The sequence below is a fragment of the Marmoricola sp. URHB0036 genome (assembly GCF_000426045.1).
Lineage (GTDB): Bacteria > Actinomycetota > Actinomycetes > Propionibacteriales > Nocardioidaceae > Marmoricola.
In genome coordinates, this window is sequence record NZ_AUEP01000011.1 from 169,263 (window position 1) to 210,431 (window position 41,169).

The 41,169-nt window shown below is 69.0% G+C and carries 42 protein-coding genes and 1 other RNA gene (1 of these 43 cut by a window edge); 37 read left to right on the forward strand and 6 right to left on the reverse strand.

From position 1 onward, the window contains the following. The 3 genes in view from H976_RS0114050 to H976_RS0114060 are tightly spaced (at most 42 nt apart) and all read left to right on the forward strand, a layout consistent with a single transcriptional unit that may run on beyond the window. Positions 1–654 carry the 3' portion of a M23 family metallopeptidase gene (locus H976_RS0114050; protein ID WP_027862066.1) on the forward strand. Its footprint begins 567 nt before the window's first position, so the window shows 654 of its 1,221 coding nt (coding positions 568–1,221); its start codon lies beyond the left edge, outside the window; the stop codon is at positions 652–654. A 42-nt stretch (positions 655–696) separates the two neighbouring features. Next, positions 697–1,173, forward strand: a complete 477-nt coding sequence (gene smpB, locus H976_RS0114055; RefSeq protein ID WP_027862067.1) for an SsrA-binding protein SmpB — start codon at positions 697–699, stop codon at positions 1,171–1,173. Next, the gene (locus H976_RS0114060) at positions 1,170–2,078 is read left to right on the forward strand and encodes an amidohydrolase family protein (RefSeq protein ID WP_027862068.1); all 909 of its coding nucleotides are present in this window, start codon (positions 1,170–1,172) and stop codon (positions 2,076–2,078) included. The genes smpB and H976_RS0114060 overlap by 4 nt, the downstream gene beginning before the upstream one ends. A 3-nt stretch (positions 2,079–2,081) precedes the next feature. Here the strand turns inward: H976_RS0114060 and H976_RS26335 are convergent, their stop codons facing one another. After that, complete coding sequence (locus tag H976_RS26335) at positions 2,082–2,843, reverse strand: endo alpha-1,4 polygalactosaminidase (RefSeq protein ID WP_051276821.1); 762 nt, start codon at positions 2,841–2,843, stop codon at positions 2,082–2,084. A 50-nt stretch (positions 2,844–2,893) separates the two neighbouring features. Between H976_RS26335 and H976_RS0114070 the strand changes: the two genes are divergently transcribed. Both H976_RS0114070 and H976_RS26340 read left to right on the forward strand, forming a co-directional pair. After that, positions 2,894–4,036 carry an NAD(P)/FAD-dependent oxidoreductase gene (locus H976_RS0114070; RefSeq protein ID WP_027862069.1) on the forward strand — a complete coding sequence of 381 codons (1,143 nt, stop codon included), beginning with the start codon at positions 2,894–2,896 and terminating at the stop codon, positions 4,034–4,036. Between the two features lie 58 nt (positions 4,037–4,094). After that, positions 4,095–4,622 (forward strand): DUF1203 domain-containing protein, encoded by a 528-nt coding sequence (locus tag H976_RS26340; RefSeq protein WP_051276822.1) that lies wholly within the window; start codon positions 4,095–4,097, stop codon positions 4,620–4,622. On the opposite strand, the gene H976_RS0114080 is transcribed toward H976_RS26340, so the two are convergent. Next, a complete protein-coding gene (locus H976_RS0114080; protein ID WP_196804078.1) occupies positions 4,579–6,075 on the reverse strand; it encodes an MFS transporter in 1,497 nt (498 codons plus the stop codon). The genes H976_RS26340 and H976_RS0114080 overlap by 44 nt on opposite strands. A 63-nt stretch (positions 6,076–6,138) precedes the next feature. Between H976_RS0114080 and H976_RS0114085 the strand changes: the two genes are divergently transcribed. Together H976_RS0114085 and ssrA are read left to right on the forward strand one after the other, a co-directional pair. Continuing rightward, positions 6,139–7,104, forward strand: coding sequence for a YafY family protein (locus H976_RS0114085; RefSeq protein ID WP_027862071.1), 966 nt, complete (start codon positions 6,139–6,141; stop codon positions 7,102–7,104). A 52-nt stretch (positions 7,105–7,156) separates the two neighbouring features. Next, positions 7,157–7,526: a transfer-messenger RNA gene (gene ssrA / locus H976_RS29570) on the forward strand. Between the two features lie 98 nt (positions 7,527–7,624). Here ssrA and H976_RS0114090 read toward each other — a convergent pair. Then, on the reverse strand, positions 7,625–8,341 hold the full coding sequence (locus tag H976_RS0114090) for a hypothetical protein (RefSeq protein WP_027862072.1): 717 nt from the start codon (positions 8,339–8,341) through the stop codon (positions 7,625–7,627). Positions 8,342–8,514: 173 nt separating this feature from the next. Between H976_RS0114090 and H976_RS26345 the strand changes: the two genes are divergently transcribed. The 3 genes from H976_RS26345 to H976_RS0114105 are packed head-to-tail and all read left to right on the forward strand — an operon-like array spanning position 8,515 to position 11,890. Then, a complete protein-coding gene (locus H976_RS26345) occupies positions 8,515–10,470 on the forward strand; it encodes a sensor histidine kinase (RefSeq protein WP_051276823.1) in 1,956 nt (651 codons plus the stop codon). Continuing rightward, positions 10,467–11,099, forward strand: a complete 633-nt coding sequence (locus H976_RS0114100) for a response regulator transcription factor (RefSeq protein ID WP_027862073.1) — start codon at positions 10,467–10,469, stop codon at positions 11,097–11,099. The genes H976_RS26345 and H976_RS0114100 overlap by 4 nt, the downstream gene beginning before the upstream one ends. 26 nt (positions 11,100–11,125) lie before the next feature. After that, positions 11,126–11,890, forward strand: coding sequence for an SDR family NAD(P)-dependent oxidoreductase (locus H976_RS0114105; protein WP_027862074.1), 765 nt, complete (start codon positions 11,126–11,128; stop codon positions 11,888–11,890). Between the two features lie 349 nt (positions 11,891–12,239). Here H976_RS0114105 and H976_RS0114110 read toward each other — a convergent pair whose 3' ends face one another. Further along, positions 12,240–13,370 (reverse strand): FAD-dependent oxidoreductase, encoded by a 1,131-nt coding sequence (locus tag H976_RS0114110; RefSeq protein WP_027862075.1) that lies wholly within the window; start codon positions 13,368–13,370, stop codon positions 12,240–12,242. A 214-nt stretch (positions 13,371–13,584) separates the two neighbouring features. Here H976_RS0114110 and H976_RS26350 point away from each other — a divergent pair, with 214 nt between their 5' ends. The 14 genes from H976_RS26350 (at position 13,585) to H976_RS0114180 (ending at position 26,547) form a co-directional block, all read left to right on the forward strand. Then, a complete protein-coding gene (locus H976_RS26350; RefSeq protein ID WP_036226401.1) occupies positions 13,585–13,977 on the forward strand; it encodes a DUF6379 domain-containing protein in 393 nt (130 codons plus the stop codon). Beyond that, positions 13,974–15,098, forward strand: a complete 1,125-nt coding sequence (locus tag H976_RS0114120) for a TIM barrel protein (protein ID WP_196804079.1) — start codon at positions 13,974–13,976, stop codon at positions 15,096–15,098. Before H976_RS26350 ends, H976_RS0114120 begins: the two co-directional genes overlap by 4 nt. A 21-nt stretch (positions 15,099–15,119) precedes the next feature. Beyond that, positions 15,120–15,752, forward strand: coding sequence for a TetR/AcrR family transcriptional regulator (locus tag H976_RS0114125; protein WP_036226403.1), 633 nt, complete (start codon positions 15,120–15,122; stop codon positions 15,750–15,752). A gap of 84 nt (positions 15,753–15,836) precedes the next feature. After that, the gene (locus H976_RS28890) at positions 15,837–16,733 is read left to right on the forward strand and encodes a redoxin family protein (RefSeq protein WP_051276824.1); all 897 of its coding nucleotides are present in this window, start codon (positions 15,837–15,839) and stop codon (positions 16,731–16,733) included. After that, entirely contained in the window at positions 16,733–18,259 is a 1,527-nt protein-coding gene (locus tag H976_RS0114135; RefSeq protein WP_036226406.1) for a GMC oxidoreductase, read from the forward strand. Before H976_RS28890 ends, H976_RS0114135 begins: the two co-directional genes overlap by 1 nt. Then, entirely contained in the window at positions 18,256–19,431 is a 1,176-nt protein-coding gene (locus H976_RS0114140) for a Gfo/Idh/MocA family protein (protein ID WP_027862079.1), read from the forward strand. Before H976_RS0114135 ends, H976_RS0114140 begins: the two co-directional genes overlap by 4 nt. Beyond that, positions 19,428–20,438, forward strand: coding sequence for a sugar phosphate isomerase/epimerase (locus H976_RS0114145; protein ID WP_027862080.1), 1,011 nt, complete (start codon positions 19,428–19,430; stop codon positions 20,436–20,438). Before H976_RS0114140 ends, H976_RS0114145 begins: the two co-directional genes overlap by 4 nt. Further along, the gene (locus H976_RS0114150) at positions 20,435–20,632 is read left to right on the forward strand and encodes a hypothetical protein (RefSeq protein WP_027862081.1); all 198 of its coding nucleotides are present in this window, start codon (positions 20,435–20,437) and stop codon (positions 20,630–20,632) included. Before H976_RS0114145 ends, H976_RS0114150 begins: the two co-directional genes overlap by 4 nt. Beyond that, on the forward strand, positions 20,629–22,152 hold the full coding sequence (locus H976_RS0114155) for a GMC oxidoreductase (RefSeq protein ID WP_027862082.1): 1,524 nt from the start codon (positions 20,629–20,631) through the stop codon (positions 22,150–22,152). The genes H976_RS0114150 and H976_RS0114155 overlap by 4 nt, the downstream gene beginning before the upstream one ends. A gap of 71 nt (positions 22,153–22,223) precedes the next feature. Next, on the forward strand, positions 22,224–23,003 hold the full coding sequence (locus H976_RS0114160) for a nuclear transport factor 2 family protein (protein ID WP_027862083.1): 780 nt from the start codon (positions 22,224–22,226) through the stop codon (positions 23,001–23,003). Continuing rightward, on the forward strand, positions 23,000–23,803 hold the full coding sequence (locus H976_RS0114165) for a TIM barrel protein (RefSeq protein ID WP_027862084.1): 804 nt from the start codon (positions 23,000–23,002) through the stop codon (positions 23,801–23,803). The genes H976_RS0114160 and H976_RS0114165 overlap by 4 nt, the downstream gene beginning before the upstream one ends. Continuing rightward, positions 23,800–24,756 carry a sugar phosphate isomerase/epimerase gene (locus H976_RS0114170; protein WP_027862085.1) on the forward strand — a complete coding sequence of 319 codons (957 nt, stop codon included), beginning with the start codon at positions 23,800–23,802 and terminating at the stop codon, positions 24,754–24,756. Before H976_RS0114165 ends, H976_RS0114170 begins: the two co-directional genes overlap by 4 nt. Further along, positions 24,753–25,772: a sugar phosphate isomerase/epimerase gene (locus H976_RS26360; RefSeq protein WP_051276825.1), complete on the forward strand. Its 1,020-nt coding sequence runs from the start codon at positions 24,753–24,755 to the stop codon at positions 25,770–25,772. The genes H976_RS0114170 and H976_RS26360 overlap by 4 nt, the downstream gene beginning before the upstream one ends. A gap of 1 nt (position 25,773) precedes the next feature. Further along, a complete protein-coding gene (locus H976_RS0114180) occupies positions 25,774–26,547 on the forward strand; it encodes a sugar phosphate isomerase/epimerase family protein (protein ID WP_027862086.1) in 774 nt (257 codons plus the stop codon). An 18-nt stretch (positions 26,548–26,565) separates the two neighbouring features. Here the strand turns inward: H976_RS0114180 and H976_RS0114185 are convergent, their stop codons facing one another. Next, the gene (locus H976_RS0114185; RefSeq protein ID WP_027862087.1) at positions 26,566–27,471 is read right to left on the reverse strand and encodes a LysR family transcriptional regulator; all 906 of its coding nucleotides are present in this window, start codon (positions 27,469–27,471) and stop codon (positions 26,566–26,568) included. Between the two features lie 140 nt (positions 27,472–27,611). On the opposite strand from H976_RS0114185, the gene H976_RS28895 reads away from it, so the two are divergent. The 6 genes from H976_RS28895 (at position 27,612) to H976_RS0114215 (ending at position 33,399) form a co-directional block, all read left to right on the forward strand. Then, a complete protein-coding gene (locus tag H976_RS28895; protein WP_051276826.1) occupies positions 27,612–28,589 on the forward strand; it encodes a hypothetical protein in 978 nt (325 codons plus the stop codon). Continuing rightward, the gene (locus H976_RS0114195) at positions 28,586–28,984 is read left to right on the forward strand and encodes a DUF6379 domain-containing protein (protein ID WP_027862088.1); all 399 of its coding nucleotides are present in this window, start codon (positions 28,586–28,588) and stop codon (positions 28,982–28,984) included. The genes H976_RS28895 and H976_RS0114195 overlap by 4 nt, the downstream gene beginning before the upstream one ends. Beyond that, positions 28,981–29,991 (forward strand): sugar phosphate isomerase/epimerase, encoded by a 1,011-nt coding sequence (locus H976_RS0114200; RefSeq protein WP_027862089.1) that lies wholly within the window; start codon positions 28,981–28,983, stop codon positions 29,989–29,991. Before H976_RS0114195 ends, H976_RS0114200 begins: the two co-directional genes overlap by 4 nt. A 233-nt stretch (positions 29,992–30,224) precedes the next feature. Continuing rightward, positions 30,225–31,505, forward strand: coding sequence for an ABC transporter substrate-binding protein (locus tag H976_RS0114205; RefSeq protein ID WP_027862090.1), 1,281 nt, complete (start codon positions 30,225–30,227; stop codon positions 31,503–31,505). A gap of 78 nt (positions 31,506–31,583) precedes the next feature. Then, positions 31,584–32,555, forward strand: coding sequence for a carbohydrate ABC transporter permease (locus tag H976_RS26370; RefSeq protein WP_051276827.1), 972 nt, complete (start codon positions 31,584–31,586; stop codon positions 32,553–32,555). 1 nt (position 32,556) lies between these two features. Next, entirely contained in the window at positions 32,557–33,399 is an 843-nt protein-coding gene (locus H976_RS0114215) for a carbohydrate ABC transporter permease (protein WP_027862091.1), read from the forward strand. Positions 33,400–33,418: 19 nt separating this feature from the next. On the opposite strand, the gene H976_RS26375 is transcribed toward H976_RS0114215, so the two are convergent. After that, complete coding sequence (locus H976_RS26375; protein ID WP_051276828.1) at positions 33,419–34,816, reverse strand: MDR family MFS transporter; 1,398 nt, start codon at positions 34,814–34,816, stop codon at positions 33,419–33,421. 224 nt (positions 34,817–35,040) lie between these two features. Between H976_RS26375 and H976_RS0114225 the strand changes: the two genes are divergently transcribed. The 7 genes from H976_RS0114225 to H976_RS0114255 form a co-directional block, all read left to right on the forward strand. After that, a complete protein-coding gene (locus tag H976_RS0114225; protein WP_196804080.1) occupies positions 35,041–36,042 on the forward strand; it encodes a sugar phosphate isomerase/epimerase in 1,002 nt (333 codons plus the stop codon). Positions 36,043–36,050: 8 nt separating this feature from the next. Beyond that, positions 36,051–36,434 (forward strand): DUF6379 domain-containing protein, encoded by a 384-nt coding sequence (locus H976_RS0114230; RefSeq protein ID WP_027862093.1) that lies wholly within the window; start codon positions 36,051–36,053, stop codon positions 36,432–36,434. Positions 36,435–36,441: 7 nt separating this feature from the next. Further along, positions 36,442–37,455 carry a hypothetical protein gene (locus H976_RS0114235; protein WP_027862094.1) on the forward strand — a complete coding sequence of 338 codons (1,014 nt, stop codon included), beginning with the start codon at positions 36,442–36,444 and terminating at the stop codon, positions 37,453–37,455. A 150-nt stretch (positions 37,456–37,605) separates the two neighbouring features. Continuing rightward, positions 37,606–38,544: a VOC family protein gene (locus H976_RS0114240; protein ID WP_027862095.1), complete on the forward strand. Its 939-nt coding sequence runs from the start codon at positions 37,606–37,608 to the stop codon at positions 38,542–38,544. A 12-nt stretch (positions 38,545–38,556) separates the two neighbouring features. Next, positions 38,557–39,528 (forward strand): fumarylacetoacetate hydrolase family protein, encoded by a 972-nt coding sequence (locus tag H976_RS0114245; protein WP_027862096.1) that lies wholly within the window; start codon positions 38,557–38,559, stop codon positions 39,526–39,528. Between the two features lies 1 nt (position 39,529). After that, a complete protein-coding gene (locus H976_RS0114250) occupies positions 39,530–40,546 on the forward strand; it encodes a cyclase family protein (RefSeq protein WP_051276829.1) in 1,017 nt (338 codons plus the stop codon). A 151-nt stretch (positions 40,547–40,697) separates the two neighbouring features. Then, positions 40,698–41,169 (forward strand): ABC transporter ATP-binding protein (locus tag H976_RS0114255; RefSeq protein ID WP_036226565.1); only part of this gene is annotated, 472 nt, incomplete at its 3' end.

Genomic DNA, 41,169 nt, shown 5'->3' on the forward strand with positions numbered 1-41,169 from the left:
CGAGCGGCGGTCGCCGTACAGCGCAAGGCCGCGGCCGAGAACCTCGTCCGCAAGGAAGGACTCGAGCAGTCGGCGGCCCAGGCCCGGGCGTCGGTCGCCACCTTGGTTGTGCGGGCCCGTGCCGCCGAGGCCGCGGCCACCCGGGCCCATCGTGCCGACCAGCGCCAGCTGCGGGCCGCGAAGCAGCAGGAGAACCGGATCCGCCAGCTGATCATCGAGCGGTCCCGCCGACAGCACGGCGGTTACAGCGGCAACACCGGCGGCTTCCTGTACCGACCGGTGCCGGGGTACGTCACCTCGCCGTACGGCTGGCGCGAGCACCCGATCTACCACTACTGGGGCCTGCACGACGGCACCGACTTCCATGCTCCGTGCGGGACGCCCCTGCGGGCCGCCGGTTCCGGTCACGTCATCTCCGAGGTCTGGTCCGACGTCTACGGTCACCGGCTCTACCTCGACCTCGGCCGCGTCAACGGCAAGAACATGACGGTCGTCTACAACCACGCGTCGTCCTACCGCGTCGGCACCGGCGCCCACGTACGCCGCGGCGAGACCCTCGGTTCCGCGGGCACCACCGGCTGGTCCACCGGCTGCCACCTGCACTTCACCGTGCTGCTCGACGGCAACCCGGTCGACCCGATGCACTACATGTGACCACCGAACAAAGCCGTTGTCGCCCCTGAGAGGATGGCCGGCATGCCGAAGGAGCAGGGGCGCAAGCTGGTCGCGCAGAACCGCAAGGCGCGGTACGACTACCACATCGACGACACCGTCGAAGCCGGACTGGTGCTCGTCGGCACCGAGGTGAAGTCGTTGCGCGCCGGTCGCGCGACCCTGGTTGACGGGTTCGCCGAGATCACCAACGGCGAGGCGTTCCTCCATGGTGTGCACATCCCGGAGTACACCCAGGGCACCTGGACCAACCACGAGCCGCGGCGGGTGCGGAAGATGCTGCTCAACCGCCACGAGATCGACAAGCTGGAGAGCCGGGTCAACGAGCGCGGCTACACGCTGATCCCGATCTCGCTCTACTTCAAGGACGGCCGGGCCAAGGTCGAGCTCGCCCTGGCGCGCGGCAAGAAGACCTACGACAAGCGTCACGCCCTCGCGGCCAAGCAGGCCAACCGCGAGAAGCAGCAGGCCCTGGGCCGCCAGCTCAAGGGCATGGATTGAGCCCAGTCGACGCCGAGCCGGTCGAGGAGACGCGCGCCTTCTGGCAGGACCTCGGCCTCCCCGGCCTGTTCGACGTGCACGTGCACTTCCTGCCACCCAACATCCAGAAGCGCGTCTGGGAGCAGTTCGACCTGGCCGGCCCGAAGATCGGTCGCGAGTGGCCGATCCGCTACCGCGGCCGTGACGAGGAGCGCGTCGAACAGCTCCGTTCCTTCGGCGTACGACGGTTCAGCGCCCTGCCCTACGCCCACCGTCCGGGAGTGGCCACCTTCCTCAACGACTGGGCCCGGGACTTCGCCGCCGGGGTGCCCGAGTGCCTCTGGTCCGCGACCTTCTACCCCGAACCCGATGCGGCCGCCTACGTGCGGGCGCTGATCGACGACGGCGTCGAGGTGTTCAAGCTGCACGCCCAGGTGGGGGAGTTCCGCCTCGACGACCCGCTGCTCGACGACGCGTTCGGCGCGATCGAGGACGCCGGCACGCCGGTCGTCATCCACGTCGGCTCCGGACCGGTCGGCAACGAGTTCACCGGGCCGCAGCACCTCGAGCGGTTGCTTGACCGGCATCCACGTCTGACGGCCGTCGTCGCCCACATGGGCGCCCCGGAGTACGCCGAGTTCCTCGAGCTGGTCGAGACCCACGGGAACACCCGGCTGGACACGACGATGGTGTTCACGAGGTTCTTCGACTCCGAGGCGCCGTACCCCGACGAGCTGCTGCCGCGGCTGGCCGACCTCGGCGACCGGGTGCTGTTCGGGAGCGACTTCCCGACCCTCCCGTACCCCTACCTCGAACAGCTCGACGGCCTCGCCCGCGTCAGCGAGCGGCATCCCGGGCTGGGGGCCGACTGGCTGCGCAGGGTGTGCTGGCACAACGGGGTCGAGCTGTTCGGGCGTCCCGACTGATTCTCAGCACCACTCACGGACGCCGTGCGGTGTCAGGTCGAGGTCGCGCAGCACGACGGGGAGCCTGGACCCGAAGTGGTCGCAGGTCCACCGGAAGTCGACGCGGCGGTACTCGATCGACAGCACCCGCCGGCCGTAGTGCGAGGTGTAGGAGCTGCACTCGCGGTAGCGGCCGCACTCCTCGGCGATGGCGAAGTCGTAGCCGACGGTGCGGCCGTTGAACTCCGCGAAGTTCTTCTGCCCGGCCGAGAGCCCGGCGTTGTGCGCGGCCCGGACGAGCAACCGTGCGTAGGCAACGGCCTGGCGACGCTTGAGCAGGTGATGGCTGCGGGTGAACGAGTCGAGGTTGTCGAACTCGACGGCGGCGTACCCGTGCGCGGCGCAACCACGGACCCAGGTGCGCATGATCCCGGCCAGCCGGTGCCGCTTGTGCGCCGTCCGGATGTCCAGCAGCCACTCGCCCCAGGCGCTGTCTATGGCGCGGTGCCCGTGCCGCTTCAGGATGAGGCCCGGACGCTTGTTCCAGAAGCGGCGCTCGTCGGTCTGGGTCTGGAAGCCGTTGACGTAACAGACGTTGTAGCGACCCGCCACCGGACGCGCCTTCCGGTCGCGTACGACGATCCCGACGTTCGCCGGCACCGACCGGGCACCGCCGAGCTGGTAGTCGAGGTCGGTCCCGACCGGCAGCGGTGCGCGCGCCGACGCCGGCGCGGCGAGCGCGATCAGGACCAGCGGGAGCAGGACGAAAGGGAGGAGTCGGTACACCGGGCCAGAGTAGGCCCAGGACCGGGTCGTCAGGCCGTAGATTCGCACCCGTGCGGGTACTGGTGCTGGGTGCAGGTTTCGGTGGGCTCGAGCTGTCGACACGGCTCTCCGAGCAGCTCGGTGACGACGTCGAGGTGGTGCTGATCGACCGGGCCGACGGCTTCGTCTTCGGGTTCTCCAAGCTGGACGTGATGTTCGGGCGTACGACGGGCGAGGCGGTGCAGCACTCCTACCGTGACCTGCTCAAGCCGGGCGTGACCTTCGTGCAGAGCACGATCCGCTCGATCGACCCCGAGGCCCGTCGGGTCGAGACCGACGCCGGCTCCTTCGACGGGGACGTCCTGGTGGTCGCCCTCGGAGCGGACCTCCATCCCGACGCCACTCCCGGCCTGCTCGAGGCCGGGCACGAGTTCTACACGGTGCCCGGTGCCTTCTCGGGACGCGAGGTACTGGAGCGCTTCGACGGCGGCCAGGTCGTCGTCGGCGTGACCTCGACACCGTTCAAGTGCCCGCCTGCGCCCAGCGAGACCGCCCTGCTGGTGCACGACCTGCTCACCCGCCGTGGCCTGCGGGACCGCAGCCAGATCTCGCTGGTGATGCCGCTCGGCCGTCCGATCCCGCCGTCACCCGAGGCCTCGGCGGCGCTGCTCGAGGCGTTCGCCGAGCGTGGCATCGACTGGCACCCCGAGAGGATCGTGCGCTCGCTCGACCCCGGTCGCCGCGTGGCGGTTCTCGCGGACGGGGACGAGATGCCGTTCGACCTGTTCCTCGGCGTCCCGGTGCACCGGGCGCCGCAGGTCGTGCAGGACTCCGGCCTTTGTGTCGACGGCTGGATCCCGGTCGACGAGCTGACGCTCGAGACGGCGTACGCCGATGTCTACGCCGTCGGCGACGTGACCAGCATCGGCACCCCCAAGGCCGGGGTGTACGCCGAGCGCCAGGCCGCCGTCGTGGCGGAGCGGATCATCGCCCGGCACCGGGAGACCACCGCGTCGTCGACGTACGACGGACAGGGCACCTGCTACCTCGAGTTCGGCAACGACCGGGTGGCCCGAGTCGAGGTCACCTTCCGCAACGGCCAGGCACCCGTCGGCGAGTTCCAGGCGCCGAGCGACCGGCTGGTGGAGGACAAGGCCGACTTCGGCTCGAGCCGGGTCAGGCGCTGGTTCGGCCGGGAGTGGAGCAACTACTGACTGGTGCGGTGTCCGATTCCCGCCAGAACAGGCGCCGTCCGTGCGTCAGGCTTGGCTCATGACCACCACCAAGACCCGGCTCCAGGTCCACGCGATCGACCCCACCCGCCTCGACGTCGTACGACGCAACGGGACCGACGGACACGGCAATCCCGTCCACGCCTTCCCGGCCTCCGGCCAGGGCGAACCGCTGCGTTGTTGCCTGCGGATGGCCCGCCCGGGCGAGTCGATCGCGCTGATCTCGTTCGCCCCGTTCGACCACCCGTCGGTGTGGACCGAGGTCGGCCCGGTCTACGTGCACGCCGACCGGTGCGAAGGCCACGTCGGGGGACTGCCCGACGAGCTCCGCACCGGTCCGCGCCTGCTGCGCACCTACCGCGACGACGACACCATGAACTACGACCACAACACCCTGGTCGGCGAGGACGAGGACATCGAGCCGGTGCTCGAGAGGCTGCTGGCATTGCCGGACGTGGCCACCGTGCACGTCCGGACCGTGCTGCCCCAGTGCTTCCTGTTCGCGGTGACGGGCGGAGTGCCGGTCAGACCTGCTCGCGCGCCTTTCGGGGGAGCAGCCAGCCGATGACCCACGCGACGGCGACCAGCCCGATCACCAGCAGCAGGGTGTCCTCGGCCGCCACCAGATGACGTCCACTGGTCATGGCAGCGACGGGGCCGCCGTCCTCGAGGGCCAGCTTGTCGAAGAACAGGGTCCCGAGGGCAGCGACGCCGAGCGAGGCGCCGAGCTGCTGGAGCGACTCGAGCAGCCCGGTGGCCGACCCGACCTCGTGGTCGTCGACCTCGCCCATGATGATGCTGAACAGGGGCACGAAGATCATCCCCATGCCCGTGCCGAACAGGAACAGCCCGGGCGCCAGCGTGAGCAGGCCGACGTCGCCGTCAGCGGCGCGCAGCGACACGTAGAGCACGGCTGAACCGAGGGCCATGATCGTCAGGCCGACGTGCAGGATCGGCCGGCCGACCGCGGTCGCTGCCCAGGCGCCGACACCGGAGCCGACGAAGGCGCCGACCGCCATCGCAGCGAGGTAGAGGGCCGCGTGCATCGGACCGAAGCCCAGGCCGATCTGCAGGAACAGACCGGTGGTCAGGGAGAAGCCGACGATGCTGCCGAAGAACACCAGCGTGAAGACGATGCCGGAGACGTAGGACCGCTTGCGCAGCACGCTGACCTCGACCAGCGGCGACCGGCCGTCACGCAGCCGCGCCCGCTGGTGCACCACGAAGACACCCAGCATCGGCACGGCCGCAGCGAGAAGCACGAACATCCAGACCGGCCAGCCCTGCGTGCGCCCGTCCACCAACGGGAAGACCAGCAGGAAGCTCACCGTCGCCAGCAGCAGGGTGCCGATGCCGTCGAGGCGCAGGCCCGCGTGGGCCCCCTCGTTGTCGGGCAGCACCCGGCTGCCGAACACGATCGCAAAGACGCCGACCGGCAGGTTGATCAGGAACAGCGCGCGCCAGTCGCTGCCGAACAGGTCGGCCTTCATGAGCAGCCCGGCCACGACCGGGCCGAGCACCGTCGACAGGCCGATCACCGGACCCAGCGCGGCGAACGCCTTGCCGATCTGCTCGGCCGGGAAGACGTCCCTGATCAGACCGAAGCACTGGGGCACCATCAGCGCGGCGGCGAGTCCCTGGACGGCCCGAGCGGCGACGAGCACGTCTCCGGACCACGCGAAGGAGCAGAACGCAGAAGCGGTCACGAAGCCGACCAGGCCGATCATCAGCATCCGCTTGCGTCCGAACATGTCACCGAGCCGGGCTCCGCACATCAGCCCGATCGCCAGCGCGAGGGTGTACGCCGCGGCGACCCACTCGAGGGCCGACGTACTCATCGAGAAGTCGGCCTGGATCGAGGGTGCCGCGACGTTGACGATCGTCGAGTCGAGGATGTTGAGGATCAGGGCGGAGAGGATCACCGAGAACCCGGCCCACATCAGCGGTGGGGCAGGGGTCTCCGTGCTCGCAGAAGACGTCGTGGTCGAGGTTGCTGCCGGGGGTTCGAGGACTGTTGTCATGACGCTGACGCTAGGGGTGCATCAGGAACGTTCCGTTCCTGATGATCAACTAATCTCGAGTCCATGTCAGAGACCTCCGGACGGCTGCTGAGGCTGCTGTCCCTGCTGCAGACACCGCGCGAGTGGCCCGGCCCCGAGCTGGCGCGCCGGCTCGAGGTCACCGAGCGCACGGTGCGCAACGACGTCGAACGACTCCGCCAGCTCGGCTACCCCGTGCTGGCCTCGCGAGGGTCGGTCGGCGGCTACCGCCTCTCCGCCGGAGCGGCCATGCCGCCGCTGCTGCTCGACGACGACGAGGCCGTCGCGGTCGCGGTCGCGCTGAGCACCGCGAGCGGTGGGTCGGTCGACGGAATGGAGGAGACAGCGCTGCGGGCGTTGACCAAGCTGCTCCAGGTGCTGCCGAAACGGCTCAGCGGACGCGTCGACGCGCTGCAGGCCCACACCGTCCGGGTGGCCGGTCGACGCCGCACTCCCGACGTCGAGGGCAAGCTCCTGGCCCAGCTCGCCGCCACGGCGCGCGACCGCGAGGTCGTGCGGTTCGCCTACTCCGACTACAGCGGCTCGGCCACCGAGCGCCGGGTCGAGCCCTACCGCCTCGTCAACTGGGGGATGCGCTGGTACCTCGTCGCCTTCGACCTCGAGCGTGACGACTGGCGTACCTTCCGGTGCGACCGGATGAGCCAGACCCGGTCGGTCGGTCACCGGTTCCGGTTGCGCGAGCTGCCGGCCGAGGACGTCGCGGCGTACGTCGCCAGCAAGACCCGCCAGGTGCAGATGAAGGTCACCGGTCGCGTGGTCGTCCACGCCCCGGCCTCCTTCGTCGAGGAGCGGATGGGCCCCTGGACGCAGGGCTCGATCGAGTCGCTCGGCGAGGACCGTTGCCGGGTCCAGATCGGTGCCCGCACCCCCGCCGACATCGCCTTCTGGCTCGGCGCCCTCGACGCCGACTTCGAGGTGGAGGACTCACCCGATCTGGCTGCCGCCGTACGCCGGATCAGCGAGCGCTACGCCCGCGCAGCGGGGGAATGAAGGTGAGACTTCGTTCGTTCCCCGATAGACTGACACGTCGTACAACTCAAGAGGGGCTGATTGGTTTCGACTGGGGACGTTGGTCCCAGGAGAAGCGGGTCGAGAAGCCAGCGTCATCTCGTAAACGTTCGCTGGAAACCACAAGTGCCGACTCACATCGCACTGACTTCGCTCTCGCTGCCTGAGCAGTGATCGAAGGGTCAGACCGGGCATCTGTCTCCGTCCCGGATCCTGATCTCATCTAGGGGACTTGCTGGTCGACTCCTGTCAGGAGGGTCGACCGGGACTACATCCTGACTGGGCCTGTCGGCAACCTGTTCGTGGGAGTGCCGAGGCCGAGAAACGCGACATCACGAACTGCACCCGGAGAAGACCTGGTACGGCGCCACAGGACGCGGGTTCGATTCCCGCCAGCTCCACCACTCGTGGGGTCTTCGCGAATACGCGTGACTCTCGCGAAAGACCGGCCGCTCGGTGCACTCATCGAGCGGCCTTCGCGTCTCCGGGCCTACGCGTCCGACTAGGCGGCCTGGGAGACGGGCGGCGCGAACTGGTCGTTGCGCATCCTCAGGAGGCCGAGCGAGGCACCCGCGAATCCGATGGCGGCGACGTAGAGCCCGATTCCGGCCAGGACGTGCGTGGGCATGAACGGGTGTGTGAACCCGCCGAACGCAAGAGCGAGGCCGAACCAGACGGGAACCGCTCCGCTGCGTGCGAGTCCGATGCCCAGCAGCAGCAGGCCGATCACGATCCCGATGATGAAGAGCAGTGACGAGACCCCAGCGGTCGGCACCTTCTGCATCTCGCCGTCCAGCTCGATCATCGCCGGCACGTCGAGGTGCTTCTGGACGGTGAGCAGCGCCAAGCCTGTGTCTCCGGGACCGTTGCTGCACCCCAGCGCGAGGCCGGGGACCGTCAGTGCGATGCCGACTGCGGTGAGTCTGGGTGACCGCGCACGGCTCACTGCGGCCACGGCGATGACTGCCGGCACGAGGAATGCGAAGAACAGCAGCTGCACCCAGCTCATCGCGTTGAGCGTGCTCTCCTGCCGGGTCGCCGCAGCGAGCATCTCCTTGAACGTCCCCGACCCGGGCATGTCGGTCAGGAGGTAGATCGTGCCCATCGCCAGCATCGGCAGCGGTGCCACCACCGCGAGGGCCTTCCGGTAGAAACCACGGTCGTCCCAGCGCTTGGTGCTCGTCTCACCGGCGGTGCCGGCCTCTGTCGTAGCGGTCACGACGATCTCCTTCGAGGGTGATGTCGCCGCGTTGTACGGCGACCCGCCGACTGTGCGCGCCGACCCCCACCGGTCAGCAGGTGGCCGAGCCCGCTCCCGGCCAGGAATCTCTCCCGAGACACGTAGGTGCGTGCCCCTACGAATCCAGGGGGTTCCAGGCGGATCATGGAGGGGTGCAGGCACACCGCGTTGTTGCGAATACCGCTCTGGGCGTCGTTCTCGCCGGGGGAGCGCTGAGCCTGGTCGCCGGCATCGCCTCGCCGCTGACTGCGCGTGAGCTGCTGAACGGCTTCGTGGTCAGCAACACGCTTCTCGGGCTCTCGTTCGCCCTGGCGGGATATCCCATCGCGCGTGCACGGCCGGACAACCTGGTCGGTTGGTTGCTCCTGGCCGCGGGTATCTCCTATCTGTTCAGTGGCGCGGGGTACGCCCTCCTGGCCTGGCACGACACTCCTGGCGAGACTTCTCCGGGCTGGCGCATCCTGGCCGACCTGACGAGCACGGCCTGGCCGCTGGCGGTCGCCTGCTTCATCCCCCTGATGCTGCTGTTCTTTCCTGACGGGAGGTTGCTCAGCACCCGGTGGCGCATCACGGTGCCGGTGTGCCTGCTGGGGGCCCTCCTCTTCGAGGTCGGAGTTGCCCTCGGTACGACGGACACCACCTCGGACCTCGGGGTACACGGGTACCTGAGGTGGCCGTGGGTCGACCACCGACCTGTGCTCTTCCTGGTGGCTGGCGTCCTGGTCTACGGCGTGCTGATGGCTGCCCTGGTCTCGTTGGTGTTGCACTACCGGCGCGGCGACGACCTGCGCCGGCGGCAGGTTCTCTGGTTGTTGCTCGCGGCCGTGGTCATGGTCACCGCCTTCGTGGTGAGCGACCTGGGTCATTTCGACGGCTGGTTCTTCATCTTCGTGATCGCGCTGCTGCCGATCTCGGTAGCGGTGGCGATCCTGCGCCATCAGCTGCTCGACGTCCGTCTGGTCGCCTCACGCTCAGTCCTCTACCTGGGCATGACCGGGCTGGTGGCGGCGGCGTACGTCGGCATCGTCGCCGGGACGGATCGCACGCTGTCGGCGAGGACACCGCTCGGCCCGCCCGTGCTGGCTACCATGGCGATCGCGGTGGCGTTCAACCCGGTCCGCAAGTTCCTGCAACGCTTGACCGATCAAGCCTTCTACGGCACTCGGCGAGATCCGGTCCGGACAGTCCTGGCCCTCGGTTCGCGCTTGGGCCAGACCGGCCTGGACGGCGTGCTCGAGGGTCTCTGCACGTCGCTGCGCTTTCCGTGGGCAGTCATCGAGGTCGAGGGGTCCGTGGCCGCTGCCTTCGGCGAGAGGGACGGGCCTGCTCATCTGATGACCCTGCCGATCGCCGGGGCGGATGCTCGACTGACACTGGGCCTGCGGCGTGGTGAGCAGACCCTGGGCCACAAGGACGCAGAGGTCCTGGCTCTCGTGACGGGTTCGCTGGCGGTGGCGGTGCAGTCGACGCGCTATGCCGAAGAGCTGGTCACCGCCCGGAACGCATTGGTGACGGCCCGCGAGGAGGAGCGCCGCCGGCTGGGCCAAGACCTGCACGACGGCATCGGCCCCGTTCTCACGGGAGTCACCCTCAAGGCGGACGCCGCTCGCCGGGTCGTTGCCACGGACCGAGAAGCCGCTGCGGTCCTGCTCGGAGAACTGCGAGTCCAGGCGAGCATGGCGGTCGAGGAGGTGCGCCGACTCGCCCAGCAGCTGCGCCCCCCAGCGCTCGACTCCCTGGGGCTCGTGGGTGCGCTCGAGCAGCACGCCACGAGCCTGGCGCCCCTGGAGGTCCGGGTGGACGGCTCGCTGCCCTCACTCCCTGCCGCCGTGGAGGTTGCGGCCTACCGGATCGCACTCGAGGCGCTCACCAACGTCGTCCGACACTCGTCGGCAACGTCCGCGGTCATCGCACTGAACGGGTGCGACGAGCACCTCCGCCTCGTCGTCACCGACAACGGGCGCGCCGTCAACGGTGCCTGGCGCACCGGGACAGGGCTCAGCTCGATGAAGGAGCGTGCGCTGGAGCTGGGCGGCACGATGGAGGCCGGCCCCGGCAGCGCCGGTGGCCGGGTCGAGGTACTGCTGCCGTGTGGCGGCAGGCCATGACGATCCGGGTCGCCGTGGCCGACGACCACGCCCTGGTCCGCGAGGGGCTGCGCTCGCTGCTGGCCACGGTCGACGGCCTCGAGCTCGTGGCCGCCGTACCCAACGCGACGGAGGCCGTCAGGACGGCGATCGCCGAGAAGCCGGACGTGCTGGTCCTCGACATCAACATGCCCGACGGGTCGGGAATCGAGGTGGCCCGCAAGCTGCAGCGGGTCGCCCCGCGAGTGGCCATCCTCATGCTCACGATGTACGACGACGACGACTCCGTGTTCGCAGCGATGCGGGCCGGCGCGATGGGCTACGTGTTGAAGGGGGCCGATCCCGAGGACGTCGTACGCGCGATCCAGGCCGTGGCCTCCGGGAACGCGATCCTCGGCCCGGGCGTCGCGGCCCGCGCCATCTCCTACCTCTCCGCCCCCAACCGAGAGCCTCCGTTTCCCACCCTGACCCCGCGGGAACGGGAGGTACTCGACCTGATCGCATCCGGGCTCGGCAACGCGGCGATTGCCAGTCGACTCGTCGTCGCACCCAGCACGATCGGCAATCACGTCACGAACATCTTCGGCAAGCTCCAGGTGGCGTCGCGTTCCGAGGCCATCGTCAAGGCCCGGGACGCGGGGATGGGCTGAGAGGATCACCAGAGAGGACATCGACGATGACGGAGTCAGGACGTTTCCGGGGTGTGACGGCCCTGGTGACCGGTGCCGGGCAGGGTATTGGCCGGGCCTGTGTCGAACGGCTCGCGGACGAGGGCGCCAGGGTGGCCGTCAGCGACATCGACCTGGAGCTGGCCCGCTCGGTCGCGGACGACCTTCCCGAGTCGTCAGGCCACCTGGCGCTGCACATGGATGTGACGGACCGTGCCAGCGTGGATGGCGCGGTCGCCACGGCAGCGGCCGAGCTCGGCGGGCTGGACGTGGTGGTCAATGTCGCCGGGGGCGATCTCCCGCACGGCGTCTTCGAGGAGATCGGCGACGAGATCTGGTCAGCGCTGCTGGAGCTCAACCTGGTGGGCGTGGCACGCGTGTGCCGGGCCGCGATCCCGTTTCTGAGGCAGAGCTCTCGGGGTCCGGCAATCGTGACCGTCAGCTCGATCAACGGTCAGACCGCGTTGGGGAGCGAGCCGTACTCGGCGGCGAAGGCCGGTCTGACGGCGCTGACCGCAAACCTTGCGAGGTCCCTGGGTGCGGACGGTGTGCGGGTCAACGCGGTCGCCCCCGGCACCATCAGGACACGGGTCTGGGAAGGCCAGCCGGGTGGTGCCGACCGGATGTTGCCGCTGTACCCCCTGGGCCGGGTCGGTGAGCCGAGTGACGTGGCGGCCGCGGTCGCGTTCCTTGCCTCGGTCGACGCGGCGTGGATCACCGGTCACGTCCTGCCGGTGGATGGCGGTCTGCTGTTGGCCCGCCCCTCCGTCTAGCCGAGGACGACAGCGCCCGGCATGTCCCCTTCGCGCGCTCCACGACGGCCCGCGCGATCTTCCGGGCAGCAGAGGTGTCGGTCGGACCGCTCGGGTGCAGCCGCATGGCGAGGTCGCCCGAGACGACGAGCAGGAGCGCCTCGGCCAGCTCCGCGGCTCCGCGTCGTCCGGCCACCGGCTCGGCCGGCGCGGTGAGTCGGGTGCGGAGGTCGTCGGTGTCGCGCTGGATGGCTGCGGCCAGGACGGGTGCCGGATCGGCGTACTCGGCTGGTGGCCGCCGTGGTCGCGGCCCTGGGAGCTGCCTGCGGGCGTGCCGGCAGCACGCCCGGAGCCAGGCACGCGGCGTTGTTCAGGCGGGCTGGCTGAGCATCTGGGCCATCCGGCCCATCAACGCGGGTACGTCGCCCTGCTCGCCGTCGAGCAGCCACTGGCCGAGCTGGTTGGAGGCCTCGACCACGGAGCGGGCCCGGTCGTAGCGGCGCTCGATGAGCTCCTCCCACAGCTGGTCGGTCACGTGCTCGTGGCTCAGCAGCAGCTCACTGAGGACCGCGGCGTCCTCCAGGGCCTGCGCCGCACCCTGGGCGAGCGTGGGCGGGCAGGCGTGTACTGCGTCGCCGATGAGCACGATGCGACCGCGGTTCCACGGGGCCTCGAGGACGTGGGTCTCGAACCACGTGTAGTTGACGCGCTCCGGGTCGACCAGGGACTCGCGGATGTCGTCCCAGGGTCCGTGGTAGCTCGCCGCCAGATCCCTCATCACGTCCAGGGACTCCTGGGGCGAGAGGCCGGAGCGGTCCTGGGCCGTTTCCACGAGGTAGGCGTAGAGCGTGTCCTCGCCGGTGGGGCAGTAGCCGGCGATGTAGCAACGACCGCCGTAGACGAGGTCGGTCCGGGTGACGCTCGCGGGCCGTGGGGCGAAGACCCGCCAGATGCCCATCCCGGTGCTGCGCGTCTCCAGCTCGATGCCGAGCTGCTGACGGGTGGCCGAGTGGACGCCGTCAGCGCCGATGACGAGGTCGTAGCGGGCCGAGGTGCCGTCCTCGAAGCTGGCGGTGACACCGTCGTCGTCCTGGGCGAAGCCGGTGCACGACGTACCGAAGCGGACCTTGGCGCCCACGTCTGCGGCTCGCGTCACGAGGATGCGCGCCAGCTCTGGTCGGTACATCCCGACGGTGGCCGGCAAGTCGGGTCCACCCGTCCTGGCATCGGGGATCTCGGCCACCAGGGTGCCGGCCGGGTCCGGGGCGCGCAGACCGAGGCTGTCGAAGGAGTACCCGGCGGCCTCGACCTCGGGCCAGACTCCCAGCTGGCGGAACACGCGAAGTGCGTTGCCCTGGAGCGTGATGCCCGAACCGACCGCACCGACATCCGGCTTGACGTCGATCAGGTCCACCGAGACGCCCGCCTCGGCGAGCAGGATCGCGGCGGCTGTGCCGGCGGCCCCCGCACCTACGACAAGGACGGATTGAACTGATGGCATCGGAGTACTCCTTCGTACGTGGTCAACAAGCAGAAATGTCCGCGAGCAGGAGTACGACGGGAAGAGCGACCTGACGATGCGCGGCATCATCCGGTCTGATTGGCGAAACCCGTTCACCCGCATCGACGCGCGACCGGGGCTCATCAGCCTTCGCGATGAAGGGCATCCACGGCTTGGTCTGGGCGGACCTGCTCCGCCTTCCTAGCCTCGTCCCATGATCTCCGACCGTCTGATCGAGCCAGACTCGCTCGTCATCGAGGGGCGTCGCGCAGCAGTCGACGTACGCATCCCCTGGTACCGAGCCATCCCGGCTTCCTGCATCGCCGACGTGGTCCTGCGCATCGACGGCGCTACGGCGAGCGCCGACTCGGTGCTCTGCAAGCTCAACGGCACCGAGCGCAGTCTGGAGGAGTTCCCGACCATGACCGACGAGTCGTGGTTCACCACAGACGCCCTGACGGTCTCGGGTGACTTCGACCTCCCGGACGCAGGGGAGCACGACGTGTTCGTCGAGCTGAAGGTCTACATCCCCTACATCGTCACCGCCCACGGCGTCCTCATGATCGACGAGGCCTCCGAGGCCAGGATGGCAGGAGCCAGCCAGTGACCGAGCTGATCAGCGGTGCCGCCACCCCCGGCCACCCGATCCAGGGGGTGACCCTCTACAGCTTCACCCGGGCCTTCCACGGTCGTCGCTACGACCTCGAAGGTCTGATCCGCAAGGTCGCGGCCGACGGTCTGGGCCCGGGTCTGGAGATCATCGGATTCTCCAGCTTCCGCGGGTTCCCTGATCTCGACGACGAGTTCGTCGACTGGTTCCGCGCCCTGGTCGAGGAGACCGGACTCGTGCTCACCTCGTGCGCTGTGAACACCGACGTCGGCATCCGCCGCGACCGGCTGCTCACCGACGACGAGCTGATCGCCTACATGGAGCGCCAGATCACCACGGCCGCCCGCCTCGGATTCCCCCTCGCCCGCGTGCAGATCTCGCTCTCGCCGGACGCGATGGAGCGGCTGCTGCCGTTGGCCGAGCGTCTCGACATCGTGCTGGCCATCGAGATCCATGCCCACCACCACCCGCACCACCCGCAGGTGGTCTCTCTTCGGGAGCGCTACGAGACGCTCGGCTCGCCACTGCTCGGCTTCGTCGCCGACTGGGGTACGACGACGTCCGGGCTGGCGCCCTCGATGGTGGAGGCCTACCGGCGTCGCGGAGCGTCTGCCGAGCTGCTCGAGGCGGCCGACCAGCTGTGGAAGCAGTACTACGCCGAGGGCCCGCCGCCGACCGAGCCCGCGCACGGCGAACGATTCGGTGCGTTCATCGGACTCGCCGCGCAGCACGGGTCCCCGGAGCTGGGCATCGACCTGGCCATCAACGCGACCGGACTCTTCGGGCCGGCACCGGTCGAGTCGTGGCTGGAGATCCTGCCCTGGGTGCGCCACGTGCACGGCAAGTTCTTCGGCATCGACGAGCGGGGCGAGGAGCCCTCAGTGCCGGTGCGCGCGCTGGTCGCGCAGCTCGTCGAGGAGGGGTACGACGGAGCCATCTCGAGCGAGTACGAGGGCTGGCACTGGAACTACTGGGACGACGCCTTCGACATCGTGACGGCCGAGCAGGCCGTGCAGCGGGATGCAGCGGTCAACGCCGGGTCGGCCATGGTCCTCGATGCCGACCAAGCGCGTGAGCAGCTTCGAGCCCACCTCGCCTCACTGCGTGTGCCCGGCTGACCGACACGTATCGTCCTGAGCATGTCCAGCAACCCGCTCGTCCGGGAGCCGCAACAGGAGCGGAGCAGAGTCTCCTTCGACCGCGCTGTCGACGCCGCCGTCGAGCTGCTGGCCGAGCGCGGCAGTGCATCGTTCACCGTGCTCGACGTCTCGAGGGCCTCGGGCGTCTCGACGGGCTCCATCTACGGGCGGGTGGCCAGCAAGGACGACCTGCTCCGGGTGGCGCACGCACGCGAGATGCAGCGGCTCACCATCGAGACAGCACAGGCCTTCGCGGCTGCGCCGACGGGCGGCCCGCTCGTCGAGGTCGTCGAGTTCTCGGTCCGGGCGATGGCCGACCTGCTGGACCGCAACGCGAAGGTGCTCAAGCCGTTCATGCGGCTGGCCGACCGCGACCAGGTCATCGCCTCGAACGGCCAGGACGCGTTCGAGGAGCTGACGACGCGTTTCGAGGCCGCGCTGCGCAGCGCTGACGGCGTGCGCCGAGGGGCGAGGGGGCGGCGCGCGGCAGCATGGTCGTGCACGGTCGCCTACAGCGTCCTTGCTCGCCAGCTCGCGCTGGGCAGTGACCCCGGTGCGGCCGCCGACTACAGCCTCGGCAAGGTCATCAAGGAGCTCTCCGTGATGATCACCGCCTACATGGCGAACGCGTGAGCTGAGACGCGCATCACGTCGACCGATGGCGGTCATCGCGAATCAGAACTGCCATTCTGATCCGGTCACGAGCAGACTGACGCCATGTCTGAACGCACCCGTCTCGGCGTCGGCGACGCCGCCCCGGTCATCGATCTCACCGACACCGACGGGCAGCGGGTGGGGGTCGACCCGGCAGTGAGCAACGCGACCGTGCTCGTCTTCACCTCCAACGGGTGCCCCTACGCCCTGGCCTGGCACGACCGCATCCAGGACGTCGTCCGCGACTACGCCGAGCAGGGAGTCAGCGTCGTGCAGGTCATCTGCAACGACGACCAGCTGCAGCCGCTCGACTCCGCGGAGAACATGGACGCCCGGGTGCAGCGCGGTGAGGTCGCCGGCGTGTTCCTGCGCGACGGGGACCAGTCCACCACGCGACTGTTCGGTGCCACCGCGACACCGGAGACCTTCGTGATCGACCGGCAGGGCGTCGTCCGCTACCACGGCGCCCCGGACCGGGACTACGACGACCCCGGGCTGCGCGCCGAATGGCTGCGCGAGGGCATCGAGGCGGTCCTGGAGTCCCGCAACCCCGCCCAGGCGTCGACCCCGCCGGCCGGATGCTCGGTGAAGTGGCGGGTGGAGCTGCTGTGGTGGGCCGGGTGTCCCAGCCACGACAGGGCCGAGGAGCTGATCCGCGAACAGCTGGCCGACATGCACCGTGAGGACGTGCGCGTAGAACGCATCGAGGTCACGTCTGCAGCCCAGGCTGCGGCGTACGACTTCCCGGGCTCGCCGACGATCCGCATCGGTGGCACCGACCTCTTCCCGCAACCCGGAGCGACGCCTGCTCTGGCCTGCCGGGCCTACACCCGCGAGGACGGGCAGATCAGTCCGCTGCCGTCGCGAGCCGAGCTGGACGGTCGCATGCGGGAGGCGCTGGTCCGACCCTGGGAGCTGCCCAACTGGGTCGACTTCCGCAAGCAGGCTGCGACGAGCTGATGTCCCGCGAGTTCCCCGCACAGGTCGACGTGGCGATCGTCGGCAGCGGTCCCACCGGAGCGACGTACGCGCGGATCCTCAGTGAGCTGCGCCCGGACCTCACCGTGGCCACCTTCGAGGTCGGCCCATTGGTGACCGACCCACCAGGTGCCCACGTCAAGAGCATCGTCGACCGGGACGCGCGCGCCGTCGCGCAGCACCTGTCCGAAGGGCCGGCCGATCCGGAGGACGACGGTCGCCTCAGGCGCGCCGGCACCTTCCTGCTGCCGAGCGGCTACCAGCTGGACGGCGAGGACGGCATCCCTTCGGTCGCCATGTCCAGCAACGTCGGCGGCATGGGTGCGCACTGGACCTGCGCCTGCCCTCGCCCGGGTGACAGCGAGCGGGTGCCCTTCCTGCCGGGCTTCGACGAACTGCTCGACGAGGCCGCTCGCCTGCTGGGAGTGTCCACCGACGCGTTCGACGACGCTCCCTTCGCCCACGAGGTACGCCGGCGGCTGGCCGCGGAGTTCGACGACGACCGTCCGGCCGAGCGCCGGGTGCAGTCGATGCCCCTGGCGGTGCGCGTGAGTCAGGACGGGACGGTCACGTGGTCGGGGTCCGATGTCGTCTTCGGTGACGCCGCCCGCGACAACCCCCGCTTCACGCTGATCCCTGACGCACTCGTCCGGCGCGTGGTCATCGAGGGCGGCCGGACCACTGGCGTCGTCGTCGTCGACCGGACCGACCACTCCGAGCACGACGTCGCGGCATCGGAGGTCGTCGTGGCGGCCGACGCGCTGCGCACGCCCCAACTGCTGTGGGCATCGGGCATCCGTCTGCCCGCCCTCGGGCGCCACCTGAACGACCAGAGCCAGCTCATCCACGCCGTACGTCTGCGAGACGTCGAGTCCACAGCGGAGAGCCAGGTCGACCCTCGAGGCCGCACGGCCGTGGTCCAGCAGAGCGGAGTGAGCTGGGTGCCGTACACCGACGCCGAGCCGTTCCACGGTCAGGTGATGCAGCTCGACGCCTCACCGGTCCCTCTCGCTCCGGGGGACGTGCCCGAACCCGGTTCCATCGTCGGGCTCGGCTGGTTCTGCGCCAAGGACATCAGCGCCGAGGACCGCGTCACCTTCGACGACACCGCGACCGATGCCTACGGGATGCCGGCAATGCAGGTCCACTACACCCTCACCGACGTCGACCACGAGCTGCTCGAGGCCGCCCAGGCGTCCATCAAGCGCGCGGCGGCGGCACTCGGCGAGCCCCTCGACGCCGAGCCGAGGACGCTGGCCGGGGGAGCGTCGCTGCACTACCAGGGAACGGTCCGGATGGGACCTGCGGACGACTCCACGAGCGTCTGCGACGTGTCCAGCCGGGTCTGGGGGGTCGACGGGCTACGCGTCGCCGGCAACGGCGTCATCCCCACGCCCATGGCCTGCAACCCGACGCTCACGTCGGTCGCTCTCGCTGTCGCGGGAGCGCGGCACATCGCCGACACCCTGGCGACAGCACAGCGGACTCACGAGGAGGCACGAGGATGACCGAGCTGCGGGTGGCCATGATCGGCCATGCGTTCATGGGAGCCGCGCACAGTCAGGCGTGGCGCACGGCACCACGGTTCTTCGACCTGCCGTCGACGCCCGTGCTGAGGGTGCTCTGCGGTCGCGACGCGGCCCGAGCGGCAGAAGCCGCCGAGCGACTGGGCTGGGAGCAGAGCTCGGACGACTGGCGCTCCGTCATCGCTCGCGACGACGTCGACGTGGTGGACATCTGCACACCGGGTGACAGCCACGGAGAGATCGCCGTCGCGGCCCTGGCAGCAGGCAAGCACGTCATCTGTGAGAAGCCGCTGGCCAACACGGTCGTCGAGGCCGAGCAGATGTCAGCGGCTGCCGAACAGGCGGCGGCTCACGGCGTACGGGCGATGGTCGGGTTCACCTACCGCCGCGTCCCAGCTGTCGCCCTGGCCCGTCAGCTGGTCGCGGAGGGCCGCATCGGCGAGGTCCGTCACGTCCGTGCCCAGTACCTCCAGGACTGGATCGTCGATCCCGAGGTGCCCCTGTCCTGGCGGCTCGAGAAGGAGAAGGCCGGCAGCGGCGCGCTCGGTGACATCGGCGCGCACATCGTGGACCTGACCCAGCACATCACCGGTCTGGCCATCAACGAGGTCTGCGGACACCTCGAGACCTTCATCAAGGAACGGCCCGTCGCTGCCCAGGGATCGGCTGGCAAGCTCGGCGGGCTCGGCTCCTCGACCAGTCGGGGACCGGTGACGGTCGACGATGCTGCCGTCTTCCTCGCGCGCTTCGAGGGCAGCAACGCGCTCGGGACCTACGAAGCCACCCGATTCGCGACCGGACGCAAGAACGCGATCCGGATCGAGATCAACGGGTCGCGAGGAAGTCTCGCCTTCGACTTCGAGGACATGAACGTGCTCGAGCTCTTCGACGCCAGCGAGCCTGCCGAGACGGCCGGCTTCCGCCGGATCCTCGTGACGGAGGCGGAGCACCCCTACGTGGCGGCATGGTGGCCGCCCGGTCACGGGCTGGGCTATGAGCACGGCTTCACGCACCAGGTCGTCGACTTCGTGCACGCAGTCTCGGCCGGGGAACAGCCAACACCCTCGTTCCTGGAGGGCCTCGCCGTGCAGCGCGTGCTCGAGGCCATCGAGAACAGCTCACACAAACGCACCTGGCAGGAGGTCCACCCATGACCCGACCCATCACGCTCTTCACCGGCCAGTGGGCCGACCTTCCGTTCGAGGAGGTGGCTCGGCTGGCCTCAGACTGGGGGTACGACGGCCTCGAGATCGCCTGCTGGGGCGACCATCTCGACCCCTGGCAGGGCGCCGAGGACGACGCCTACATCCAGGGCAAGCTCGACCTGCTCGAGAAGTACGGTCTCCAGGTCCACGCGATCTCCAACCACCTGAAGGGCCAAGCAGTCTGCGACGACCCGATCGACGCGCGGCACGAGGCCATCCTCTCCGCACAGGTGTGGGGAGACGGGGACCCGGAGGGCGTTCGCCAGCGTGCCGCGGAGGAGATGAAGCTCACCGCCAGGACGGCACAACGGCTCGGCGTCGACACCGTCGTCGGTTTCACCGGCTCGTCCATCTGGAAGTACGTCGCGATGTTCCCGCCCGCGTCGGAGGAGATGGTGGCCGCCGGCTATCGCGACTTCGCGGATCGCTGGAACCCGATCCTGGACGTGTTCGACGAGTGCGGGGTGCGCTTCGCCCACGAGGTGCACCCCTCGGAGATCGCCTACGACTACTGGACGACGGTCGCCGCCCTCGAGGCCATCGGCCATCGCGAGGCGTTCGGTCTGAACTGGGACCCGAGCCACTTCGTCTGGCAGGACCTCGACCCGGTCGGCTTCCTGTGGGACTTCCAGGACCGCATCTACCACGTCGACTGCAAGGACGCGAAGCGCCTGGTCGGCAACGGCCGGAACGGTCGGTTGGGATCCCACCTGCCGTGGGCGGACCCGCGTCGCGGCTGGGACTTCGTGTCCACCGGCCACGGCGACGTGCCCTGGGAGCAGTGCTTCCGGATGCTCAACACCATCGGGTACGACGGCCCGATCTCGGTCGAGTGGGAGGACGCCGGCATGGATCGGCTCGTGGGCGCACCCGAGGCGCTGCAGTTCGTGCGCCGCCTGGCCTTCGACGCTCCCGAGGCCTCCTTCGACGCCGCCTTCAGCACGGAGCGATCATGATCTCGACAGTCCGCCAGGCATTCCTGTCCTCCGACCTCGACGAGCACCAGCTCGAGGCGCTCCTGACGTGCGCCAGTCCGGGCTGCGCGTTGGCCGCGCTCGGGACCGTCGTCGCCGAGGTCGTGACCAGGATCGCGGGGGACCGCAGGATCGTGCGCGTCTGGCTCTCGAACCCTGAGGGGCGTGCCGCATGAACGCGGGCCAGCGTCGCGTCATCATCGTGGGCTCCGGACCGAATGGTGCGGTGTACGCCCGTCGAGTCCTGGAGCAGACCGAGAACGTGTCTGTGCTGATGATCGAGGCAGGGCCTGTCCTCACCGACCCGCTCGGCATGAACGTCCGCAACATCCCCGACCCCGCTGCGCAGACCGAGGCCAAGCTCGCCTCGCAGGGCCCGGCCTCCGGCCGGGCAGGGGTCGCGGGCATCCCGACCGGAGCCGTGATGGAGGGCACCGTCACCGCCCGCCAGGGCACCCACCTCGTCGGCCGGGCCGCCAACGGGAGCGGCGGGTTGCCGGCGGCAGCGGCCGCGACCTGCGTCGGCGGTCAAGGTGCCCACTGGACCTGCGCGACGCCGCGCCCCATCGGCAGCGAGAGGATCGACTTCATCGGCGACGACGAGCTCGACGCGCTGCTCGACGAGGCCGAGCGTCTCCTGCACACCACTCACGACGCGTTCGGCGGTGCCCCGCAGGCGACCGCCATGCTCGACCTGATCAGTGCCGAGTTCACCGACCAGGGCATCGCCGTCCGGCCACTGCCCGTCGCCGGCGACCCACAGGTGGACGGGTCCATGCGCTGGTCCGGCACGGATGTCGTGCTGGGAAGCCTGGCGGAGTCCGAGACCCACCTGGAGCGGTTCGAGCTGCGCCCCGAGACGCTGGTCGTTCGGCTCGTCGTGGAGGGCGCCGACGTGGTGGGCGCGGTCCTCCGTGACGTGCGCACCGGCGTCGAGACCGAGGAGCGCGCCGATGAGGTCGTGGTCGCTGCCGACGCGCTGCGCACGCCGCAGCTGCTCTGGGCCTCCGGCATCCGGCCCGACGCGCTTGGACGGTTCCTGACCGAGCACCCCCTCGTCTTCGGCGTGGTGGCAGTGAAGGACGGCCTCCTCCCGCCGCCCGATCCGGGGGCGGCACCGGTCGACCCGGTGCGCGTGGTCGTGGGGGTCCGCTTCGACGAGGAGCGCCATCCGTTCCACGCGCAGATGCTCTACAGCCCTGTCTGCCCCATTCCTCTCCCGCCCGACAGTCCGCACTTCGGCAACCCGAGCGGCTACGTGGGGATGGGCTGGGGTGTGCGGAAGTGGCCGCGGCCCCAGGACCGCGTGACCTTCGACGACGCCGAGCCCGACGAGAACGGCTTGCCCGGGATCAGGATCGCCTACGAGGTCACCGAGCGGGAGGTCGCGGAGCTCGACCGCGCTCGAGAGTTCCAGGCGAGAGCAGCGGCCGCCCTCGGTGAGTTCATCGACGGTATGCCGGTCGTGATGCCTCCGGGCAGCTCGCTGCACTACATGGGCACCGTCCGGATGGGGCCGGCCGACGACGGAGACAGCGTCTGCGACTCCTACTCCCGGGTGTGGAACCACCCCGGGCTCGTCCTGGCCGGCAACGGCCTCATCCCGACGGCGAACTCCTGCAACCCCACCCTCACCAGCGTCGCGCTGGCCGTTCGCGGAGCAGATGCGCTGGCGGCGCGACTCTCCGACGGCTGACCGGCCGCCGGAACCCGACACCACTGCACAGCGACACGCAGGACCAGGAAAGCCCACAGGAAGAGGCACTGATGACCACCGTGAACGAGACAAGTCTTTCCGAGCGCATGGCCGAGCTGGAGGCGCGGCTGGAGGTCGCCGAGCTCGAGGCCGTTCGTGCCGGCGACCGCGGAGCCGTCGAGAACGTGTTCAACCGCTACATGCACTACCACAACGCCTACGAGGACGAGCGGATCATCGAGGAGCTGTGGGCCAAGCCCGGCACCGAGGGCATTCGCTCCCGCTACAACAACGTGGGGGAGTACTCGACCTACGAGTCCGTCACCGCCTACCACCGCGGGCGACCCCGTCCCATCGGCAAGCTGCTCTTCCACTACACGACCACTCCGGTCGTCGAGGTCTCTGCTGATGGCATCACGGCCAAGGGCATCTGGATCATGGCCGGGCTCGAGTCGGGCCTGATGGACCCCGAGATCGCCAAGCAGGCGCCGGCGTACGTCTTCTCGGGCGGTGAGGTCGACGGCAAGCCGGTGTGGGCCCACTGGGTCTGGTGCAAGTACGGCGTCGACTTCATCAAGCAGGACGGTGAATGGCGCATCTGGCACTTCCGCTGCTACGAGGTCGCCCGGGCGCCGTTCAACCGTGACTGGATCAGCTTCGCCGCCGACAACCAGCACAGCCACGACTCGCAGCTGGCCTGGTTCGGGGACGACGGGCAGCCCGTCTTCCTCCCACCTGTCGACGGACCCGTCGTCACGGACACCTACACGCCGTACGCCAATGACACCGCCCAGGTCCTCGACCCCGAGCCGCCGCGCCCGTACGACGACTTCGAGGACACGTTCCGATGAGCGGGCCGCGCTCGCTGTCGGTCAACCTGGAGTACATGTTCCGGGAGGCCGGGGACGACCTGGCCGCTCGCGTGCGGGCCGCCTCGGCCGCTGGCTTCGACAAGGCGGAGATCTTCTGGACCCACGACAAGGACCTCAACGCCCTGGGTGCCGCGCTCGACGAGACCGGAGTCCAGCTGTGGACCGTTCTCGTCGACCCGCGCACCACCCGGCTGGTCCTCGAGGAGACCCACGACGGGTTCCTCGAGGACGTCCGACGCACCGTCGCCGACGCGGTGCGCCTGCGCTGTCCCAACGTCGTCGTCGGTTCGGGGCCGGCGGTGCCGTACCTCAAGCGACCCGTGCAGATCGCGATCATGACCGACGCGGTCGCTCGTGCCGCTGAGATCGCCGCTGACAGCGGGGTCACGCTCCTGGTGGAGGCCGTGAACACCCGGATGGACCACCCCGGGGTGCTCACCAGCCAGACCGCGGACTCGGTGGCCGTGGTCCGTGGCGTCGGCTCGCCGCACGTACGCGTCCTATACGACCTCTACCACTCGGTGGTGGAGGGCGAGGACCCGGCGTCGGTGCTGCCCGAGGTGGCCGACCTGGTCGGCCACGTCCAGATCGCCGATGCCCCGGGTCGGGGCGAGCCGGGAACGGGCGACATCGACTGGCACGCAGCGTTCGCGTTGCTCGACGCGGTCGGGTACGCCGGGCCGGTCGGCATCGAGTGCTACCCCACGGTCGCCTCGACGGCGGACGCGCTCGCCTACGTGCGAACCGTTGCCGGCGTCGGGTCGGCGGTGCGCTCATGACGCACGCCTCGACCGAACGACGCATCAAGTGGAGCTACATGGACCACTGGCGCAGCAACGGACCTGCCGGCCCCATCGACCAGTGGCACTCCGTGAAGTCGATGTCCGCCTTCCTCAAGCAGATCAAGGCGACCGGTTTCGATGCCATCGACACCTTCGACTTCCGGATCTGGCAGATCTACGGCAGCTATGGGGGTCCGGCCAAGTACCAGGAGATGGTCCAGGACCACGGACTCGAACGGATCGTGAACACCTTCCATGCCGCCGACTATGACGTCCGCAACTACGCCCCCCACCTCCCGGAGACCCACGAGAACATCCTCGAGGACTTCCGGGTCACGATGGGTCGATGGTCCGAGATCCGTCTCGACAACATCATCGTCATGCCCGCGACGCTCTTCTACGACATGGAGCCGATCACCGAGGACAAGCTGAAGCACACGGCCGAGCTGTGGAACAAGGTCGGCGAGATCACCGCCAGTCACGGCGTACGCCTCACCTGCCACCACGAGTTCTTCTGCGGCATCCAGACCGAGCAGGACATCGACACCTTCTACTCGTTCACCGACCCGGAGTACGTCTCGCTGTTCGTGGACACCGCTCAGCACTGCATCGCCGGGCTGGACCCCGTCGGCCTGTACCGACGGCACGCCGACCGGGTCAGCGGCTTCCACTTCAAGGACACCCGCAACGTCGCGACCGGTGACGACCACCGGCACCGGCCCGACTCCGAGATCATGGCGCCGACCACCAGCAAGTGGTTCTACGAGATGGGCACGCCGCACGGGCTGGTCGACTTCGAGTCGATGATGACGGCGGTCCGGGACAACGAGTACCGCGGCTGGATCTCGGTCGAGCACGACAAGGCCAACAAGGACGGCGGTGACTACTCCGAGAGCACCGCGGTGTCGCGGTGGTACGCCGCCAACGTCCTGGAACGGATCTACGCATGAGCATCAGGTTCGGCTACGCCATCAACCAGTGGAAGCCCCAGTTCGACGACTTCGTCCGCCGCGAGCAGCACGAGCGCGCCCTGAAGACGATCTCCATCGCGGGGTTCGAGGGCGTCGAGCTCAGCACCGGCACGGGTCGGTGGGAGCCGCTCGGCAACCCGCAGCAGCTGGCCGCCAACTTCGGCTCCGTCGACGGTTTCCGCGAGTTCCTGGACGAGTGCGCCGTCAGCTCCGTCAGCAGCTGGTTCTGGAACTCCCAGGAGCGATCCAGCGAGTTCCTCACCGGCCCGCTGTCACCCATGGAGGAGGCGGACCGACCGGTGATGGTCGAGCGCGCCGCCTGGTACGCCGAAGCACTGGCACGCCTCGGTGGCTCGGTCCTGGTCGTCCGGCCGACGCCCGACGCCGGCGACGTCCCTCCGCTCGACGACGACGCCGTCGCTCGCCTGGCCGGCTGCTGGGAAGCCGTGGCTCGTGCGACTGCGGACCACGGGATCCGGACCGCACTGCACGTCGACTTCCTCTCGGCCCTGCGCCGTGGCGACGCGCTGGACAGGCTTCTGGACCGCACGGACGCCGATCTGGTGGGGCTCGCTGTCGACACCGGTGAGCTTGCCGTCGCCGGCATCGACCCCGTCACCGTCATCAAGTCCCACGCCGAGCGCGTCTGGCACGTCCACCTCAAGGACGCACTCGCCGTCGACACCGCCGAGGAGTACCTGGAGCCGCACGCCCACTGGACCGTCCGCGTGCAGGGCGGCGTCCGTGAGGTGCCCCGCTGGTTCGCCGAGCCCGGCCACGAGGACGGTCTGGTCGACTCAGCCTCGGTGCTGCAGGCACTCGTTGACTCCGGCTACGACGGCTGGGTCGTCGTCGAGAGTGACCAGAGCCCGCACCCCGCGACCAGCGCCCTGCTGGCCGGCTACCTCGTCCAGCGCGAGCTGGCACCGATCGCTGGTGGCAGCGACCCGAGCGCTGCTGCGAAACCCACTCACACAGCATCTGGAAGGCACTGACATGTACCAGCTCTCGCCCAACATCGAGATCCTGTTCACCGAGGCAGGCGAGCACCCGGACCGGGTCCGCGCCGCTGCGGCCGCCGGCTTCGACGCCGTCGAGATGTGGGGAACCTCCACGGTCGACGTCGAACAGCTGGCGGCAGCGCTGCAGGAGACCGGGGTGTCGCTGACCTCGGTGCTCGCCGAGCCGCGCACGAACTTCGCCCTGCCGTGGGAGACCCTCGACGCGTTCTTCGAGGGGCTGGAGCGGGGGATCGAGCACGCCCAGCGACTCGGCTGCCCGCGCATCGTGCTCGGCTCGGGCGTCGGGTTCCCCGGGCAGAAGCGGGTCCAGAACCTCGCACGCCTGGTCGAGGTCTTCTCCGAGGCCGTGCAGCGGACGGAAGGATCCGGAGTCAAGCTGATCCTCGAGCCCGTCAACACGCGTGTGGACCATCCCGGAGCGCTGACGGACCGGACCGTGGACGCCGTGACCGTGGCTCGCGGCGTCGGCTCGGACTCCTTCGGGATCCTCTACGACATGTACCACTCGATCACCGAGGGCGAGGACCCGGCCACCGAGCTGGCGAACGCGGCCGGTCTCGTCGACTACGTCCAGATCGCGGACGTCCCCGGACGCGGCGAGCCCGGCAGCGGTGGCCTGGACTGGACGGCTCAGCTCGGCGTACTGCGGGCAAGCGGGTACGCGGGCCCTATCGGCCTCGAGTTCTTCCCCACCATCTCCTCCGAGGAGTCCGTCAAGCACATCCGCGAGGTGGCTGCCAACGCCTGAACCATCCCGGTCGGTGACTCAGGTGATCTCGATGCCGGCCTCGACGACGATCTCGCGCAGCCAGCGGTGGGCCGGGTCGACCTCGTACATGGGGTGCCACCACATGGTCTCCACCAGCGGGTCGGCGTCGAACGGCACCGGCAGCACCCGTACGCCGCCGGAGCGGGCCAGCAGGTGACCGAGACGCTCCTGGACGAGCGCGACCCGGTCCGTCCCCGCGACCAGTGCGCCGAGCGTCAGGTAGTTCTCGGTGACGATCTCGGTGTGCGGCTCCAACCCCTGCATGCGCAGCTGCTGCACGGCAGTGGTGAAGGCCGTCCGCTGGTTGTAGGTGAGCACCCACGGCATCTCGGCCAAGTCCTCGATCGTCAGGTGGTCACCGACGTTGCTGTTCTCGGCGCTCACGATGCAGGCCCAGTCGTCCTCGTAGATGTCACGGTGCTTGAGATCGGTCAGGAACCCGTGCGGCATGACGACGAGATCGTGGGTGCGCATCGACTCCGGGGAGCCGTCGACCAGGGCCGGTGTGAGTCCGAAGACGTACAACGTCGAACGGGGTGACCGATCGCGCACCCTCTGCGCTATCGCCGGCCCCAGGGCGGCGGTGCAGTAGTCGGACATCACGATCGAGAAGTCGCGGGCGCTGGTGAGCGGGTCGAACTCGCCCTCACGGACGAAGACCCGGTCCGTGGCGCGCAACGCGGTCCGGGTGGGTTCGAGGAGCTCCTTGGCCAGCGGGGTGGGTTCGTAGTTGTTCCCGACCCGGGCCAGCAGGTCGTCGCCGAAGTGGCGACGGAGCTTGGCCAGGGATGCGCTCATCGCCGGCTGGCTCAGGCCGAGCCTGGCGGCGGCCTTGGTGACGCTCTGCTCCTCGAGGATCGAGTCCAGCGCGCGGAGCAGGTTGAGGTCGACCTCGCGGACCATCCACGCCTCTTTCGTCGCTGGACACATTCGCCGAGTCGATGCGGATCATCGTCCGACTCGGCTTCCCCGATGGTGGCCGCTCCGGGACAGTGACGCAAGGCACACGTTGCCACAGTGAACCCACGCGTGGAGGAGTTGTCTTGCCGGTCCAACAGTCCCGAACCCGTCAGGGCCGGGAGCAGCTCGCGGTCGCGTTCACGGGTCCGCCGGACGCCGCGGCGCATGCCCTCGTCACCGAGGCCGGTGCGCGCGTGGTGGACGACCTGGACGCTGCGGACGTCGTCCACGTGACCCGCAGCGCGGATGCCGGCGTCGAGACGCTGGAGGGCCTGATCGACCGCGGCCGGAGCGTCGTCCTGCACCAGCTCCCGGTCCAGCCGGAAGCGGAGGCGATCGCTCGGCTGGCGGCGCGTGCGGCGGCCGCCGGGGTGGTGGTCGCGGTGCCGTTCGTGCTGCGCTACTACCCGATGATCCGGCTGGCTCGCCGGAGGATCCGCAGTGGGACACCCGGACCCTTGCACCTGGTGCACGGATGGACCGGCATCGAAGGCCTGTCACGATGGTGCGACCTGCTCGAGTTCGTCACCCGTCACCGGGTCGAGCGCGTGGTGGCCACGGCCCAGGGGACACCGGACGAGACCGATGCCGGCGATGAGCCCACGGTCGGGTTCGGGGTCCTGTTCGAGACCGACCGAGGTGCCGCGGGCACCCTGGCGATGAGCAACTCCCGCCCGATGGAGGGCGGCAGCCTCGTCCTCTCGCTCGACGGGGTCGAGGAGTCGGTGCTGTTCCACGAGGGCCGGGCCGAGGTGCTGGATGTCGTCGGCATCCGTTTCTCGCAGCGATTCCAGCGCGCCGTCGGTGCCGAGGTCTCCCGCTACTCCACTGAGCCCCCGGGCCACCCGCAGGGGGAGCGCGCATGCTGGGTCTCCTACGTCGCCGACGCGCACGCCGCTGCTCGTGGCAGCACCCCGGACGGTCTGCCCACCCTCACCGACCTCGCCCGCAGCGCCGCCCTGGCCGAGGCCGTCCGCGAGGCCCAGCTGACGACTGGCTGGACGAGCGTCGTCACGCCTGTTCCCGACCTAGTCACCACGACAGAAGGAAGAACCACATGACACTGGAAGCCCAGGTGCTCGGCGACAAGGCCGTCCGCACCTCGAACCGAGGCTATGAGGTGGACCTGCATCTCGCCTGGTACCGCTCCCTGCCGCTGTCCTGCCTGGAAGGCATCGACCTCGTCATCGACGACGTCCCTGTCGCGCGAGAGGCGGTGCGAGTCAAGGTCGACCAGCAGGAGCTGAGCCTCGACGAGCTCGCGGACCGCGAGTCCGACTGGTGGTTCGTCCAGGACGCCCTGACCGTGGTGGCTCCGGTGGAGCAGGCACGAGCCCAGGGCGACGAGGTCGACGTCGACGTCATCCTCGCCACCCGAATCCCCTACATCATCATCGGCCCCGACACGGCACTCGTGCAGCGGACCCACGTGGCCAAGAAAGTGGTTGTCCAATGAGCATCATGCTGGGCACGACGTTGTACTCCATGACCAACGAATGGCTGGCCGGCCAGTACTCGCTCGGCAGCCTGATCGACGAAGTCGGTCGGCGCGGCATCGGCCCCGGCGTCGAGGTCATCGGGTTCCAGAGCCTGCGCGGCTTTCCGCTCAACACACGCGAGGACGAGGAGCGGACGCTGCGCGACGCGCTCGAACGCAACAACTTGATCCCCACCTCGCTGGCCTCCAACGCCGACATCGCGCTCCGTGCCGACGCGTGGATGGACACGGACCGCAGCGTCGAGTACATGCGCCCGCAGATCGAGCTGGCGGGCAGGCTTGGCTTCCCGGTCGTGCGGACCCAGCTCGGGCTGACGCCTGAGGTGCTGGAGAAGGTGGAGCCCCTCGCTGCCAAGGCCAACGTCAAGCTCGGCATGGAGGTGCACGCGCCCGAGGGCCCGAACACCCCCAAGGTGATGGCCACGCGCGAGGCCTACGCCCGGATCGACTCGGAGTTCCTGGGATTCGTCCCGGACTTCAGCAGCTGCATGCGAGCGATCCCCGAGGGCATGCTGGCGAAGCTACGACGCGACGGTCTCTCCGAGCAGGGGGTGGACGCGCTCAAGCGGGCCTGGGAGGCGCCGGGAGCACCCTTCCAGCGCTACGGTCAGTTCGCCGCCGAGGCCGGCGCGCTCAACGAGCCGGAGCTCCCGGTCGGTTTCGCCCGGCTGGTCTTCACCATGTTCGGACGCGAGAACCTCGAGGACTGGCGCGAGATCCTGCCGCAGGTGGTGCACATCCACGGCAAGTTCTACGACGTCGACGAGAACCTCGAGTCACCCTCGATCGACTACGAGGGCATCATGCGTGTCTTCTCCGAGCTGGACCACCCGGTCTCCATGTCGACCGAGTGGGAGGGCCACGCCTATCTGGACGCCGACGAGCAGGACGCGTTCGACATGGTGGCCCAGCATCATGCGATGTGTCGCAAGTTCCTGGGTGACCAGCACCTGGTTAGTGCCTGAACCACCAGCTCAACCCGCATGCCCCCGCGACGGCGGTGGACGCCTGGCGTCCACCGCCGTTGTCGCGTTCCGAGGCCAGCGGGTCCACGAAACAGAACGGGCATGCTGATCCACATTGGTGATGGCCGGGATCGCACAACGTTGATTCCCGAACGCGGCGAACGTTGTCAGAGTGGCGGAGTTCACACCCCATGTCTGCCCGCTCCGGGAGACGACCACCGAGAGAGACCAACATGAACACATCCACGTGGCGCCGTCTCGGGGCCATCGCCGCCCTTTCCCTGGCCACCACCAGCCTCGCCGCCTGCGGCTCCAGCAGCGGGAGCGGGGGCGACTCGAAGAGCATCACCTTCGCCTACCAGATCGCCAACGCGAACGCGAAGAGCGTCTTCGCCACCTTGGCCGACAAGTACGAGAAGAGCCACCCCGGTGTGACCATCAAGACCAACCCGATCGCGCTGAACACCTACGGCAGCACGCTCACCACGCAGCTGCAGGCCGGCAACGGCCCCGACGTCTTCTTCATCAACGCCGGCGGAGGGCAGGCTGGTTCCGTGGCCCCCCTCGGCGAGGCAGGGAAGCTGCTCGACCTGACCGGCAAGGTCGCCGACGGCGCCGTCCCGGAGAACGCGAAGGCCTCGATGTCCTACAAGGGCAAGCTGGTCGCCTTCCCGGTCTACCTGGCACCGACCGGCATCGTCTTCAGCCCGATGGCGGCGGAGAAGTCAGGCTTCAAGATCGATTCCTCGAGCACCATGCAGGACGTCATCGCGCAGTGCTCCAAGGTCGCCAGCGGCGGTCAGGCGGTCTTCGGGCTGGCTGGGGCCATGTCCCCGAACACCGCGATCTTCACCTCCGCGATCGCAGCCTCGACCGTCTACGGACCCGATCCTGAGTGGAACAAGAAGCGAGCAGCGGGAGAGACCACCTTCGCGGAGAGCGATGGCTGGCGCACGGCCCTGGAGACCGTGAAGGACCTCTACGACGGCAACTGCTTCCAGAAGGGCGCCGCCGGCGCCGGGTTCGACGCCCTGACGAACGGCATGGGCCAGGGCAAGATGCTCGGGTTCTCCGCGCCGGGTGGTGCCGCCAAGGACATCATGGACTCCACCCACGGTGCCGTGAAGCTCGACGTGCTCGCGATGCCGGCTCCTGAGGGCTCGAACACCTACCTGATGGCCGGAACCCCTGACGCCATCGCCGGGAACGCCGCGACCAAGAACAAGAAGCTGGCCGAGGACTTCATCAGCTGGATGTCACAGCCCGCCCAGACCCAGGCCGCCGCAGTGGCATCGGGCGACATCCCGGTCGACACCAGCGACACCTCGGCCCTGCTCCCGCAGTACAAGGGCGTCACCGACCTCCTGAAGGCCGGCAAGACCGCTCAGTACCCCTACATCGACTGGCCGAACGGCGAGGTCTACAACGCCCTCGGCACCGGGGTGACGGGACTGCTCACCGGTCAGAAGTCGGTCGACGACGTCCTGAAGTCGATGGACAAGGCCTGGGGCTGACCCAGACGTCCGGCGGCGGGTGATGCCTGTCCCCGCCGCCGGGCACCGGGCCAGTTCCACCGAAGGAAGGAAAGGCTGATGAGCGCCACCACCCCCGTCGAGCCGAGCCAGCACGCCCGTCACGACGTCGAGGCACAGCCGCGTCGCGGTCGTCATCAGGACCGGGCAGCTCGTACGCCGCGGCACATCGGGCTCGGCTGGTGGGCTCTCCCCGGCGTCGCCGTGGTGCTCGCCCTCGTCTACCTGCCCACGGTCATGGGTGGTTTCTACGCCTTCACCGACTGGAAAGGCATCGGTGGCTGGCACTGGGTCGGCCTGGAGAACTTCCGCAAGATCTTCCAGGACGAGGAGCTCCTGGGCTCACTGAGGAACACCGTCCTGCTAGCCGTGGGCTTCGTGGTGCTCACCAACGTCTTCGGACTGCTGCTCGCACTCGCGCTCAACCGGGGGCTGAAGACGCGCTACCTGCTGCGAACCCTCGTCTTCATGCCGGTCGTCCTCGCCCCCATCGCGGTCTCCTACGTGTGGAGCTTCATGTTCGCCTTCGACGGGCCGCTCAACCAGGCGCTCGCCTGGGCGCACCTCGACGGCCTGCAGCGGGACTGGCTGGCGGACCCCACCCTCGCGAAGCTCTGCGTCCTCACCGTGATGGTCTGGCAGAACATCGGGTTCGTGATGGTCATCTACCTGGCGGGACTCGCCTCGGTGCCCGTCGATCTCGAGGAAGCGGCGGCGCTGGACGGGGCCGGCAAGTTCAACCGGCTGGTCCACGTCATCCTGCCCTCCATCCGTCCCGCCGTCGGCATCGCCACCACGCTGATGCTGATCCAGGGGCTCCGCGTCTTCGACCAGATCATGGCGCTCACGGGTGGCGGTCCCTCCGGGGCGACCCAGACCCTGGCGACGGAGATCTACCAACAGACGATCGTGTTCGGAAAGTTCGGCTTCGGTGCCGCCCTGGCGCTGCTGCTGAGCGTCCTCATCCTGGTCGCCTCCGGGCTGCAGCAAGCTGCCACCCGCGACCGCGACCGCCCCGCGAAGGGAGCCTGACGTGTTCCGGTACACCAAGCGGACCTTGGTCCTCGAGATCTTCACCATCCTGGTGGCTCTGGTGCTGCTGACGCCGTTCTGGATCCTCATCGTCACCTCGCTGAAGAGCGGGCAGGACATCCTCACCACGCCGGCGTTCGCGCCGCCCAAGAGCCCGACGCTGGACAACTTCAAGACCCTGCTGTCGCCGTCGGGCACCGCCTCCGACCAGATCGTCTCGGGCCTCAAGAGCAGCGCCATCATCACCGCGGGGAGCATCATCGGTCTCGTCGTCTTCGGTTCGGTGACGGCCTACGGCCTGGTGCGTGGCAAGAGCCGGTGGACGACCCGGTCGTACTTCCTGTTCCTCATCGCCATCATCCTGCCGACCCAGCTCGGCGTGCTCCCGCTCTACGTCGAGGCCCGCAAGCTCGGCCTGGTCGGGTCCGAGATCGGGATGATCATCATCTACACGGGCGTGCTGCTCCCGCTGTCGGTGTTCTTGTACGCCGGCTTCTTCCGCACCCTGCCTCCGGAGTACGAGGAAGCGGCCAGGATCGACGGTGCCTCACCTGTCCAGACGTTCGTCCGGGTGGTCTTTCCCTTGATGGCACCGGCGACGGGAACGGTGTCGATCCTTGCGGGACTGATCGTCTGGAACGACTTCTTCACTCCGCTGATCTTCCTCAACGGCACCGACAAGCAGACGCTGCCCGTCGTCATGTACAACTTCGTCGGTGCACTCGTCTCGCAGTGGAACCTCATCTTCGCCATCGTGCTCATCTCGATGGTCCCGATCCTGGCGTTCTACGTGATCGCGCAGAAGAAGTTCATCCAGGGCTTCTCCGGCGGCATCAAGACCTGACCCCGGCCGGGCCCGCGCCCTATCCGGCGCGGGCTGAGAGAGGCTTGTCAGGCAGCAGGAGCGAGAGCGCAGCGCCGGCAGCGAAGACGCTGGCGAGCGTGATGAACAGGGTCGGTACGACGGACGCGACCTCGACCGCAAGGACCCCGCCGATCGAGGCGGCGCCGATCGTCACACCGAGCTCGCGCACCAGGTTGACCGTCGAGGTCGCCGAACCGACCTCTGCCTGCGTCACCGCGTCCTGGGCGATCGTCACGACCAGCATCATGAAACACCCGGCACCCAGCCCCAGCGCGAACAGGGCGACGCCCGTCCGGGCGGGACTCCACGACGAGTCGAGCGTGGACAGCCACCCCAGCGCGCCCGCGCTCACGAGCGAGCCCAGGAGGGGCAGGCGACGGTAGTGGCCGGTGCGCGCGGTCCAGTGGCCGGACGTCGTGGTCGACACCATCATCCCCAGGACGAGGGACAGCAACAGTGCACCGGAGGACGCCGGACGCATGCCGAGCACGGCTTGCATGATCGTGGGGATGTAGCCCACGAGCGCGAACAGGGCACCACCGATCACCAGGCCGAGGCAGCAGGCGATGACCACGGAGCGGTTGCGGACGACTCCCACCGGAATGAGGGGGTCGTCGTGACGCAGCATGCGGGCCACGAACAGCACCCAGACCACCGTGGTGGCGCCGGCCCCGCTCAGCACGACGGCGGGGGCGAGCGCTGCGTCGCCGCCGAGGGTTCCGGTCAGCAGCACGAGGCCCGTCACGGCGAGGACGTACAGCACCGCACCGGGCACATCGAGCCGGCCCGTGGCTCGCGGACCGGTCGGATGGGGGACGGACCGGTAGGCCATGGAGATCGCGACCGCACCGAGCGGCACGTTGACCCAGAAGATCCACCGCCACCCGACGCTCTCCGTGAGCAGCCCCCCGACGAGGGGGCCGAGGACGCTCGAGGCCGCGAAGACCAGCCCGACGGGAGCCATGAAGCGGCCCCGTTCCCGTGCTGGTACGGCGTCGGCGACCACCGCCTGTGAGAGCACCAGGACACCACCGCCGGCCAGCCCCTGTACGGCGCGAAGCAGGATCAGCTGGGTCATGCTCGAGGCGATCCCGCACAGCGCGGACGCCGCGACGAAGCCGACCAGGCATCCCAGGAAGGCCTGGCGCCTGCCCCGCAGGTCACCGAGGCGTCCGTAGATGGGCATGGCAGCGGTCATGGCCAGGGTGTAGCCGGCGAACACCCAGCCCATGGCCGCGCGGCCACCGACGTCACCCACGATCGTCGGCAGGGCGGTGGCCACGATCGTCTGGTCGATCGCGGTGAGCATGGTGACAGCCAGCAGCGAGATCTGCAGCCGCCGGAGTCCGGGGGTCCTGACGGCCGGGGTCGTGGCAGCCGTGGAGAGGTTCGGCACCTGAGCGCCCCACCTTTCGGTGTCGACGCGGCGAAGTGCGCGAAACCCGACATTGCGATCGGGTCCGACGGGTGGCGGTTCGACGAACCACCTACCCCGACGTCTCGTCGATCCTATCGGCCGGCCGAGGTCTGGAGACAGCACCTGCCCCATTCACCTTGCCGATGCGTGACATATCCAGGTCCGGCTTCCGCGATCACCCCAGCGCCGAAATGCTGTTCGTCGTGTCAGCCATCAAACGCGGAGTCAGCCTCTACAGCTACCAGGAAGAGTTCTTCCTGCGCACCATGTCCCTGGAGGACTGCATCGCCCACGCCGCCTCCATCGGCGCGCTGGGGATCGAGGTGATCCCGGAGCAGTCCATGACCGGGCACCCCCACATCCCCGACGACCAGATCGCCCAGTGGCGTGCGTGGATGGAGCAGTACGGAACCACCACGAGTGCCACGGACCTGTTCCTCGACACCAAGCGTCATCGCGACCGGTGGCTGTCCCACGAGGAGCAGGTCGCCTCGGTCCGTTCCGACATCGATCTCGCCGTTCGCCTCGGTGCACCGGTGATCCGGGCGATCATCAACACCCCGCCTGAGGTGATGCGGGACGCGGCGCCGTACGCACGCGACAACGGTGTCCGGCTGCTGCTCGAGGTGCACGCTCCGTTCCACTACTCACATCCCTGGATCCTCGAGCACCTCGAGGTGATGCACGCCGAGGGAGGCGTCGGTCTCGGACTCATGCCGGACATGGGCACCTTCGTGGAGCGCTTCCCGAGGGTCGTCTCGGACCGCGCCCTGCGAGAAGGCGGTCGCAAGGACCTCGTCGACTACATCGTCGACCTCTACGACGACCACGGTGACACCCACGCACTGATGGACATCGTCCACTACCGCGGGGGAGGTCCGGTGGAGATGGGGCTGGCCAGGCAGGCCACGCACTTCATCTACCGCGACCCCGCCGAGATGCTCCCGCACATGGATCTCATCGGGCACGTCCAGGCCAAGTTCTACGAGATGGTCGACGACACCACCGAGTACTCCATTCCCTACGACCGGATCATCCCGGTGTTCGAGCAGGGCGGGTTCAGCGGCTATCTCTCGAGCGAGTACGAGGGCAACCGGCACATCGAGGACGCCTTCGAGGTCGACAGCCGCGAAGAGGTTCGCCGTCAGCACGCGATGTTCGCCACGTTGCTCGGCGAGAAGCCGTCCACCGACTCGAAGGCCTGAGGAGCGCCATGTATGACAAGCACATCCTGATCGAGGACAGCCTGCACAGCTCGGACGGCGATCGCACCCACGCCTCGGTCGAGGTCAGGATGCCCTACTACCGCGGGCTCGGCCTCTCCATGGTCGAGGGGGTCGACCTCGTCGTCGACGGTCGTCCGATCCCGGCCGACGCCACGACCTTCACCGTCCGGGGCACCACCTACCCCATCACCGGGCTCGCCGAGGTGCTGGACGACCGGTGGGAGATGGGGGAGCCGGCCAGGATCGATTTCGACGCTGCCACTCCGCTGGGGCCGGGCGAGCACACCGTGACGGCGGTCGTGCGGCTGCGTATCTCCTACATGCCGGTTCCCGGTGGCGGACGCGACACCAAGACCTTGACGCTCGCCTGAGGCCGGCGTGGCCATCACCTTCGGGAGCACGCTCTTCTCCTTCACCAACGAGTGGCTCGCGAGCGAAGGACCAGTCGACGCCTTGCTCGAGCGCCTGGTCGCCGCCGGCCTCGGCCCGGACCTCGAAGTCGACGGCTGCACCTCGTTCCGGGGACTGCCCGTCCCTCACGAGGACGAGATCGAGGCCTTCAGGCAGACCTGCGAACGGCTGGGTCTCAGGCCCACCACCTTCGGGGTGTACGCCGACCGGGCGCGCCGCCAGGATGCCTGGCTCGGGACGAACGAGAGCGTCGCCGACCTCGCGACCCAGCTCGACGTCGCGGCCCGTATGGGGTTCGGGATCGCACGCACTGCGATCGGTCTCGACCTGGACGTGGTCGAGCGACTGTTGCCCACCCTGCACGCGCTGCAGCTGGTGCTGACCCTGGAGGTCCAGGGAACGAACACCCCGGACTCGCCGCCTGTCCGCGCCCTGCTCGACTGGCTGGAGGAGCACCCGGACGCGCCGGTCGGGCTGACCCTCGACACGTCGGTCGCCATGCCCGCTCTGCCGATCAGCTACCGACGACACCTGCACTCGCTGGGCATGACCCCCGAGGTCGAGCTCGTCCTGGACCGCTGGTGGGGAGACTCGGCGCCGGCGTACGAGCGCTTCGCCGAATTCCGGGCCGAGGCCGCAGCCAGAGGTGCGTCGCCCGAGCTCGTCCAGGCCACGATGACCGCGTTCATCCGGATGGGGAACGGCAGTGCCTCCTCCTGGCGGCCGTACCTGCACCTCGTCCACCACGTGCACGCGAAGTTCTGGGACTGGGAGTCACCGGCAGAGCACGTCATCGCCCCACAGACCCGCTTCCTGGACGACCTCGCAGCGGTCGGGTACGCAGGCTCGGTGTCGAGCGAGTGGGGTGGCTCGGAGTGGCTGGGCCTGGAGGACGCAAGCGCCTTCGACCTCGTCGGCCACCATCTCGCGGCGCTTCGTCAGGCAGTCGAGGGGCGTGCGGAAGCGGTCGGTGTCCGCTGAGGCGACGAGGTGTCCGCCGAGGATCGACTGGGGTGATGCCGCCCATCAACGAGTCGATGTTCCTCAACCCGTCCTGTACTCGGACAGTGGTGGGCAGCACCTCGCACCGAGCGCGGCAGCAGACCTCCTTCGGACCCGATAGGACCCCTCGTGAACGATCGGCTCATCACCCACCTGAGGCACGTCGACCTGGCTGTCCCGGACTACGACCGGCAGCTCGAGTTCTACACGACCATGTGGGGGCTCAGCCCGGAGACCACGGACGACGGCATCGCCTTCCTCGCCGCCGCAGGCTCACCCGAGCAGTACTCGGTGCGGCTTCGCAAGGCGGAGGAGAAGCGGCTCGACCTGATCGCGTTCGGTGCCGAGACACCGGCGGACGTCGACAGCATGGCCGAGAGGCTGGCCAGCTCAGGGGTCCAGCTGGTCACCGAGCCCGGCACCCTGCTCACCCCGGGCGCGGGCTACGGGTTCCGCTTCTTCGACATCGACGGCCGCACGGTCGAGATCAGCGCCGACGTCGCCGTCCGCAAGCACCGCAAGGTCGAGGAGGGGGAGTCCATCCCGGTCAAGCTCTCCCACGTCGTGGTCAACTCCCCGAACCCGGAGAAGACCGTCGCGTTCTACGACGAGCACCTCAACTTCTCGCTCTCCGACACCCTCAGCTCGCCCCACATGGGTGAGGTGATGTGGTTCATGCGCACCAACCGCTACCACCACAGCCTGGCCGTGGCCCGGGGACCGCACGTGGCCCTGCACCACGCGTCCTTCGAGATGCGTGGCCTGGACGAGTACATGCGAGGCACCGGTCGGCTGATGCGCGCCGGCGTGGAGAAGGTGTGGGGACCGGGCCGCCACATGGCCGGGAACAACACCTTCAGCTACTTCCTCGACCCGCACGGGAACACCATCGAGTACACCACCGAGCTCGAGGAGCTCGACGAGGACACCTGGCACCCGCACATCTACGACTTCTCCGATCCCGAGGTCACCGACCAGTGGGGTACGGCGAACCCGATGAGCGAGTTCGTCGCCAAGCAGTCGTTCAACGACCCCGACCGTGGTGTCTACGTCGCGCCTCCCGTCTGAGGCCGGACCGCGATGAGACTTGCGAGCTTCCGTGACCGCGCCGGCACCGTCCGCTGCGGCGTGGTGCAGGAGAGCGGCGTGCACGCCTTCGACCAGGGCGTCACCATGACATCGATCGTCGGGGCGGGCCTGGAGGCCGCACGGGAGGCGGCTGATGCGGCCAGTCGCGGGGAACCGTTCGCCCTCGACGAGGTCGAGTGGCTGCCCCCGCTGACGCCGCCCAGCGTGCGCGACTTCGTCGCGTTCGAGGAACACGTCGAGGGTGTGCGGCGCAGCGTCAGCGGCGCCGCCGGCGTGCCCGAGGCGTGGTACGACGCACCGACCTTCTACTTCACCAACCCGCACTCGTTGGTGGGCCACGAAAGTCCGGTCGAGTTCCCTGCCAGCAGCGTGGCTCGGGACTTCGAGCTCGAGGTCGCCGCCGTGGTGGGCCGCGCGGGTCGGTCCCTCACCCTGCCGGAGGCCCACGATGCGATCTTCGGCTACACCATCCTCAACGACTGGTCGGCCCGCGACCTGCAGTCACGGGAGATGCAGGTCGGTCTCGGGCCGGCGAAGGGCAAGGACTTCGCCACGAGCCTGGGACCTTGGCTCGTCACGGCCGACGAGCTGGACCCGTTCCGCGACTCCGAGGGTTTCCTGCAGCTCGAGTGCACGGTCGCCGTCAACGGCGAGACCATCGGCCGTGACCTCCTCTCCAACATGGGTTGGTCCTTCGACTCCCTCGTCGCCTACGCATCGCGGGACAGCTGGGTGCGGCCGGGCGACGTGCTCGGGTCCGGTACGACGGGCAACGGTGGCTGCCTCGCCGAGCTCTGGGGCAGATCGGGCGAGCAGCACCCAGCACCTCTCGAGGACGGTGACGTCGTCAGCCTGGTCGTCGAGGGCCTCGGCACCTTGACGAACCGGATCACCTCGGCGGCTCCCGGTCCGGCGCTGCCCGCGTTCAGGGCGCCCAGTCGTCAACGTCACCTGGTGGCCTGACATGAGCGACCCAGGACGAGCAGACGACCGTGCGGCCTCCTTCGACCCCGCGAAACCCGAGGAGGCGATCGCCGCGGTCGCGGAGCGCGTGTCGAACTGGGGCCGCTGGGGCGACGACGACGTGCGCGGGACGATGAACTTCCTCGACGAGGACCGGCGTCTCGCCGCCGCAGCACTCGTCCGCACCGGACACGCCTACTCGCTGTCCCAACCGTTCGACTCCGAAGGGCCTCAGAAGGGCTGGCGCCGGCGTACCAATCCGGTGCACACGATGCTCGACACGGGCACCGATGCCGTCCTCGGCGCCCAGGGCTTCCCGCACGGCATCGGCGGAGCAGACGACGTCATCTCGATGCCGCTGCAGTGCTCGACGCAGTGGGACGGGTTGGGCCACATCTTCGACCACGGTCGAGCCTGGAACGGTCGCCCTGCTGAACAGGTCGTCACCTCACTGGGAGACCAGCGCACCGGCATCGAGACTGTGAAGGACGTCATCTGCGGACGCGGCGTACTCCTGGATGTCGCTCGGGCCCTGGGTCCCGACCTCGGGCACGGTTCCGACGGCCTCCCTGGAGGCTTCGCGATCACCGAGGCGCACCTCGAGGAGACCATCCGGAGACAGGGTGCCTCCGCCGCCGTCGGGCGGGGCGACATCATCCTCGTCCGCACCGGGCAGCTCACGCGCGCCAAGCGTGACGGCTGGGGTGACTACGCCGGCGGCGATGCGCCCGGGTTGTCGTTCGGCACCGCCGAGTGGCTGCACCGCACCGAGATCGCCGCCATTGCCACCGACACGTGGGGCTTCGAGGTGAGACCCAACGAGTTCCGCAACGCCTTCCAGCCGCTCCACCAGGTGGTGATTCCGCACATCGGGTTGTTCATCGGCGAGATGTGGGACCTCGACGTGCTGGCCGACGCCTGTGCGGCCGACCAACGCTTCGACTTCTTCCTCACCGCGGCACCGCTGGCGATCACCGGCGCCGTCGGTTCGCCGGTCAACCCCATCGCGGTCCGCTAGCTGCGCCACTGTCGACCGGCGGGGGTGGATCGGCCGTCCCGATGCCCGCCATCCACCGGTTGCTGTTCCTCATCCGGCGGAGGGCGACGCAGAGTGTGCTCGTACTTACAACGGATCGTCCGGCACGTTCCTGCCGGTGAGGAGATAAGTCATGGCAACAGTGAGTTTCAAGAAGGCGCAGCGCTGGTATCCGGGGATGGACAAGCCGGCGGTGCCGGGGATCGACCTGGAGATCAAGGACGGGGAGTTCATGGTCCTGGTCGGACCATCGGGATGTGGCAAGTCCACGACCTTGCGGATGTTGGCTGGTCTGGAGGAGGTCAACGAGGGTCAGATCTTCATCGGGGATCGTGACATCACCAACTTGCCGCCCAAGGACCGTGACATCGCGATGGTCTTCCAGAACTACGCGCTCTACCCGCACATGACGGTCGCGGACAACATGGCGTTCTCGTTGAAGATGGCCAAGGTCAAGGAGTCCGAGCGCAAGGAGCGGGTCGCGGAGGCGGCGCGGATCCTGAACCTGACCGAGTACCTGGACCGCAAGCCCAAGGCCCTTTCGGGTGGTCAGCGGCAGCGGGTGGCGATGGGTCGGGCGATCGTGCGCAAGCCGCAGGTGTTCT

Excerpts from the sequence above, each read along its gene's own strand:
- H976_RS0114180 (WP_027862086.1), top strand. The coding sequence starts at position 25,774 with ATGTACCAGCTCTCGCCCAACATCGAGATCCTGTTCACCGAGGCAGGC.
- H976_RS26350 (WP_036226401.1), top strand. The coding sequence starts at position 13,585 with ATGATCTCCGACCGTCTGATCGAGCCAGACTCGCTCGTCATCGAGGGG.
- H976_RS0114105 (WP_027862074.1), top strand. The coding sequence starts at position 11,126 with ATGACGGAGTCAGGACGTTTCCGGGGTGTGACGGCCCTGGTGACCGGT.
- H976_RS0114155 (WP_027862082.1), top strand. The coding sequence starts at position 20,629 with ATGAACGCGGGCCAGCGTCGCGTCATCATCGTGGGCTCCGGACCGAAT.
- H976_RS0114140 (WP_027862079.1), top strand. The coding sequence starts at position 18,256 with ATGACCGAGCTGCGGGTGGCCATGATCGGCCATGCGTTCATGGGAGCC.
- H976_RS0114085 (WP_027862071.1), top strand. The coding sequence starts at position 6,139 with ATGTCAGAGACCTCCGGACGGCTGCTGAGGCTGCTGTCCCTGCTGCAG.
- H976_RS0114200 (WP_027862089.1), top strand. The coding sequence starts at position 28,981 with ATGAGCATCATGCTGGGCACGACGTTGTACTCCATGACCAACGAATGG.
- H976_RS0114245 (WP_027862096.1), top strand. The coding sequence starts at position 38,557 with ATGAGACTTGCGAGCTTCCGTGACCGCGCCGGCACCGTCCGCTGCGGC.
- H976_RS0114160 (WP_027862083.1), top strand. The coding sequence starts at position 22,224 with ATGACCACCGTGAACGAGACAAGTCTTTCCGAGCGCATGGCCGAGCTG.
- H976_RS0114230 (WP_027862093.1), top strand. The coding sequence starts at position 36,051 with ATGTATGACAAGCACATCCTGATCGAGGACAGCCTGCACAGCTCGGAC.
- H976_RS0114195 (WP_027862088.1), top strand. The coding sequence starts at position 28,586 with ATGACACTGGAAGCCCAGGTGCTCGGCGACAAGGCCGTCCGCACCTCG.
- H976_RS0114170 (WP_027862085.1), top strand. The coding sequence starts at position 23,800 with ATGACGCACGCCTCGACCGAACGACGCATCAAGTGGAGCTACATGGAC.
- H976_RS0114185 (WP_027862087.1), bottom strand. The coding sequence starts at position 27,471 with ATGGTCCGCGAGGTCGACCTCAACCTGCTCCGCGCGCTGGACTCGATC.
- H976_RS0114100 (WP_027862073.1), top strand. The coding sequence starts at position 10,467 with ATGACGATCCGGGTCGCCGTGGCCGACGACCACGCCCTGGTCCGCGAG.
- H976_RS0114125 (WP_036226403.1), top strand. The coding sequence starts at position 15,120 with ATGTCCAGCAACCCGCTCGTCCGGGAGCCGCAACAGGAGCGGAGCAGA.
- H976_RS26360 (WP_051276825.1), top strand. The coding sequence starts at position 24,753 with ATGAGCATCAGGTTCGGCTACGCCATCAACCAGTGGAAGCCCCAGTTC.
- H976_RS0114080 (WP_196804078.1), bottom strand. The coding sequence starts at position 6,075 with ATGACAACAGTCCTCGAACCCCCGGCAGCAACCTCGACCACGACGTCT.
- H976_RS0114145 (WP_027862080.1), top strand. The coding sequence starts at position 19,428 with ATGACCCGACCCATCACGCTCTTCACCGGCCAGTGGGCCGACCTTCCG.
- H976_RS0114110 (WP_027862075.1), bottom strand. The coding sequence starts at position 13,370 with ATGCCATCAGTTCAATCCGTCCTTGTCGTAGGTGCGGGGGCCGCCGGC.
- H976_RS28890 (WP_051276824.1), top strand. The coding sequence starts at position 15,837 with ATGTCTGAACGCACCCGTCTCGGCGTCGGCGACGCCGCCCCGGTCATC.
- H976_RS0114150 (WP_027862081.1), top strand. The coding sequence starts at position 20,435 with ATGATCTCGACAGTCCGCCAGGCATTCCTGTCCTCCGACCTCGACGAG.
- H976_RS0114205 (WP_027862090.1), top strand. The coding sequence starts at position 30,225 with ATGAACACATCCACGTGGCGCCGTCTCGGGGCCATCGCCGCCCTTTCC.
- smpB (WP_027862067.1), top strand. The coding sequence starts at position 697 with ATGCCGAAGGAGCAGGGGCGCAAGCTGGTCGCGCAGAACCGCAAGGCG.
- H976_RS0114165 (WP_027862084.1), top strand. The coding sequence starts at position 23,000 with ATGAGCGGGCCGCGCTCGCTGTCGGTCAACCTGGAGTACATGTTCCGG.
- H976_RS26340 (WP_051276822.1), top strand. The coding sequence starts at position 4,095 with ATGACCACCACCAAGACCCGGCTCCAGGTCCACGCGATCGACCCCACC.
- H976_RS0114250 (WP_051276829.1), top strand. The coding sequence starts at position 39,530 with ATGAGCGACCCAGGACGAGCAGACGACCGTGCGGCCTCCTTCGACCCC.
- H976_RS26370 (WP_051276827.1), top strand. The coding sequence starts at position 31,584 with ATGAGCGCCACCACCCCCGTCGAGCCGAGCCAGCACGCCCGTCACGAC.
- H976_RS0114135 (WP_036226406.1), top strand. The coding sequence starts at position 16,733 with ATGTCCCGCGAGTTCCCCGCACAGGTCGACGTGGCGATCGTCGGCAGC.